Source organism: Pseudoalteromonas sp. NZS11_1, assembly GCF_015864275.1.
Classification (GTDB): Bacteria; Pseudomonadota; Gammaproteobacteria; order Enterobacterales; family Alteromonadaceae; genus Pseudoalteromonas; species Pseudoalteromonas arctica.
On record NZ_JADYXK010000005.1, the window covers coordinates 57,672 to 115,342 of the forward strand.

Genomic DNA, 57,671 nt, shown 5'->3' on the forward strand with positions numbered 1-57,671 from the left:
AGCAACAAGCTAACGATTCATTAAGTAACGTGCTTGAAATTGTTGAATCAACATCAAACCAAGTAGCCACCGTGGCGCAAATTAGTACCGGCGTTGAAGAAATTGCCAGTATGTCCAAAGAAACCAGCATGTCGCTTAACAGTAACGCACAAGAAGCCGTTGCATTAGCTGACCTTTCAAACACACTTAAAAAGTATATTAGCTACTTTAAAGTTTAATTTTTATAGTAAGCAATAAACAAAGGGGCTTTTAAGCCCCTTTGTTGTTTATGTACATTAATAATAGCGGACTATATACCTGCTAAATCGCGCTCGATAATACACTCGTCTGACGCCATCTCAAACTCTCGGCAAACTAATGGGCGGTTTTCGTAAATAGAGCACATAAGCGTATTGCGGTCGAGTGCTTGGCACCAACCGTCGTCAGCGCGTTTCATTACTTCGCTGCCCCATTTATCGTATTTAATGTAGTTAAATGGCACGCCGGTGTCGGTTACTATGCGCACTTCTAATTGGCAACAACAGGCTTGGCAGTTAGCACACGTAACGGGCTCTGGGGTAGTAGAAATATTTTCAACGGGGATAACAATATGAGGCATAGTGGCTTACTTTTTTGAATAAGCCACTAGGATACAGTAACTAATTTAACGCGCTAGTAGTTTTGCTTTAATATCGCTGTAACGCATCTGCTCGCATAGTGCAAAGCCACTCAGCTGGCGCACTTTATTACGTGCAAATAATGGCACACTCATCCCCGCTAAAAAGCGGCAGTGGGTTTCAATACCCACATTATGGTTACCTTTGCCTGCCATATGCGCTAAAAACTCATCGACCTTTTGATAAATAAGTTGCTCGTCAATATATGCAGGCTCTATAGAGTATTCAAGCTTAACCGCATGGCCTCTACATACACTACAATGCCCACATTGCTCAGGTGCATTTTGATCGTCAAAATAGCGCGCTAAGTTATAGCTTAAGCAACTTTGTAGCTCAAAAAAGCGTACCAGTGCAGCAATACGTTTAATTTCGGCTTGTTCTTTATCGGTAAAATAGTCGTGAAGTTGCTGGGCAAGTTCAGGGTTATTTATAACCTCTCCATGCACTTTGTATACTTGGGTAATACGTTTGGTTTCGAGCGTTATTAGGTTTTTTTCGGCTAGGTAATCAAGAGCAGCCACTACACGTTTTCGATCAACCTGCGCAGCTTGTGTAAGGGAGTCAAAATTTAGCGTGCCCCATATTTTTTTAAAATCGGTATGGCTAAATATTTGTGTTAAAAATGCTTGGCGTTGCTCATCAAAATGACCAAGTAGCTCGTTTTTATCAACCAAAAATTTGTATTTAAAATCGGCGTAGTAAGCATATTGCGGCGTTATTGCGCCTTGCATTTCAAGCTGTACTAACAAGGTTTTAAGGGCCAGTTGCCTAATATTACTTTCGCTCGATAAGCTGTATTCTTGCATTTCCCATTGCTGGTGGCTTTGGCGAATATCGTTAATTACGTATTCAATACCGCTAAGCTCAGGGGTGTCGCCATATACAAAGTTTTCAACCGTATTTAGGCCGTCTAGGTTAGCAAGCGTGTAACAATTTGATGGATTGCCATCGCGCCCTGCTCGGCCAATTTCTTGGCTGTAGTTTTCTATCGATTTTGGTAAGTCGTAATGTATAACAAAGCGAATATCAGATTTATCAACGCCCATACCAAAGGCTATGGTTGCCACAACAACGTTAATTTTACCGCCCATAAAGTCATCTTGAATTTGCCAGCGTAGCGTATCTTCAAGCCCTGCATGGTAAGCAACGGCATGCACACCTTGCGCACTTAGCACATTAGCAACTTGCTCAGCGCTTTGCTGTAGCGTTACATACACAATACCTGGGCCACTTTGCGCACGCACAATGTTGGTAAGCTCGGTGTTTTTATCGGCGGTTTTAACGCTCAACACACTTAAATCTAAATTAGCGCGGTAAAAGCCCGTTTGCACAATGCACTCAGGCGCAATAGCAAATCGCTCTGCCATATCGCGTTTTACTTTTTTAGTCGCCGTTGCAGTAAGTAACAACACTAAAGGAATATTAAGCTCTTCGCGGTAACGCGGCAATTTAAGGTAGTCGGGTCTAAAGTTATGGCCCCACTCAGATATACAATGCGCTTCGTCTACCACTAACATCGAAAGCGCCACTTGGCTTATAAACTCTCTAAAACGCTCGTTTTTAAAGCGCTCAACCGACACCATTAGTACTTTAATTTTACCATTTCGCACATCATTCATTACGGTGCTGCTTTGCATTTGATCTTGGCTCGAATCAAGGCTTGCCGCGTAAATACCTTTGCTATTTAAAAAGCTAATTTGATCTTTCATCAATGCAAGCAAAGGCGAAACCACTAAGGTTAAATTTGGTAAATGCAACGCAGTTAATTGATAGCACAACGATTTACCCGAGCCGGTCGGAAATATAGCCAACGACGATTGACCATTTAAAAGCTGCTCTATAGTCTGTTGTTGCCCTGTTCTAAATTGGCTAAAACCAAAGTGCTGCTCAAGTGATTGAATTAGTGGCGTGGTCATAAATGTCCTTTTCGGTGTTTTTAACAGCAATTTAACTGCACAGCTAAACGATAAAAAAGTGAGTATAACTTATATGCCTTTATTCAGCATTTTTTGCTGACATCGGTTTTATTTAGGCGCAAACTAGGCACCCATAAAATGAGTAGTAACTACTTGTTGCCAAAATAATTTATTGATACCCAAGTCACCTTAAAAAACTAATAAAAATACAGATCACTTGGGTATATTATTTTTAAGGGCAACGTTATGAGTATTACAATACCTAAAATCGTCGTTATTGGCGGTGGTGCTGGCGGATTAGAACTTGCAACCCAACTGGGGCATAAGCTAGGGAAAAAAAAACAAGCAGATATACTGTTAATAGACAAAAACCGTACCCACATATGGAAGCCGTTACTGCACGAAGTAGCGACAGGCTCTATTGACCCCGATTTAGATGGCGTTGTGTATTCAGCCCATGCCGCAAAACATCATTATCGTTTTCAACTTGGTACTTTTTGCAATATAGACCAAAGCAATAAAACAATTACCCTCTCCCCATTAAACGACGAGTTAGGCCACACTATTTTACCTGGGCGTACAGTTCGTTACGATCACCTTGTTATTGCCATCGGCAGCGTAAGTAACGACTTTAATACCCCAGGTATAAAAGAGCATTGCTACTTTTTAGATTCAAGCCAACAAGCAGAGCGCTTTCAGCACTCATTACTAGATAGCTTTACGCGCCTTCACCAAGACGACAACCAACAGCAATCACTTAATATTGCCATTGTTGGCGGCGGTGCTACCGGTGTTGAGCTCTCAGCTGAGCTTTATCATGTGTCTGAGCTATTAAAGCTTTATGGCTTAACAAATATGTCGTCTAAGCGTTTGCATATTCATTTAATTGAAGCTGGCCCGCGTATTTTACCTGCATTACCAGAGCGTATTGCCGTTAGTGCTAAACGTGAGCTATTAAAGCTTGGCGTAAACGTGCGCGAGCAAACGCAAGTAAAAGAAGGTACCGCACAAGGCTTTATCACCAAAGACGAAGAACACATTGATGCCGATATAATGGTGTGGGCGGCAGGCGTAAAAGCACCTGATTTTATTAAAGACTTAGGTGTTTTTGAGCTTACTCGTAGCAACCAAATTCAAGTAAATGAGTTTTTACAAAGCACCGTAGACGAAAGCATTTTTGTATTAGGCGATTGCTGCGCATTTACCCAAGCCGACGGCAAGCAAGTACCACCACGCGCACAATCGGCGCATCAAATGGCGTTATGCGTCGAAAAAAACCTCATCGCAACTCTAAAACAGCAACCTCTACGCGGCTTTAAATACAGCGACCATGGCTCGCTTGTTAACTTATCGAGCTACAGCACCGTGGGTAACTTAATGGGTAACCTCACCAGCAATACCTTTTTTATTGAAGGTAAAATTGCCCGCTTTATGTATATATCTTTATACCGTATGCACCAACGCGCCATACATGGCAGCGCAAAAACCTTTGCATTATGGATAAGCGAAAAAGTACTGCGTGTAGTGCGCCCAAAAATGAAATTGCATTAAAAGCAAACTGAATTAGCAGCCTATAAAATGGCTTTAATAAATTAATACTTTATTAAAGCCTCTTACACTATTAGTATCTAAAATAGTACCATGTGGATAATTGAAATAGTGAACCTAAAGGATTAACGTTTATGAAAAAAGGACCCCTGGCGCTTATTGCCATTGCTACGGTTGTATTGGCAACTTATATATTTATAGCTCAATCCAGCTCATCAGTAGTAAAGCAAAATTTAAAACCTGCCTCAAATATAGTTCAGCCCAAAATAAAACAACAAAAGCAGATCGTTCAAGCATCCCCACAACAGAAAGTAGTAAAACTAAAATACGAGATTAGCCTTTGTAAAAATAAATCGGCTGATAAAGCCCAAAAAATAAATGAAATAAATCAATCGCTTACTTCATTTTTTAAAAATGAGCTCAACAAAGGTACTTCTGTCGCCGACCTATTAATGTATTCAGGTTTGTATGAGGCATCTTATCAGTCATATACAACGCTACTTAAAGAAGCGATTAAAGATAAACAAAAAAAAGACTATAAAATAATTGAAAGCATAGCTATTTTAGCTGACTGGCAAGGCATTGAAGCTATTCAAAATTTCACCAGTGATAAAGTAAAAGAGATAGTGCAGCAGTTAGGTTCGGCTACCCAAAGCCCTGCTGGTTTAACATTTAACGTTCCACTTGATGAAAATGTAAAAAAAGAAACCCTCTATGCGCTATTAAACAATTCCGACACGTTTACCACTTATTTGCAGTCGTTTATTCGTATTGAAGGTAGTAATGTTATCTCTCCCGCCACGCTACTTATGCTCAATGCAAATAAACTTTCAATTGACGAATTTGAGCATGTAATTGCAGTAAATCAATTTACGGTAAATGAACTCGCAGTAGCTATAAATAACGGTCTACCTAATGAGTATATTTTTGCGCTAATGGAGCAAGTACCTTCACTTAATGATATGCCTATTTATGACAATTTTACCGTTTTATATAACTTAGCCGATTTAGCTATTAGCCAATTTAATTTACCCTTAGTAAAAGCATTAAAACAAGCAGGAGTCTCACCAACCAATAAGGTAGGCCTATTTACAGCGTTAGATATTGCCATAATTAATTTACCTAAAAACGGAAACTTAACTTTAGAGGATTTAGATAAAAGTAAGACTGATATGCTGGATTACTTAATCGCCGAAGGATATAAAGCCCATGGTGAGTTTAATTATAAAAATTCATCAGATAAGACTCTACTTTTTGAAAACAAATTTAAATATCAACAAGGTACCTTTATTAGTGAGCAAACAAACCCTTTAAGCTACCTCTACTTTAGCCAAATCTCTATAATTGAAAACTCTATGCTGCCTAGAGTAACTGAGCCAGATAACTCTGAAATATCTCAATTTTTACTAGAACTACAACATAAAAAAGAAGACCTAGATTCAGCCTCAAGCAATTGTAATCAATTAACAGAAAAGCTGTTTGCAACCCAAAAGCTCATACAAGATAGAGACGCTTACGCAAAAGTTCGCGAAATTGGAAAAGAATATGGCAGTAACTTTGAAGACGTATTACAAAATATAGACCCTGTTTTAGTTAATTATTGGTGGAACACTCTTGCCCGCCGTACCTCTTCAGATAGAAGCGATAGTGTATTTCGTGAATATTTAGCTAAAAAAGAATTTCAAAAAGCACATGAATACAGCCAGACAACTCCACTAAATCAAACAGAGACAAACGTGCTATTTATTAGGTTACTTAAGAATCCATATGACTTAGTGCCTATTTGGAATAGTCGAACGCTACCTATCCCTCCAACAGAGTTGGTTAGACTAAGCTGGATTCCGCTTAGTCAATGGCAAGAACTTGCACAACTTGGTTTTGATTTTTCGATTACCGATATACATGGACGCGACGTTTATACACAAGCTGCGTCGTCTTCTGTCGAGGCAGTCCAATTTCTAATTGATAACAAAATACCGACTGTTCCCAGTAAACTTGGCGTAGATATACTAGACTTAGCGCTAGAACAAAGCTACACCCAAGGTGAGTTAAGCCCAATGGTTCCTTTAGCTTTGCAGCTTGTTGAAAAATTTGAACCAAACCACTTTTCTCGCGTTGCCCGATTAAAAACATTTTATCCTGAAGTTTATCAGCAGTTAGTACAACTTAACTCTGCGCTTAAACCATTAGAGGAAACAACGTTAAATAGCTATACTTTTTATAATCACTGATCTTCATAGCAGGCGAGCCATAAATTAGCTCGTCATTACCTGATGAATATTGTCTTTAATATTTAACATTGTCTGTGTAGAGTATTTAAAACAACTAAGGGAATTGGGTTATGACAGGTAAAACGCTAATTTTTAACTTTGACGGCACAGGAAACGAGCCCCGTGACGCAGAACAATTTAGCTCAGATCATTTTAAAGAAGACTCTAATATTACCAACATTCTAAAACTGCATTTACTGCTTGGCGGTAAATTAGAAGACTCCCCTATTACTCCTTTTGCTAACCAACTCAGTTTTTATTATCAAGGTATTGGTACTAAAGGCAGCCGCCTTAAACGTATTTTAAACCAAACTCTTGCACCTCGTGGTGACGACGTAGCCAGTATTTTAAATCAAGCATTAAGCGACTTTAAAGCTCACTATCAACTAGGCGATACCATACTGCTAACGGGTTTTAGCCGAGGCGCTGCACTTGCAAGGCGTTTTGCCAAAATCCTAGAACCTTTAGTTGCTGATAATGTTTACATATGTGTGTTTGATACCGTTGCCTCTATTGGCTTATCAAAAGTAAGTAAAGCCACACGTGGCGCAGAGCATGTTATTTTTGAAAACCACACCATTGCCAACAACATTACTCACGCGCTGCACTGCGTAGCACTTGACGAAAAACGCCGCGCCTTTGAACCCACACTCATGAACCATCAAAATAATATTACCGAACTATGGTTTGCAGGTGCGCATTCAGACATTGGCGGTGGTTACTACCGCGATGGCCTAGCCGATATTAGCTTGCGCTATGCACTTGAGTGGTTAATAGAACAACCGCTTAATATATCTTTACTCACTAGCCACGATATAGATTACGAAACCCTACTCCCCGATAGCAACTTAGTAGCACAAGATGACGTAACCGTAACGCCCGATCCGCTCGCATTAAGTCATCAACAAAATTACTTTTGGTTTAACCCGTTTTTTAAATTAGTAGATAGAGAGTGCTATGTATTAATTGATGACGAAGCCAGCAACCTTGAGCCCTTAGTACACTACAGCGTAGCCGAACGCATTAATAAGCTAACCAGCTATCGCCCAGAATCGCTTAAAAAACTGCATTACAAAATTAGCTACAACGACAACACCACGCTTAGCTTTATTGGTTTAAGCCAACATATAGAACTGGCTAATCAAAACATGAGTGTGCTGAGCATTAACCAAAGCCAAGATGTAATGGTATTTGCCTCTGAGCAATACAACGCAACCGGGCTCATGCTAGAGCAAAGCGCTACGTACCGCTTTACCCCATACCCAAATCAATACTGGTTTGACGATGGCATAAAGTGCACGCCATTAGGCTGGAACCGCGACAACGTACAACTTGGCGTAAAAGAAATCCCAATGGCCGTACTCGAACCATTTAGACGATTTCCTCGCGCACAATGGTTTTCACTCATTGGTGCTATAAATAAAAACGACGACCACCTTTTTGAAATAGCTAACGGCGCCGACATTAAAATAGATAAATCAGGCGAGTTTTGTCCGTTTGCAAACGACCTAAGCCGCTTTTATGGCGCTAATGCAGGTAAAATAAAAGTGAAAGTAACGCGGCTGGGATAAGAGGTAACCGAAGCTTTTAAATTGAAGATGCGATTTTACATCGCGCTTTGGCTTTATAAAAACACCCGCGAGGTATAAAACCTCACCTACAATAATTAAACCACCGCACTCAACAAACCCGTAGGTGCGATTTTACATCGCGCTTTGCCCTCTAGTAATTCAGGCTCATAACTCCCAATCAACGCTACAAAGCCCGCCTAAACTCCTGTAGGCGCAAAGCTTGCTCGCGCGAAAAGCGAAGCTTTTAAATGGTAGATGCGATTTTACATCGCGCTTTGGCTTTATAAAAACATTAAGCGAGGTATAAAACCTCACCTACAACAATTCAAACACCTATTCGCCTCACACAATGAGGCAAACAATATGTGTAATTGCCTCATTAGGCAATTTTGTAACGTGTACTACGCCCACCTGCGGCGGTTTTTGTTAAAAACTCAAGCGTTTGCAAGTCCGATAAATGGCGTGTTGCGGTTGCACGGCTAACCTTAGCCACCTTTTGATACTGACTCGCACTAATACCCTGTTCAAATTGGCCATCAAGTAACTTATTAAGCACTTTTACTTGCTGCTCACCTAGCTTTGTTTGATCTTTACTTGCCCAGTAATTGGTTTTAAAAATTGTTTGCTCAATATTATTAAGCGTATGGTGTATCGCATTATTAAGCGTACATAAAAACCATTTAACCCATTGGGTAATACAAAGATCTCCACGTTGAGTGGCTTCAAGCACCTCGTAGTAGCTTTTTCTGTCTTCTAAAATAGCCACCGACATAGCGTAAAACCGAATTGACTCAGCATGTTCTTGCGCTAATGCCAGGTCGGTTATAAGCCGTGTAATACGCCCATTACCATCCTCAAGTGGGTGTATTGTTACAAACCATAAATGTGCGATAGCTGCCCGAATAAAAGGGTCTATTTGAGGATCGTTTTGCGTTTTGTTAAACCAGTTAAAAAATAGCGAAAGCTCTTTATTTACTCGCTCTTTAGGAGGCGCCGTAAAATGTAATACCGGTTTATCTAAGCGCCCCGACACCACTTGCATTGGCTCGTCACCACGCAATTGCCCGCCCTCAATTTTAGTAAATAAGCTTTGCTCACCTGCAAACAATAAGCGATGCCAATTAATCACTCGCTCTAAATTAAGCGGTGTATCTGTGTTATTTATTGCATCAAGCATAATCTCTGCAAGATTATCGCTTTGCACTGTTGTTGGGTAAGGTTGCTCATTAATATTGAGCTTTTTAGCAAGTGAAGAGCGAACCGAAAATGCATTAAGCTTTTCGCCCTCAATCGCACTGGAGTGAATAATATTTGCAAGTAAAGTATCAAGGGCATGCTGCTTTTGTTGAGCGCTTTGCACGCCCATACGCCCTACTAATAAACCTTGATTATATGAAAGATCCCTTAGTAAAGGCGCAAGCGCCGCAGCATCCCACGTAAAGTTTGGCCAGTTTTGCTGTTGCCATATCCACATAGTCTTTAGTCCTAAAGTTAATTAACTTCAGTCTATGTTATTTAATTGCCTCATGCAATGAGGCGAATAGTAGAGTTAATTGCCTCATTACTTTTAAGCGTTACACAAAACAATAATTCACTTTCCTGTGGTAAAAAATGTATTTTTAAGCAAGGTATAAAACCTCACCTACATCAATATAAACACCACATTCAACAAAAGCGAAGCTTTTAAACTTTTACCTTATTTAAAATATATGCGCTTTTAAAGGCTTTTTTAACCGCTGGGAATATTCACGATTAAGATTAGGAAATTGCTTATACATCATCGTTTTTAATTGCTTTTCAGATAACTTATTACAGAGGAACTCTTGCTCAGCAAGCATTATATTCTTAAGTAACGATCTCCCTGCTTGAGTATCCATTAAAAAGTAAATTGCAGCCCAACTGCTTGCATACAGCTTACTGGTATCACCTTTTTTCCACGAGTCATCCAAACCCACTAACGAATCAATTAAAAATACACTTTTAGTAATATTGTTATTTTTAGTCCATGAACTATTCGGCTCAACAATAGCCATTTGCATATTATTTTTAGTAAGCTCAAAGTATTCAGCAAATCCCTCATTAAACCATCTCGGCGTATAACCTAGCACTGCTTTATTAATGGCGTGCACTGCCTCATGTACCGCAGTTCGCATTGCACTGTGTGCATTATCATAATGAATAAAAGCAGAATTACTCGCGTGAAAATACATACCCGCAGTGTTTGTAGGGTCAGCACTGCGTTGCTTAATTGCGGCCTCATAAGCGCTGCGCGTAGGCAATACCGTTAAATTAAGCTTTACCTTTTTAAGTGCATGCACGCCAATAATCTGCCCGTATACTTTAAATACAGTATTAAGTTTTATGCGTAACTCTTGGTTAAATGACGAAGGTAAATTAGGCGTATTTAAAGTGAGGTCAAAGTAATCTAACGGTTCAATAAAACCAGTATCGTAAGTTGCTACTGCAAAGTCCGGTTTTTTATCACTAAAATGCGGCACACCGTCACTGTCTGTCCACGTAAATATATCGCCATTACGTTTATATTTAACCTTCCCCAACGACACATCCACGCAGCGCGTATTGTTAGCTTGCGATAAATGATTATCGGCAAATACTGATGCATTTTGTAAAGTAGCCGTGCTTATATTTTTGAGCTGTTTAGTTGCTAACGGTTCAGTAGCTACCTGCGACAATAAACTACTATAAATTCGTTTAACCTCGCCTATAGGATCGTAATAATTAAATACCCGCCCAGTAAAATGATTGGCAATGAGGGCCGATGCAATTAGCAGCACAAAAAATACAAACACCACGCGCAATTTTGTTTTAAACATCTTTATTGGCGCCCTTGCCACTGTACTTCAAACAACTCTTTTTGCTTACCCCGATACTCGCTACACCATACAAAATCGGCCGACCCCATCCCTTTTTTACGGCAACGTTTAGGCAATTTATAAAACTTTGACCAAGCATCAAGCTTAGCGGCATCTTTATAGCTATCGCTGTGCAAAGACATGTTTGATACTTTTTGATTGAGTAACCAATTGCTATTAGGCGTACGAGTTGGGGTAGGAGAAGCAGCCTGATAAGCGCTACCACTCTTTTTAGGCTTACTGCAGTGATTAGCAAGTAAGGTAAATAGCGCTTTATCGCGCGCAGTTAAGCGCTCACCTTCTTTAGTGCTGTAGCCACTTCTAAATTGAGACCGAATAGTTTCGCGCTGCTTTTTAATGCTATCGCATTGGGCTTGTGTGTAAGCCTCACCAGCTTGAAGAAAAGTTGTAAATGCGCAAATAAATACCAGTAAGATCCATTTAATCATTATTCATTACCTGAATTAACACTTCAAAATAGTGTACCTATAAATGTGAAAATACACATCAACATTACTAATCCAAAAGCAAAATTAAAGCTTTAGGTGGTAGCTCATCTTGCGCCTTGGTTTTTATAAAGCGCGCGAGGTATAAAACTTCACCCACAATAATTTAAACCACCGCACTCAACAAAACCGTAGGTGCGATTTTACATCGCACTTTCTCTTTAGTAACTAGCTCTTTAGTAACTAGCTCATTACGTCAATCAACAAGCAAAGCTCACCTAAACACCTATAGGCGCCCAGCTTGCTCGCGCGAAAAGTGAAGCTTTTAAAATAATTTACTTATATCGCATTGGCGATGGCAACCAAAGAGAAGTAACCGCCGACTTCTCTTTGGAATCTCTCGGCGCCCCGAGGATCACACTATTTCCTCAATTTAAATTAATGATATGAACGTAATCAGCGTAGATAGGCCATCCGTGGCCAAGCTACGCTTTTAACAGCATTGCCTAAAGGGATTTAGGTACTTGGAATTTGTCGGGTACAAAATTCCGCCATACTGTTAATTACCCATCATTAATTAAATTTCGGATGTGATCACGGGGGGATTTAACTCAGCACTTGCCTGCAAATTTGTTGTTATTAAAAGCCTTATGTATATTTAATTATCTTAGCTGCTCGAGTCAATTTAATGGATTCCAATTTACCCTCATCATTAAGCTTTCCTAAATACCGTGACTTAGTTAAAAAACTTAAACATGGTAAATCATTACCTACCGCTATTTATTTACATAAAAGCTCGCTTGAAACAGTACTTCAGCCAGAGCTACTAAGCTTTATTCAGAGCACTATAAACCAATTAAATATTAATGAGCCGTGGAACTTACTAAAACTCTACAAACACGACTTAAAATTTACACTACTTAACTACCCTAATTTTGATGAATACGCTTACCCTGCACTTCATACTAGTTATACAATCGACGCGGCAGAGCTAACAATAAAAACAACAAACTATAGCAATTCGGATAACCCACCTATATTGCACCGAAAAGAAACATTTATTTTGCCCTCCAACAATAACTACAACGCCTTTAAAAAAATAACAAACGAAGGTGAACAAATAGGCTTATACCAAAACACTAAAAGCATTGGTTTTAAACAACAGTGGCATAACTTAATAAAGCGTAAAGGCTATAAGCTTGATGAGCAAGGACGGCTCCATAAAGTAGCAGAACTACCAAAACCAGTAATTGAACATGAGCCACAAAAAATACAGCGTCATTTAACCGCAATAAATCGCGATAGGCTTTCTGCTCCTTTTCAAAAACTCGCTAAATACGGTTATTTGAATGGAGACTATTCAATACTCGATTATGGGTGCGGGCTAGCAGACGATGCTACAGAGCTTGAAGCTCATGGATTAAATATAAATGCATGGGACCCAGTGCACCGCCCCAATGGGTGTAAACAAAATAGCGATATAGTTAATTTAGGGTTTGTACTTAACGTAATCGAAAACGTACATGAGCGTACCGAAACGCTAAAAAACGCTTACAAGCACACAAATCAGCTACTTCTAGTGTCGGTGATGTTAGCTAACGAAGCTAAACAAGAACATTTTAAACCCTATAAAGACGGCATAATTACCAAGTGGAACACGTTTCAAAAATACTATAGCCAAGCACAAATAAGAGCTTATATAGAGCAAACCCTAAGCGTTAAAACCATGGCATTTGGGCAAGGCATAATTGCTATTTTTAAATGCCCACAGTTAGAAGAAGCACACCACCTAGAGCTACAATTTCAAAATTATAATTGGCAGCATATAACACAAAAAGCGCAACCAAAGGCGTTACCTAAAGCACAACAAAAAACCTTATTTGAAAAACACCAAACCCTACTTGATGATTTTTGGCAGCATTGCCTCCACTTTGGTCGTTTACCTGCAAACGATGAGTTTGAGCAAAGCACAACACTGCGCAAATACTTTGCCAGCCACAACAAAGCATTTAACTTGCTACAAAATTACTATGAACAAAATGAATTTGAGCAAGCACAACAAAAACGCAAAGACGATTTACTCGTTTACTTTGCACTTAGCTTATTTGGTAAACGCCAAGCTAAAAGTCATATGCCTGCAAGGCTAACGCGGGATTTAAAAGTTCACTTTAATGATTATAACCAAGCGCTTGAGCAAGCTAAAAAACTACTCTTTTCAATTGCTGATCCTGCCAATATTGGAAATGCATGTTACCAAGCTTACGAGCAAATTCAGCAGGGGAAAATGCACGACAACCACTCATATATTTTACCTACCCGTTTTTTAAACCAACTTCCGGCAATACTGCGTGTTTACATAGGCTGTGCTGTACAACTATATGGTGATATTGACGACGTAGATTTAGCAAAAGTACACATGCGATCCGGCAAAGTTACTTTTTTAAAATACGATGATTTTAATAAAAAGCTCCCACTACTTACCGAGCGAATAAAAGTTAAAATGCTAGAGCAAGATATCGACTACTTTTTTTACGGAAGTGACTACCCGCTACAGCCGCTTTATAACAAACTAGATTATTTACTAAAAAGCAGTAATGAATATAAAAGCCAACAACGATTTGATAAAAAGCTAGCTGACATGCTCAAGGGCGTACCCAAAGCAGAGTGGCCTAACTGGCTTGTTTTACTCAAAGTTTTTGACTATTGGGGTGTTGAATTAAAGGGAGATAAATTTTATAAAGTTAATAAAACCCCCTAAACAGTAATGTTTTGATATTTTTCATCCATCGTCAAAATCGACTCGACATAAGATATTAAAGAAGATTTATCAAAGCCTTGATTAGTCACGTCTTCGCACGAAAGTGCAATACTTTCGGTTTTTGCTGTTATATCGTAACCAATAAGAATGCCATAAATATCAACACCTAATATTAATATATTTTTTAATAGGTGTTTTTCGTCCAAATCAAAAAATAGAGCCTCTGTATTTAAGTCAAAATAATCACATTCGTGATAAAAAACAGGTTCAAATATATCTACTATCAAATAATCGCTTTTTGTTCCAACTTCTAATAAACCAATCTCTCTATAAAACTCAATAATTGATTTAGGTAAAAGTTCTTTGTTTTTCAAATTATCAATGGCTTGAATTTTGATGTTGTAATTATCAAGAGTTTTATGTTTTTCTAGCTTTTTTAATAACTCAGTGTTTCTCATAATCTGTAATTACTCAGCAACATTGTTATTAGTTTTATCGATAATGTATACACTTCGTAATTGAAATAATAGCATTGCCTTTAAATATATAATTAATGCTATTCGAAAATAAAATAACTAACATACTTGAAGGTGTACCCAAAAAAGAATGGCCCAATTGGCTTATACTGTAAAAGGTGTTTGAATATTGGGCTGTAGAATTAAAAGGGGATAAGTTTTTTAAAAAATAAATTCTTTCATAACAAGGAACTAGTAAAAAGTTGCATTTAACGAAACAATAAAAACTGTATTTATTACGTAAGGTACGTAATAATATTACGTACCTTACGTAATGAGATTGAATTATGAGCAACCTTGAAAACAATTACTGCTACAGTTTCCCCGCAGTTCGCGGTCAGCAAGCGGGCAAACCTTTTTACATAGCAACTTGCCCTTTGAGGCTCATACCAAAAATCTTTATGTATGACGAAGAAGAAGTTCCCGTTGAGCTAAGAGCCCAGCGTACACTTAATAAAAGTCGCATTCCCGAAATGGCTCGTTACTTAGTTGAGTCACCTCACGATTATGTTTTTTCTGCAATTACAGCTTCTATTGGCGCCGAAATCGACTTTATAGAAGTAGAAAAAAACAGCAATATTGGTAGTTTAAAAGTGCCAATGGATGCGCAAATATTAATAAACGATGGCCAACACCGTCGCGCAGCTATTGAAGAAGCCCTAAAAGAGCGCCCAGAGCTAAGCCAAGACAACATTGCTGTTTTGTTTTTTGTAGACGAAGGCCTAAAGCGCAGCCAGCAAATGTTTGCCGATTTAAATAAATACGCAGTACGTCCAAGTCCATCGCTTGGTACAATGTACGATCATCGCGATCAAGCATCAGAGCTTGCACGATATTTAGCTTTAAATACAAAGCCTTTTGCTGGCTTTACCGAATTTGAACGCTCTACAATTGCCGTTAAAAGTAGTAAACTATTTACCCTTAGTGGTATCAAGCAAGCAAACCGCGTTTTACTTGGTAAAGGTACTAAAGAAGGCTTTAATGAAGATGAAAGGCAAGTAGCCGCAAAGTTTTGGGAATTGCTAAATATTTATATGCCGGAATGGATACAAGTACAAAACAAACAGCTTTCTGCTGCAGAATTTCGCCAAGAATATATCTCAGCTCATGGTATTGGGCTTCAAGCATTAGCCTTAGTTGGTAGAGACTTAATCAAACTAAGTGATTCTGAAAAACAAACAAAACTTAAATTAATAGCCAATATTAACTGGCTTAAAAGCAATCAAGCTTGGGCTCACAGAGCAATGCAACATGGCAGGTTATCAAAAGCAATGAGCAATATTTTCCTTACAAGCATGCAAATTAAACGTGAAATAGGCTTACCTCTTTCAAAAAACGATGTACTAAAAGAAAAAGAATATTTGAACGCATGAAATTATTAAACCAGCACGACCTACAAGATTACATCGAATTTATCGAAAACGAATCGTTTGCAGGCAGCCAACTACATAACTTTGTAGCCGACACACAGCGTGTATATCTTGCCGACAAACGTCCATGGGTACTTGGCTATAGCGGTGGTAAAGACTCGTCAGCAGTAATGACCCTAATTTATTTTGCTTTGCTTGGCTTAAAACCAGAAGATCGCCACAAGCCAGTATTTGTAGTCGCATCAGACACCTTAGTAGAAACCCCAATGGTGGTTGATCACGTAGATAGATCACTAAGATTAATTGAAGAAGGCGCTAAACGAGAAGGTCTTCCAATTACCTCTCATAAAGTGGTACCAAAATCGAATAATACATTTTGGGCTAACTTATTAGGTAAAGGCTACCCAGCTCCAACGCGTAACTTTCGTTGGTGTACAGAGCGAATGAAAATCGACCCTGTAAGCTCTTTTATTAAAGAGCGCGTAAGCGAATACGACGAAGTAATTGTTGTATTAGGCTCACGCTCACAAGAAAGCGCATCACGTGCGCAAGTAATTAAAAAACATAAAATTGATGGCTCAGACTTAGCTGTACACACAACCTTAAGCAACGCTTTTATTTATACACCAATAGATACATGGAGTGTTGACGATGTGTGGAAAATACTACGCCTTTGCCATTTAAAAACCGAAGAAACACCATACGGTATTAAAAATAAATGGTTTGATAAATACGACCTAGAATGGGAAAACCCATGGGGCGGCAAAAACCTCATACTGTGGAATTTATACAAAGATTCATCTGGACAGGGCGAATGCCCAATGGTTATAGATGAAACCACACCATCGTGTGGTAACTCACGCTTTGGTTGTTGGACATGTACCGTAGTAACCCGTGATCGCGCGATGGAAAGCCTCATTCAAAATGGCGAGCAATGGATGACGCCATTACTCAAGTATCGTAATATTTTATCGCGTAGTACATCGCCTAAACTTAAAAAGAAATACCGCAACCACATTAGGCGCGACGGTCGTTTAGCATTTAAAACGCTAAAAGAAGACAAAGAGCGCGTACTTACAGACGACTACACAACGGGTCCTTACAAATTAAAATATCGCCAACATGCTATGCGTTTACTGCTTAATATTCAAAAACAGTTTAACGACCAAGGTCGCGATGTAGAAGTAATAACCGTTGAAGAATTACACGCAGTGAGGCACGAATGGTTAAACGATCCTAACGAGCCAGATTGGGACGACACATTACCAGGCATTGTATTTGATGCACTTGGCGTAAAACTCGACTGGACAATAGACGACTCTAACCAATTTAGCTTGAGCGAAGGGCAACTGCTGAACGATATAGCACCTAAGCATGGCGTATCGCCACACATGATCAAAAAGCTAATAGACATAGAAACAGCTATGAGCGGTCTTGCTCGCCGTACAGGCATTTTTAACCGTATTGGTCGTCTAATTCAGCAAGATTGGGAAAGCGCCGAAACCATTATTGCGTCTAATTTAGATATTCGTCAAAGCCAAATGCGCCAAAGTAACGAAGTTAAAGCGCTAGAAGACGACCTAAAACAAATTACTGCACTGCTCAAAGCTGAGGGCATAGAATGATTTTTAAAACACTCACCCTAAATAACTTTCGGGTTTTTAATGGGCAAACCATCATAGACCTAAACCCGCGTAAAGAAGGCGTATTTGAACGCCCTATTATTTTATTTGGTGGTTTAAACGGTGCAGGTAAAACGTCTATTCTTACCGCGATTCGCTTAGCATTATTAGGTAAACGTGCACTTGGTGCCGTAATTACTAAAAAAGATTACCTAAGCTACTTAAACGAGCAAACCAATAAAACGGCTACCAAAGCCCAGCAAGATGCTGAGGGTTGCATAACGCTTAGCTTTTCTCATACGCATCAAGGTGTGCATAACCTTTACGAAGTAACCCGTAAATGGCAACTTGAGGGCGATGAAAAGTTAACGCTTACTATTAATGGCGAGCAAGATAGCTCATTAAACTCAGAGCAAGTACAAGCGTTTTTGCATGAAATAGTACCACCTGGAATTGGCGATTTATTCTTTTTTGATGGTGAAAAAATAGCAGAACTTGCAGAAGACGATACCGGCTCTTACTTAAAAGAGGCCGTACAAAAACTGCTAGGTATCGACATTATAAACCGCCTAAGCAACGATCTTGATATTTACTTAAAAGGCTTAGGTGCAGAAACCGCTGATAAAGACACACTTAAAAAAATTAAAGCGGCAGAAGAGCAAAAACACCAAATTACCCAGCAAGTAAATGCAACAAGAGACAAAGCCGATAGTATTGGCGCATACTTAACTGAGCTTAAAAAGAAAATAGCCGCTAAAGAGCATGATATACAAGCACAAGGTGGTGCATGGGCTAAAACAAAAGATCAAGAACAAGCACAGGCTTCCGATCTTATTGAGCTTGAAAAAGAGTTAACCGCTAAAATACGCCAAGAGCTAAGCGGTAGCCTACCAATGGCGCTTGCGCCAACGGCAATGCAAAACTTAATTGAGCAGCTAACCAGCGATCAGCAAATTAAGCAAGCCAAAGCCTTTGGTAACGAGCTCGTACAAGCGTTACCAAACCTAGAAAGCACACTTAACCAAAAGTTCGATACCCAAAGCAACGACATAATGGCAACGGTAAATAGTTACTTTGGTCAGCTTGTAAATCAAACCGCACTTGCCGAGCCACAGCTTGATATTTCAGACTCTGAATTTGCACTTATAAACTCACAAGTTACAGAGGCTTCACAGTCGCAAGCACTAATAAAAGAGCTATCATCAGCTCTTAGCGAAACACAAAATAAACTAAGCTCGCTTTCAATAAATATTGAGCGAGCACCCGATGCCGCCGATTTACATAAGCTGTACTCGTCATTGCGCGAGCTTGAAAAGCAACGCGATACAACAAGTAAAGAATACATAAGCGAACTACTTAAAGCTAAAGAGCACAAAGGCAAAGAGCTAGAGCTCGCAAAGCGTCTTGAAAAAGATTACGCCAAACTAAAAAATAACCACTCAGCCGACAAAGCCGTTGAGCGTGTTGAGCTTAGCCAATATGTATTGCAAGACTTTAAACACGCCCTTACAGAGCTGCGCGTAACCCAGCTAGAAGAGTTATTTATAAAAGCGTACCGTAAGCTTGCCCGTAAAGAAGATTTAAAGCTCTCTGCTAAAATAGACCCAACCAGCTTTGACGTAAACCTAGTCGATGCCGAAGGCGTTATTATTAACCGTAAATCAATGTCGGCAGGTGAAAAGCAAATATTTGCTTTTGCTATTTTAGAGGCACTTGGCAAACTATCGGGTAAAGTATTGCCAGTAGTGGTAGATACACCACTTGGTCGCTTAGATTCAAAACACCGCGATAAGCTTATTAAGCATTACTTCCCAGAAGCTAGTGAGCAAGTAATACTGCTTTCAACCGATACCGAAGTAGACGAAGACTTTTATCAAGCTATTGAGCATAAAGTGTCTCACGCGTTCGAAATTGAATTTAACCAACATACTAATTGTTCAACCCTGCGAGAAGGTTACTTTTGGGCCGAGCTTGCACAGGAGGCGAAATAACATGCTCCCACAAACAATGTGGCTAAAAAAAGCCGTTGAAGAACAGCTTCAAACCCTAAAAGGCAAAACAGGCGTTACACCAAACGTAGCAGCCCGTATCGCATTTTTTCGTTCTATCGAAAAGGGGTTTATATTCAATAAAGAAAAAGACTACAAGCTCTCTGGTAGCCTTAAGCTCGATAAATTTACGTGGTTAGGTAAAACCCAAATGGTGACTGAACTATTACTTAAACAGCGCTACCCTGAGTATTCTGATAAAGAATTACAAACAGCATGGGCAGCACATGTTGAGGATGGAGTTTCTGCAATAAGAAACCATAAATCTCTATTACCTTTGGTAGGTGACTTATGAAGCAGGAATAGGTACCAATAAGATAAAAAAACTGGTGTAGCTCCATACGAAAAAACTCCTACTACCCCGATTTTTCACTCTGTTGGAAGCTATATCTAATAAAGAGTGGTGGCGAGAGCCACCACTCTTTTATTTATATTCCAGCTGATAAATGTTTATAAATATAACCAGACGATTTAGATACCGCATCTACACTCTCAAAAAAGTCGCTCTGAACCTTTATATTGACTAATATCTTAGCAAAATCATTTTCTGATATTACATCACCATACTCATAAATGTTTTTCTCTACATAATAGTTATATATATCCCTTAGCAACCTTATTAAAGCAATAAGGCCAACCGTTTTATTCAAAACTGATTGAGAGTTTTGTTTATCCCAAGCTATATCCCATCTATCAGATACAGCAGTAAAAAAATTGAATAGGTTAGCTGCTATTGTTGAATCATCATCATCGATAAAGCTCTTTCTAAATATTAACCGCTTATAATCAGCATTCTTATTATCAGGCAGTTTCTTTTCCTTCAACCCAATAAAGCTCTTTTTCCTTCCTAACAAGATATCTCTATCCAAACTAGGCTTCTTCGAGATCAACTTTATTAGGTTTTCTACAAATGCGGCCTGTGTTAAAAGCTCACCATTAACTCCTACAGTCTTCACTCCAAGCCTCTTTATTCTTTTAAAGAATGGAGAATCTGTTCTATTATTCATTAAAACAGCTATTTGATGAGCAGTCCTGTATGGACTTCGAGCAATAGCCAACGACTCTAAATCATATACCAAACTCTTATTCACCTTAGTCTGGCTTTGATTGACCATTGTAAATACTTGTGCTTGGGTATGGAGGTCTGCCTCGACAAATATTGTTACCAAAACTTCAAAATCCTGTTTAACTCCCTCTTTATTTATAAACTTCCCATTATTTTCTTCGAAACCTGCGAGTCTATGTTGACCGTCTAAAACCTTTGCAACCTTACCTTCTTTCTCAGATTCATAATTGATAGCTAAAATATTATCCTTTAATGTAATATACTTTTCAGGCATTGATATAATTATCGAATTAGGGAAGGTTGCATCAACAGATAAAACATACTCCTTTATTTTCTTCACCCTAGTTGGGCTTAAATTTCTCTGTATTCCTAAGTAAGTACCTACACCATCCTCTGCTTCATTATGAAGTGAGCGCACATCTGAATACGAGATATTATAGAGGTCACAAGCTTTCATCACGCAACAGTAAAAATCACCAATTGGCTGCGTTACCTTCAAGTAATTAGCTTTTATATTTGGCACTCTAACCTCCTAACTTTTTATCAAGGGCTTTATTCAAATCCGTCATATCTTTTTCATTTTGTTTATAAGGTGGGGTCTGTGTTTTGTGGTGATTCGGCCAAACACTGTAATACCAAATAAAGGCAGTGAGTAAAATGACAGCATTGCTAACAAAACTGAAAGTTGTTGCTTCTATTCTTAGTGTGTTATTCAACAAAGTCTCAATTCTAATTAATATAAAAATATATGCACCGCTCAATAATACAGCCCAAAAAATATAGAAAATCAGTTCTTTGAAAATCCCTTTAGTCCCCTCACTAAGTCTATTTACTATATATGGGGCTAGGAATGCCGCTGTATATATAAATACCTCACCACTCTTAAAGTTCTCCTTAACCGCTCCCAAAAAATCTTTATCTGTAAAACTAGCTATCACCAAAGCGCTCAGAAGTATTGGTGATAGGGAGAATAAAATAGTTATAAAAAACTCTTTTGTTACCCTAAGAAAATGGAATGCCTTGGGCATAATGACCTCTTTAAATAATGAACAAGTTTTTATCATTACTTTAGAAAAAAAACACTTATACTCAGCCAATAAACACCTCCTTTTCATGCCAAAGAAGCAGCTCATAAGCTGGTGAATCACTTTTATTCCTAGGCATGTTTATACTTTTATTTTCAAAACGATGAAACAAGTCGAAGGTATTTGAAATAGTGAGTATTGGTGACAATTTAATCTTATAATCACCTGTTATCCCTAATACTCCTTTATCCAAAGCTTTATGATGAATAGAACAAAGTGCTAAACCATTATTAACTGTGCAGGGGCCATTAAACTGCTTCCATTTAATATGCGCAGCCTCAAGAGCAAATAAATCGTCGTTTATACGCGCATCAAAGCCGCAAATCGCACACTTCCCATTGTAGGCATTGAGTACTTCTCGTCTAAAGTTAGGATCACGTTTTTGCACTTGTTTAAAAGTAAACTCTAAACCAAGTTGAGCTGTAATTTCGGGGACGATACTTTCAGGAAAGCTTTCTGAAAGTATCGTTTCTAGCAGCTCTATAGCAAGTTGTGTATCGTTTTGTAGTAATTCATAAATTTCATTGCTAAACCCACCTGTAACTTGGTGCTTTATTAACTCTGATTTTTTAGCGTCATCACTACTGCTCAGGATACAATTTTCAGCGTTGTTTAAACGCCATATTCCATCGTTTACTAATCGCCAAAAGGGATACTCAGGATGATAAGCCTTACGAGAAGGACCAAAACGTTTAAGTAAAAGATGAACATCTCTATCCACCTCATCTTCATAGCTAAACATTTGCCCATGACCTTGAATATATCCAGCAAGCGCATAAGCCATCATGAGTGGTTTATTAGGCGCACGCTCGTCCCCTCGATTCCAACGCTTAACACCTAGTATGGCGGCACGTAGTTCATTAGGCGTCATTAAGTAACTCCCAAAACGCTTTATCTTTAATGCGTTTAATTTGTTTTTCACCATCAATATAAAGGCTGGTATGTTTTTCAAGTTCACGGATATTTTTCATCAGGAGCTCCTGCTCAGACTTATCATCTTTGTTGAATATGCCTTTAATATCTTGGGTTTTTATTTGCGCAACACGATGCACAATCCAGCTTAAAATGTACGCTGAATAGTCATTCTCACTGGTTTTAAAATGGGTAATATCTTGGGTTGATAAAATAACGCCCACGCCGTATTCACGGCCTTCTTTTAATATTTTGCGAAGGCTTGGGAAGTTTTGCGACATAAAGTTATCGGCTTCATCAACAAGTACTAGTTTAGTAACCTGTCTAAAGTCGCCTTGTACTTGTGGCTTACCTTGTTTTTGCATTTGCGAGTAAAACAAATCAAGTGTTAACGCTACTATTAAGTTTTGGATTTCACTAGGATAACCTGCCAGCTCAATCACGGTTATACCGTCGATAAGCTCATAGAGGCTTGTCATTTTTTCAGGTTGTTCTTCAAAAATTTTGAAGCGAGCTAGCTTAGATAACGCTGCATAAAGTGAGTCTTCTTCCACTTTTTCTTGGTTTAAAAATAACTGCCAAATATCTTCAATAGTAGGAGCTGGTTTCGACCATGTACTTGGGTTTTCAGGGCTAATTCCAGCCAAGTCATAAGCTTCTAGAATAATGTTTTCTAGTTTGAGTTGTTGTTTTTTACCTAAACCATAAGCTTTCGCCATAGTTTCAGAAAAGCCTGCTGCGGTATGTATTGGTAGCATTGGCGTATCGCCAAATAGGCTTAAAGGGTTATATGGAAGTTTGAACAGTTTAAATTTCTTAGCGTTAGTTGCACTTAGAAATTTTTCATCAACATAATCGGATTTATAATCGAAAATGAGTATACCTATTGGCTTACCATCAACATTATTATGCTGATTGCGATAAAGCTGCGTAACTACCGATTTAGTACACTGTGTTTTGCCAGTACCCATAGTGCCTATAATACCTGAGTTGGTATTCATGAATTTAGCGGTATTAGTTGGCTCCCAATAAACCGGTTCGTTATTTTGTACTACATGACCAATCAGTACCTTTAGTGGCTCTTCTGAGGTTGATTGAGCAACAATAGTTGATGGCGTTTTTTCAGCTATTTCACGTTTTTCTACTGCGTTTTCATCAATTATCAATAAACTTGGGTCTTTGTCGTACTTGGTAACTAAGTCGATTTCTCTATTAATAGCAATCAACTGTTGGCTATAATTCCCTGGAAATGATTCTCTTGCTTGTTGTTTAAATTCTCTTAATTTATCAGGAAAATCAGATAGCTTTATATCATCAATTTTAATAAATGATTTTATTTGCCTGTCGATTTCTCTAAGTTGTTCTTCAAAGTCTTCACTGTATTTATCTGCAGAATATGTTTTTATTGCATCTAAAGACCAAGGAGGTACAACTTCTGAAGATAATTTTTGTAATTTTAGATACGCGTTATTTTGCTCGTTTATGAAAATATCGAACATTTCTTGGTCGTCATAATAGGCTGTTTTTGCCCACTCATGAATTTTTGAACTTATATCTTCAGGTATATTTATGTGTTTTTTAGGTTTTTGTGCTGATTCATCTTCAGCTTTGACATCATCTGCTTTAGGTTTACTTTCTTTACTTGTAACCGACTCAGCATTAGTTGATGTGTCATTTTCATTCTTAATTGTTTTTTCAACAGTTGAATTACGAGCGTCACTAAACTTTGGCTTTTCTGCGACTAAATTTTGTAATTCACTGGTTTTATTTTGGAGGTCGTCTGAGTCGTCTTCTGAATCTAGAAAAATAGCATTTTTAAAAGCTTTAAATGCCTCAATCATTTCTTTAGTCACTCCACTGTGAAACTCCAGCCGCTGCGGAGTAACAGTTAATAGCTCATTAACGGTTAGTGGCGTTTTATAAATTCTTTCTAGGATATCAGTTATAAATATACATTTTTCAGGAATGTCTAACTCTGATAAAGGCGTTTTTAGTGTTACAACTTTATTTTTTAATTTTTTAAAATCAGATTCTTGCGAACCTGCATCTAGTATCGCTTTACTTGATGCATCTAGTTTTTCTTTATATACGAACTGTAACCGTTGTAAGTCTCTTATATGACTAAGTTGTACTCTATCTAATCTAGTAAACCATGACTCATCAAGCACTAAAAACTCTTTTATTGTTATGGTGCGGCCTTTAGCTTGTTTTATTCTCTCTATTATAAATTTAAACTCGCCATTAACTTCTTCAGTGTCTTCTAAAAATGTTGATAGGGCGTATTTTTTAATATTTTGTGGAGGTAAAACATTTAGATCTTTTTCAGAATTTAACTCAACAGTATTTGCTTCAATACCTAACTCAGCTTTAATAAATTTAAGCTGTTCAATGTAATTAGATTGATATGCTTCTTTTGCTCTGCTTTTAAGTTTTACATAATTTAAAACGTCTGTTTTATTTGCTAAAGATAAAATATCTTTGTAAGCAGTCACGTGTTCATTATAGATTTTATCAATTTCAAAAGATTTCACTTCATCAGTAACGAGTAGCTTAATAATGTTGTAAGAAACTGCTTTAGGTATTTTATTAGAGATTTTTATATTTAATTTAGATATTAAAAACTCAACTCCGCTATCGGTTAATACATCAGAGTTAGGCTTTTCCTGTTCAACAACCTTTGTATTTACTAACGTTTCATTAGCTGGTTTTGGTGTTGTATTTTCTTCACTTTTATCATTTTCAATTGGCTTATTGATATCATCAGTAGAGCTGTCGTTTATACCTTTTTTAAATACAACTTCTATAGGTGTTATTGCCCCATTTAATATGTACTTTTGATCTATATAAGATAAATACTCTACTTTAATATTTTTAAATAGATCTTGCAGTGGTGTACTTATAAAGCGGTTTAAGTTAGCGCTTGGCAGAATAATTTGCAGAATGTTGTCTTCAAGCGTGAACTCTTCTTTAGCAAAGTCTGCATTTTCAAAAAATGCCATCATAAAGCCTTGCGGGTAGTTCTCTACGTCTGCAATTTGGTAATCACCTTGCAACCACCACTCACGGTTACTTTGTAATTTGTTAAAGTAATCACCCTCGTATACTTTGTATAATTCAAACTTATCAACTTGCATTAATACTTGGCGAATAAACAAGCCTCGGTATAAATGCCCTGCTAAGTCATCACGTCCAAACAAGTTTTCTATCAGATAACGTTTAAGCTCTTTAGCTTGCTGTATACCTTTACTGTGAGTTCGCTTTTTACCAATTTTTACTTCAAGCGGTAATAAGTACATGTTGGTGCCTTTAAAGCCAACAAATAGAACGTCGTCAGATATGGCACCACTTTTAATGTTTTGTGAGTAACGAGAGAAGTCACTATCACTCATTTTTAAGCCAATATTACCAGCCACGCGAATCATTTCAGCAACGCTCATTGGCACCCACGTAATATCGCTTTGATGCAATAAACAATTTACGTATTTATAAGCACCAATAATGCTTTTTTTCTCTTTACGGTCGTTGTCGTTACTGGTGATCATTTTGAGTAACCATTCACCATTAAACGCATTAAACTCATCGGTTAACCCTACGACCCCTTGAGAAAGTACTTGGTCGTATAGATCGCGTCGTTTAGTAACTGTTATTGCATCGTAATTTGCTGAGTTTGTAAAATTATCAGAGTAATGGATCAGTACGGTGTCTTTTTGACCTTTAAAAAAGTCTAGGGTAACTTTAGGGTCAATTATGATTGTCCACACTGAGTTTTCGTAAACGCTATCAAGTAATTCAGATAGCTTACCCGCAACTTTTAAAGCTAATCCGTTATTGGTTTCGTATTTTTGTCCGCACCAAGCTGCTTTAGCTAAGTTATTAAATTGGCTGCTTAGCTTTAAAGTTGCGGTGCTTTCAACATCCAGTTTATTAAGCCCAAATGTTGTAAAGTAAGTATTTTGCTCTTGATAAGCTGTTTCGCCAGCTAACAAACCATGGCACGCAACACCTGTTTTTTCTGCAAGTATGTCGACGGGCACAGGCTCTACTGTTGTGTCATTTCGGACAAAACTAACATGGGCATACTTAAAAATTGGATCGTCTTCACTTAACTTAAATTTACTATAGGTGATACGATTTTTAAGCATATCTGCAATGGCATCTGCTTTATCTTTTTCGCTACCTAGCTCGGCTATATTTTTTAACTCGTCGTAGCTTGGAGCATCAGCAAAGTCATCAAAATAAGTGCGTTGTAATTCTTTATCGTAAATATTTACATGAATTCGGTTTGCTTCATCAAGAGATTTCTTTTTTAAATAGTCGACTAAGCCCAAAAATAACGATGTGTTGTTGCCATTATTAATTGAATTGATATAAACGGTCTCTTTACCACCTTTATCAAACAGTACATCGAATGCTTTTGTAAACTCACTTACTTTTTGTCTAACTAACGGGCGTACATAAGTTAAAGCGGCTTTTTTATTTGAAACAAATTTACACCACATTCGATTATCAGCAACCGCTTGGTTATAAGCAAAGCCATCTGTTGCGTGCCATACGAAAGGCAATAAACCTTCTGCATTTAATCGCTTAATTGTCGCTTTAGGTAAGGTATTAAAGCTATTATCGTTTTCATCACTAGCACGTGTAACTAGTTGTGCAAAATAAGCCAATGTAAGTGGGTGTAAAGGCGTTAAATACTCTTGCTCATCGAACTCGGCAATACCTATATTTACTAGCATTAAAGCTTGCGGAGATAACAGTAATTTGGTTTCTAATTTTTCAACCTCAGATAAATAGCACTTAACAACACTATTCACTAAGCCCAAAAATTCTGAGCCCCAAGAACAAGTACTTATGAGCGCCTTTTTTTCGTCTAGGTAATTAAATAATGAATCATAAGCTGCAAATAATTCTGGGAAGGCGTTTTTAATATTATCTAAAGTGACTTCTGGTCTATTTGCAACTTGAGTTGCAAGTATTCGCTCATCCTGTAATTTTGCTTCCCAATTTAACAAATATTTACGCATTCCTGTTGGGGTCAGGTCTTTTCCATCTATTACAACTTTTTCTTTTGCTCGGTTATATAAGCCATTAAAGTTATCGTTGTATAAACGGTTAAAAAGGTTTGTATCTAAAATCAACGGTAAGCTTAATGTGTCTGACGATACAGCGCCATCCACCTCAAAATTAAGCACATGAGAACCACTTTGTACTGCAAACGTTAAGCTGTCTGTTTCGTTTGCAAACTTTGAAAAATCGACAGTTTGAACATCTTGAACTGAAAAGGTTTGATTTGATTGCGTTACAGTAGCAAGTTCTCCGTGCTCTGCAATTTTTAAAGTGCCGGCATTAGTTTGTAGTGTAATAAGTTGTTTTTTAGGGTGTGTAGCAAGTAAAAAGCTATCAGTTAAGTCGTCAAGATAAAAACTACCTTGTGGTATAACTAATACTCTATATTTAAAACGCTCTTGCGGTTTTTCACGTTTAAAATCGACACTAAAATAAAGTGGCTGATTATCAAAAAAACCTGAAATTTCAGCAACACTTCGTTTTTGAGAGCGGTTGTTTACATCAAGCGCTATTGGCTCTTTTGTATGCTGTAGTTTTAATTCATTTTTTTGAATTTTCCCACCAACAAAACTAGCTTCTATTTTGAATTCTGTTTTATCGGCAGGCATTTCAATTATTAAGTGACGTTCTTTTTTGTTTTCGCGCACTATAAAATCTAGACCTACAATTGTTTCATCTTCAAAAGCAAGTAAGTTTTCTTTATTGTCGCGGCGCTCTTTAATAATTGCACCAAAATCAAGTTTTTCCCAATTTTGATCATCACCAAAATTACTGTTTACAAATTTTTCGCTAAGATCTAAGTCACCTAACTTTTCTACAAGCTCTTGAGGGTACTTTTCTACAATCTCACTAATATTGCCGTACAACTGATGATTTTGCGATAATCGGTTATCTATCTGATCTGTATCATCCCAATTCACAATCGTATTATCGTTAAAAAGACCTAGCTCACTAAATTGAATAATACCGTCGTCTAACGCATCATAAAGCTCAGTAAAACCAAACATGGTTGCACCGTCTTCAATGATTAGTTTAAAACGGTGATCAAGTAAACACTGTGATACTTTGTCGGTACCACTAATTGACGAAATAAGCTCACTTAACGATTTTTTTATTGTAGAGGGGTGCCACACTTCTCCATTTTTACCTAAATCCCGTGCTGAGTTTATTAGTGTATCTAGGTATGAGTTGTGTATAACCAACAGTGCGCAATTTTTTAGAGGACCATCCTGCGCTGACACTAAATCACGTAAGTGCGATATGAAGTTTTCACTTAACCCTTTGTCACTATCTCCATGTACAACAGGTATTAGCGTTGTATTACCAAAGGTAATTGCTGGAAGCGTTTGATTTATGTCATCTGTTACTAATGAAACGGTTGTATCGGCTTTATGAAGCATTGCTTCATAAAGCTTTAAACTGTTATCGCTATCTGGTGAACGAAACTGAAAGCGACTTTCTCCCTCAAACCCTTTAGTTGCCCATTGACAAAAATGTTCAACTAAAAAGTCTTCATATAGTTTTTTTGACATAAACTGCATCTCCACTGTCACTCATTCTTTCTACGTTACCCATTCTTTCAAACAACTCTATTAAACACTCTTCACTACTTTTATCGAAAAATATACCACGCTTTTGAAACTCAATTAGTAACTCATGTAGCCGCAGTTTTTCGTGCTGACCGATACATAAATTAGTCAGTAACAGTAAATAATCTTGGTTTAAAATTAGAAATGATCCCGCTCGACGACGGTTTTGTTCAAATGGTCTAATAAGGGTTTCTCTGGTCGCTGAATTAAACTTCTGAAATGCCCCCTCCCGACCGGTACCTTTTTTAAATTGCTCTGTAAATAGCTTTATTAAATTACTAATTGCCTCACTTGTTGTCGATGCAAAGTACTGTTGACTCGTTAAATTTCTATCATCATGAAAAACGACTGCGTAATTATTTAAAGTTTCAATATCAGTATCGGTTAGCTCATTAACTAGTTGCCATAACGGGCTAATTTGCTTTTTTGTATCTTGCAGGCTCTCGTTTAATGCTAAGTAAGGAAATAATGCGTAGCTAGATTCAACAACTTGTTTATGCCCGTGAAGCTGCAGTTTAGTTCGCTCTTTACTGGCTTTTTCACTATCTAAAATAAAGTAACAAGGTTTTACTTCGGGCTTTTGTGCCCAACCTTTTATGTTTAGTGATAATTGTGCCGTATATAAGAAACCGTACAGTTTTAAAAATGCTTTGATATTTTGTAAAAAATGCTCGGGGTAACTAACTAGAAACTTTAAGTCTTGTTGAAATTGTTCTGACAAAAATGGCAGGTAAGAAGTATGAGGTATATGTGATTTTCTAACCTGTTCTGTTTCTGAGTCGAAAACTTTTTTTATTTCTTGTTCTAGGAAGTTAAGCCGAGATTCTGGTGCATTAATTATTACAACATCACCCATCAATCTATTAAATAATAATGACAAACGCTCGTCGCCAGAGTTACTTTCTTCAGGGTTTAATACTTTTAACGTTTGCATTTCAGGTGCTATGTTAAAAGTTTGCAGATTATCGAAATACATTTTTTCGATAACATGCCAAAAAGGTTCGCCATCTAACTTTTCTACAAAATGCGTTTTACATAATTGCTTAAAATCATCAAGGGTTCTGACTTTTTGTGTAAGTTTAATGTTATGTAAGTTTTTTATAAAAAAACCAACGACAGTATTCCAGTTATAGTGATTTGTGCTGTTATTAGTTGAAGCAGGAAAATAACTAGCGGCACTATTATTTTTTGGTTTTAATTCTTTTAATAATGGCATTTGTTAACCCTCGCTTACCATAATATCGTCATCATCAAGCTCTAGGTGATATTTACCATCTATGCCTGTAATAACTATTTCTGTAGCAGCTTTAGCTTGTTGAATTATTTCAGAAGCTAATTCGTCTAAAAGTATCACTGAGTTTTTATCGTGCTTATTCGGGCGATAGCCATTATTTATATTAATAAGTAGAGAAAGCAGATTTATATTAATTGGTAGCTTAAACTGTTTATCTTGTAGCTTTAGTTTCGCATTAAAAAACGAACTATTAGTCGTCGTTGAAGCAATAATAGATTTGATATCCATGGCTAGATCAGCTGGAGCTGCTATTTGATAATCTCCGAAATCGGAGAGTAAATAGAATTTTTTACCCAACTTTGGCGCATTTCGATTTATGTAGGTTCGTATAGCGGAAATTAAAGTATCTCTATAAAACTCTTTTAAGCTATTTTTTTGCTTACTATCGCCACTATAAGATTTATGTAACTGATATACCTTGATATAACTTTCGATTAATGACTCGTTATAATCTTCTGAATACTTTTTATGGTAATCATTAGCAAAATCGTCGTATTTAAGCAGATAAAATAAACGAAGATACTGAGCACCGCTATTAATATGCTTAATTCCAAAAACATGTAATGCGTTTTTAAAATTCATAAACTCGATATCTGGTAAACCTAGATCATAAGCAAGGATAAAACGGTCGACTTCTTTAGTACGCAGATGTGCTGGATCAAAGTTTTCAATTTTATTTGCAAGTTCATTATCGCCACCGGCAAATAAATTATCGAATAAATACCCATTCCCCAATAAAAGTTCATGGACAAAATCAAGTAATGCTCGTGCGGTTAAAAACTGATCTCTCATTAAGCGAGCTTTAAATAGCAAATCTATAATTACCTTTTGTACAGAAGGTAAGCTAAGTAATTCGAAGTTTGCAATTAACCGTAACGATGCAGGATCGCTTTGTTCGAGCTTTTCCTTTTCAAGGAGCTGCCGAATTATATTGTTTTCTTTTTGCGTGATTCTTTCTAATAATTTTTTAGCAAAGTCACACTTATAACCTTCGTCACTAATTTCAAATTTTGGATAATCTTCAAAATTTATAAAAATTACTGTTTCGTCTTGCTCATTTTTATTTTTAAGGTAAGTGCTAATTTTACTGCGAATTAATAGGTTTTGACCTTCCTCAGCGTAATTACCTAGCATTCCGGCATTTATGCCTACAACCAAGGGGGTGTTTGCCGTTTCAAACTCATTAAATACTTTATCTAATGTTTGAATAGCTGTGCCATGAGGTTCAAAACTATGCGTTGCATCTAAGTGAAACTTAACGCGCGTTCCAAAATCAACTTTGGCTTTTGTTAGTAATTCGGATTTACCATCGCCACTACTGCCACATAAAAACAGTACTTTTTTATCGTTAGCGCCAAACGAAGAGATAGCTTTATTTACTGCTGATTCAATTGGCATTTGGATATATAAATAAGATTTTATAGTATCTAATACATTTTGGTTCTTTGTGCTGCGCTCTGTGGATACAGCATAAGGAGATGATTTTGATAAAACGCTGAGGGCTTCTTTCAACCGCATAATTGACCTTTATCCAATGGTGTGCGGTTTAGCAAACCGCTCCATGGTTTATTTATTAATAACTAGCTAATCATTAATCTGGTGTTCATATAGAAACAATTTACATGAACATAATTAATAAATACAGATTTATTAAGTATATAGCTAATAAAAGCTAGGTATTTATTACTAAAATGTATTTTCCTTTACTATAATGTAAATTATTTCAGTACTTCACACTTTATACATATGCTTTTGATAATAAAGAATTTAAAAAATAAAACTGAGCTCCATTTCATTCACTACGACCCTAGGATGCCTTGTGAGATTTCAATCAAAAAACATCAGAACCTTTGGCTACCTTCAACGAGACATAAGCTCACCTTTAACTAAAAGCTTTAGCTCTAAAATATCAACATACCAATAATGAGTGATTAGGTACTCATTAATGAATTAGCCGCCAATGTAGGCGGTTACAATACACGGCAACGTAAAACCAATAAAGCGCAGGTTATTCACAATGATTTTTGAATGTTATGTGTTAATTGACGGGCTTGAAATTTATTATTTTAAGTATGGCGTTTTGCGAACATAAGCGACATTGATGTTGCACGCTTACCAAGCGTGCTTTCTGCAATTGAATAAAAATTTAAAAGCGGTTATGCACTTCAAATTGAATCTGCGTTATGTATAGCGCGATATAAATCACGCTAAACGTTTTTTGTTACTTTTTTCTTAGCCAAAAAAGACTCGCAGGCACCGAAATCCACGCCTGCTTACCTAACGAATCAAGGTAAACAGCTACTTCTTCTTTACTGCCTGGGCTGAAATATGGCGGCTGTTGTTCTTTTAGTTTTTCTTGGCCGGTGAGTATTTTGCTAAAGTGTTTATTTTGCTGCTGGAGCATTTTTTTGTAATCGTTAGCTGGTTTTGAATCACCATGCTTTACAAAAGCACTTAGCGCACGGCTTGCTGTTGTGTGTAGTTCTTGAAAATCAAAGTCGGCCAATAGCGCTTCTAACTTTTCCCATTGTTTATTAATAATTAGGCAGTTCATTAATAAAAAGCGGTTTGCTTGATTGTCGTTTGGGTTTAGCTTTAATAACTCTTCGAGTTCTGATTGCGCTTTTTGGGTATAACCATGCAGTGCGTGTATTTTTGCTCGATGCGCGCGAAGCATCATATAAGGTCGGGTTTCGTGCAAACCCCAAAAGTACCCGGTGTTGTCTTTAATAAACTGCTTTGTTATGAGCCCACTTTCCATTATTTCTAAAAGCATTTGCATTGGCTCAAGTGCTTTTAGCTCGGTATCGGCAAGTACTAGTTCAAGTAGTTCATCAAATTCATCTAATTCATTTGGCTCTTCGTCTAAAAAGTGGTTGTTAAATTCGGCTTCGTTTTCATCAAATACTGCTCGCTCGTTACTAAAACGCAATTCAAAAATAGCGTCGGCCATAAAATAAACATAATTACGTTTATATTCTTGGGCGTTGTATTGGGCAAATTCACCAAACTCTTTTGCGGCGATTTTGGGGCTTGTAAATGCTTTTAACACTGTAGTAAAGCTGTTTATAGAACGTTTTTGCTCTGTATTGAGCATGCGTTTATTTATATTTTTAAGCGCCTGTAAAACCCCTTTACAGTAATTTGGTAGGGGCATATTCGGCTTTAGTGACTCACGGTAGTCTTGTTTAGATAGGCTGCATTTTGCTGGCATTTTTAATTCGTTTTGAATTATTTTATCCATGCTTTGGTTATACAGAGCCATTAAGCTTTCGAGGTATTTTAGCTCAGTCTCGTTTTGAATATTAAACTCTCCAAATAGATCTGGGTGCCACTCACTGGGAACAAGTAGTTGAGGTAATACACCTAATCCCATTAAGTAGCCTTGGATAAAGTAATAATCTGGTTTTTTAGTGCTTAATTCACTGAGTTTTATAACATCACTGCGTATTTTGGCTGGTGACATAACGTGCCCTGCTATGTATAAATTTATTATTAGTGTACCCATAGATAAGGTTACCAACAACGCTAGTTTAGTTGCTTTATCCTAAAAATGAATTTTTAACGAAATATTTACAAATTTAAACAAGCCCGCGCCGCTAAAATACAAAAGCTGGTTTATACTGTTGTAATAATGAGCAAAATAATAACTATGAGGCGTAATGAATAAATTAATAACCGTATTTTTATGTTTGCTGTTTACGGCTCCATTTAATGTATTTGCTTGTGAGAGAACCTTTAGCGTGGCATCGCACGATGCTTTTTGGCCGCCTTATGTAATGGGTATTAACGGTAAACTACAAGGCTTGGAGGTTGATGCACTCAACATTATATTTGCTGACTCCCCTTTTTGTTTTGAAGTTAAGTTACTACCAAATTCTAAGCGGGCTTTTATTGAGCTTAAATACGGCCGTATTGATTTAGGGTGGGCTGCAAGTTATACAGATGAGCGTGCCAAATATGTGCACTTTAGTGATAACTACCGAACTGAAGTTATGCGCTTATACGAAAACAAAAATAATCAGCATAGCGTTAAAAACCTCGAAGATATTTTTAAACAAGGCTTTAGCGTTGGCGCTAACTTTGGAAGCTATTACGGCGAGGAATTTGAGCAATATAAAACAACGCATAAAAAGCAAACTGAATACACCAGTGCAACCAGTAAACGCTTTGAAATGCTTAATAAGCAACGTATTGATTTTGCTATTGAAGACGAGTTAGTGGGGGCTTATTTTGGCAAAAAAGGCTCAAATATCAAATTAGTAACCAATATTGAGCATGTAAATAAAGACGATATTTATTTAATGTTTAGCAAACAAACGGTGTCGGTTACTGAGCTTGCAGTAATTAATGATCATATAAACAAAAACAAAACAGCACTTAATGCGCTGTTTAAATACTAGGAGTGTAATGAAAACTTTATTTTTAACATTTACTACACTGCTATTTACTCACTTTAATGCCCTTGCGTGTTCAAAAACATTAGTGATGGGCACTAACGAAACTAATTGGCCGCCTTATCTTGTAAAACAAGGTGATGCATTTTTAGGCACAGAAGTGGATGCTGTAAACGCTATTTTTAAAGATTCAAAATTTTGTATTAAATGGACTTATTTTCCGAGTTTTTCGCGTGTTCAAGCTGAGCTTAAAAATGGCCGAGTAGATATGACCTACGCGGCAAGTTATACAGAACAACGCGCTCAATATGCGCATTTTAGCTTGCCTTACCGCGACGAAGTTATGCGGCTTTATAAACATAAAGATACGCCTGATGTAACAAGCTTAGCTGAGCTTTTTAGTAAAAAGTTTACAGCTGGTATTAACCGTGGGAGCTTTTTTGGTAACGAGCTTGAACAGTTAAAAACTAAGTATCCAACACAGGTGGTGCTTACTGCTCAAGCAAATAATCGATTTAGCATGTTAGATAAAAAACGAATTGACTATGTTATTGAAGACTCTGCTGTTGCGCAGTACTTTGTAAAAAAACACCCCTCAATTACGCAGGTAAAGTCTATTACACCAATTAACGTTAACAACGTACATTTTATGCTAAGTAAAGAGTCGCTAACTCTTGATGACGTGGCGACGGTTAATCAACTAATTATCAAAAATGCGGCCGCTATAAAGTTAATTTATCAGCCTGTGCATTAAAGCATGGGCAATAACGTGGTTATTTGGCTACAACACTTATTTAATGTTATTGGCGGTAGTGGTTATTTATATTCCCCGCTGTAAGTAAGCATCACCGCTCACGCTAAAAATAGTGGCTTAAAAACGAGAATTGCCGTTATTTTCGCTTGGTTATAAATTAGCTACCTTTTATCTTTCATTCGTTGTGGCTGATCTGTATAATTCGCCAGCTAATTTACCCTATTGTCTGGTTCTTGTTTGTGGCGTTTTGCTGCAGCGTACTCCTGTCAGTACTAATCTAGGATTACCCTTTTTGATCTCCACCGCAAATATTACGATGCAGTTTGGCGCAGAGCCGTTGTTTGAAAACATTTCAGCTAAATTTGGTAACGGTAACCGTTACGGTTTAATTGGCGCTAACGGCTGCGGCAAGTCGACTTTCATGAAAATTTTAAGCGGTGCGCTTGTTCCAAGTGCGGGTAATGTATCTATTACTCCAGGGTTGAAATTAGGTAACCTAAGCCAAGACCAGTTTGCTTTTGAGCAATACAGCGTTGTAGACGCGGTAATTATGGGCGACGTGGAGCTTTGGAAAGTAAAGCAAGAGCGCGAACGTATTTACTCGTTACCAGAAATGAGCGAAGACGACGGTATGAAAGTAGCCGATCTTGAAAGCGTATTTGCTGAAATGGACGGTTACACGGCAGAAAGCCGCGCTGAAGAGATTTTGCTTGAAGCGGGTATCGATAAAGAATTTCATTACGGGTTAATGGCAAACGTTGCCCCAGGTTGGAAACTACGCGTGCTTTTAGCACAAGCGTTATTTGCAAATCCTGACATTTTGCTACTGGATGAGCCTACCAATAACTTGGATATTCATACAATTACGTGGCTTGCTAACGAGCTTAACAAACGTAAATGTACGATGATTATTATTTCGCATGACCGTCACTTTTTAAACTCGGTATGTACACACATGGCCGACATTGATTACGGCGAGCTGCGTATTTACCCTGGTAACTACGAGAAGTTTTTAGATGCTGCGGGCCTACAACGCGAGCAACTTTTAGCTGAAAACGCTAAAAAGAGTGCTGAAATTGACGAGCTACAAGACTTTGTTAATCGTTTTGGTGCTAACGCGTCAAAAGCTAAGCAAGCGAGTTCGCGTGCTAAAAAAATGGATAAAATTAAGCTTGATGAAGTTAAATCTTCAAGCCGTATGAGCCCATCACTTTCGTTTGACGAAGGTAAAAAAATGTACCGCCAAGCGCTTGAAGTTAATAAGCTTGGCCATGGTTTTGATGGCGAAACATTATTTACTGGTGGCGACTTACTACTAGAAGCTGGCGCTAAGCTTGCTGTAATTGGCGAAAATGGTGTGGGTAAAACTACATTTTTACGCTGTTTAGTAGACGAGCTTAAAAGTAATGAAGGCGAAATTAAATGGTCTGAAAATGCGACCTTTGGTTATTGCCCGCAAGACAGCACTAAAGATTTTGAAAACGATTTAACGTTGTTTGATTGGATGTCGCAATGGCGTACAGCTAAGCACAACGATTTAATGGTTCGTGGCATGTTAGGCCGTTTGTTGTTTACAGCAGACGATTCAAACAAAAAAGCGCGTAACTGTTCTGGTGGTGAAAAAAACCGCCTGTTATTTGGTAAGTTAATGATGCAAGACGTTAATGTGCTTGTTATGGACGAACCAACTAACCACATGGATATGGAAGCCATTGAAGCGCTTAACAATGCGCTTAAAGACTTTGAAGGTACGCTTATTTTTGTAAGCCATGACCGCGAGTTTGTATCGTCATTAGCTACGCGTATCATTGATATTAAAGATAAAAAAGTAATCGACTTCCAAGGTACGTTTGACGAATACCTAGCAAGTTGTGAAGAGAAAAAAGCGTAAACTTTTTCTAATTGCTTATAAAAACGGTGCTAAATTTAGCGCCGTTTTTTTATGTGTGGAATTTGAGTTTAACTATAAAATTAATTAATAAAGGCTTAAATAAATAATTCACTAAGAGGTTAAGAGACGCTACGCTTTTAGAGTCAGTGATAAAATACTCGTTTCTGGCTTGGTTCTTCTCATTTACTCCTCTTTGGCTTCTCCTAGTGCAATAGTTTTTCAAGTAAATAATTCACTAATGGTGATATAAGACGCATCGCTTTTAAAGTGAGTGATAAAATAAAAAAGCACTGTTTTTTTGACTTTATTTTTCTTAGTTACTGCTGCTTCGCTTTTCCTTATGCAATTAATGGCTCTTATCGCAGAGCTAATTATTCACATTATTTTATTGGTAAATTCTGCATACATTACTGCTTTAAATCGAGTCATATTCTCCTGTAAGTCTTTGTCACTTAATGCTAATGTTTATGGAGTGAGTTATTTAAAACTTTAATGGCTAAACCAAGAGGTAACTATGTCTAATTGGGTTGAAGCAACAGTAAAAAGCGTAACATGGTGGAGCGAAACGCTCTTTAGCTTAACCGTTAATGCTAATGTAGAGCCGTTTAAAGCAGGGCAATTTACAAAGCTTTCTATAATGGATGGCGACAAGCGTATTGCTCGGGCTTATTCATATGTGAATGCCCCTGAAAATCCCGATCTTGAATTTTACCTTATTAACGTTATTGACGGTTTGCTTTCTCCTCGTTTAGCTACATTACAACCTGGCGAAACCGTATTAATAGAACAACGCGCAACTGGCTTTTTTACCCTTGATGAAATACCACAAAGCGATCAGCTTTGGATGTTAGGTACTGGCACTGCCATAGGGCCTTTTTTATCAATATTGCAACAGCCCGATGTGTGGAAAAAATACAAAAGCATAAACTTAGTGCATGGTGTACGTTTTAATAACGACTTAAGCTATCAGGCACTTATTAACGAGTTATTAAGAGTGTACCCAGAGCAACTCAACTATATTCCTGTTGTAAGTAGAGAAGAGCCATTACAAGGCTTAAGTGGCCGGATTACTAACGCTATTGAGAGCAACGGCTTGTTTGAACATGTAAAATTAAACCCTGAGCCTAGTAACGCGCAATTTATGATTTGCGGAAATCCACAAATGGTAAAAGACACAACAGCGCTACTTCTCGATAAAAACTTTACGCGTAACCGCCGCAAAGCACCCGGTAACATTACTGTAGAGCAGTACTGGTAGGCTACAGTGGTGGTATTAACTACCCGATAACGTTAAAATTTGCTATGTTGCACCCTTATACCAATATTATCAAAAATATGATCATTCTATCGCATTAAATAACTCACTAACTGCGTTAAAAGTTATTCATATAGAACAACTATATGTCACAATTTTCGCCTTGTTATTGTGCTATTTTCTTGACGCTATAATAGATCGCTTATTTAATGTAATTGGTATTACACGTGTTTAGTGTTCATTTTAGGAAAGTTATGAAACCGTTATCTATTATTTTTGCCTCGTTAATTACTACAGTTGCACTTATTACTTACGCCGCAGAACAAAGCGAGCCTGAGCAAAAAGAGCAGCAAGTTGAAGCTCAAGCAAACGTTGAAAAACCAAAAGTTGAAGATGAGCAATCAACAACTCAGGCTAAAGCTGACGACAAAGTAAATACGCTTGAATACAAAGCACCTGAGCTTAAAAAGCCAACAATTGATGCGACTAAACCAGACGATTCAAAAGTATTAGGTAACGAGCAGATTAAACCCACTGAAAAGCCTAAAAATAAAATAGAAAAAGCAGTGGCAGTAGCCGAAGCTGAAAAAGCAGTTACGCAAGCAAAAGAAGCGCTAACAGTTAAGCAGCAAACTAAAGCTAAGCAATCGCGCGAATCACTTGCGGTAGTAGAGCAGTTAGTTAAAGCCTATAACGCGCGTAACATTGAAGAGTTTCTGCGGGTATATGCCGAAGATGTTGAGTTTTATATTTTCCCTAATGAGCTATTATTTAAAGGTAAAGAAAAACTAATAGAACGTTATGGGCTAATGTTTAAAAAGTTAAAGTGTATTCACTCATCACCAATTAAGCGCATAGTGCACGGTGATATAGTGATTGATCACGAACTATCAGAAACCTGCTCAACTGACGAAAAGGTAGTTGATAAACGTTCAGAACTTATTTCGAGTTACCAAATTAAAGATGGAAAAATAGTACGCGTACTGTTTTTTAGATAAAGGCTTTATATGCAAATAAATGACGACAAAAAAATTCGCTTAATGTATCGCATCGAGCCCGGTTGCCTTGGCCCTAAGGGTGCTGAGCATGTTGAAGATTTTTGTCGTTTTGCAAATAAACATATTAAGTCACCATTTTATGGCCAATTTGTATTTTTACCTCGTTACGATAAAGCCATAGACGAGCGACAATATAGCGTTAACAGCCGTAATTTATCCCTTGTGCAGGCTCGGGCTTACTTAAAGCACTTTGATATTAATATTGAAGAATTTGAAGAACAACTCGACGAGCTCCTCACTAAAGCGATTGATTTATACTTTAAGCGATAGCGTTTAATTGCTGTTGCTTAGGTATTCTCCCCCTTCCACAATGCGTTTTTATTTATTTTAATTATTATTAAAAGTATAAGTAATTTCTTTCACAAAGATAAAGTAATCAGTAATAACTGAGAAAAACCAGATCGGCCAATATGTATCACTTACTTTAAAAGCGCAGCGCCTCTTAACCTCTTTGTGAATTAATTAGCTATTTAAAAGCTTTTATTTGCACAATGAGAAGTAAAAGAGGAGTAAATGAGAAAAGCTAAAAACAAAAACCAGTATATTTATGTTTTATCACTACTCTAAAAGCGCAGCGTCTCTTAAGCTCTTTGTGAATTAATTAACTAAATATTTTAAAAGCCCTAAAAACAAAAAAAGCGGTGTTAATTTTAACACCGCTTAATGCGAAATATATTTAGCTATATACTTTAGTAAGCTTGGGTTACAACATAGGTTTTATAACATCAAACACAGCTTCTATATGGTCGTCTCTGTCGTTTAGTGCCGCTATGTAACGGTACTTTTTGCCGCCTGCGTTTTCGAATATTTCACGATTTTCGCCTTCTAGCTCTTCAAGTGTTTCTAGGCAGTCGGCGCTAAAAGCAGGGCTGATAATGGCTACATCGGTAATACCCTCATCAGGCAGGGCTTCAAGCGTTGCATCGGTATATGGCTTTAACCACTCGGCTTTACCAAATCGACTTTGAAAAGTACTAATTACTTTGTCTTTATCAAGGCCTAGTTTTTCTACAACTAAGCGTGTGGTTTGTAAACATAGGCAATGGTACGGATCGCCGCGCTCTAAAAATAGTTTAGGCATACCGTGATACGAAAAAACAATTTTTTGTGGCATACCATTCGCTTCTAAATCCTCACTAATACTATTAGCAAGTGACTCAATATAACGGGTGTTTTTATGATAGCCATTAATAAAGTGCAGCTCTGGCACCCAGCGCCATTTACGCAGTACGCTCGATACAGCATCGAACGTTGAACCCGTGGTTGGGCTAGAATATTGCGGATACATTGGCAATATAATAATACGCGTTAAGCCTTTATCACGAAGCTCCTCAAGGCCAGCCTCTATTGAGGGATTACCATAGCGCATAGCCATTACTACTTCGGTATTGGTATAACCTTGCTCTTTTAATAAGGTATTTAGCTTTACGCTTTGTTGGCGAGTAATGTGAGTAAGCGGTGAGCCATTTTCGGTCCATATACTTTCGTATAATTTAGCCGAACGCTTAGGGCGCACACGCAAAATAATGCCATGTAAAATTATCATCCATACTAGGCGTGGTATTTCTACAATGCGTGGATCTGATAAAAACTCACGTAAGTATATACGAAGCGCAGCAGCTGTTGGTGCATCAGGGCTACCTAGGTTAGTAAGTAGTATTCCCGTTTTTTGGTTAAAACGCCCATCATGGGGATTGTCAGTAACCGCAGAAAATCGCGACACAGAGTGCTCCTTCAAGCAAATTCAATAATGTATTTTATGCACATTGTAACGAAAAAAACTGCCGTTTAGATCAATCATTTAGCAGTTTTAACCATAATTCTAAATGGGGCTGGTTTTTTAGATTCTAGTTGCTGCAGTTTTTCTATTGATTTGCGGCTAAACACATGACCTTTAGGCAGCAGCATTATACCCGAATGGCTGTGCAGAGCATGGCCGAGTATCATTTGATCTTTGAGTTCATGAGCATTACAAATTAGTACTGATCCTGCTGAACTTTTTTGTTCGTGTAGTTTTGCATGGCTTGCTTCAAGCGCACGAACTATTTTAGGGTGGTAAAACGAACCACTATAAAGTTTTACACTTTCGAGTGCGTCCTCGTGGCGCTGCTTTTCATCGCTTGCATTGCTCTGCTCAAACGCATCCCAATAGTCGCGCGCTAACCCTAATACCATAGCCCCTATCGGTATGTCGTTTCCGGCAAGGCCTTTGGGCATTCCATTTCCGTTAAAACGTTCAAACTGATAATAAATAGCATCCGATAAATCGTGTAAATGTATTGCTGGCATTAGCATTAATTGTGCTGTACTTGGGTGAGTATAAAAGGTCTTACGTTGTTGCTCATTTAACCGATTTAGCGGTTTTTTATAAAGTTCAGGATCCATAGCAAGCAAACCTATTTGTGCTAAATAACCCGCCATTGGGGCAAGATCGATGCTTTTTTGCGACAGGTTTAAGTAAAGCGCTATTTGTGTGCAGGTATTTGCAATATTTTGTGCTTTGTTGCCATCAAGGTAAGGGTTTGCGTTAACAAAATTATATAGCAGCTCAACGGTTGATTTGTGCTCTTGTTTTTCGCGCTCGTTGGCGTCTTCTAGCTTTTTTAAAACTTGTTTAATTTGTAAGGTACGTTTTTCTACTCGTTGCTCTAACGTGTTGTTTAGCTCAAGTAGTTCTTGGTTTTGTGCCTTAACTTGTGTTTCTAATTTTTTGTTTTGCTTTTTTAGCGCAAATTTTTCTAGGCTATCTTTAATGCTTCGAAGTAATAAGTCGTTTTGCCATGGTTTTTGAATATAACCATTTATTTGCCCTTGGTTAACAGCCGCTAGGGTTGTTTGTATATCGGCGTAACCGGTTAATAAAATGCGCTGAGTGTCGGGTGCCAGCGCACGCGCTTTTTCTAAAAACTCGGCGCCGTTCATTACTGGCATCCGCATGTCGCTAATAATTAAACCAAATTCATGATTTTTAAAAAGTGTTAATGCGTTTTGCGGATTATCGCAAACAATAACCGTTAAGCCATTTACTTCAAGTAGTCGTGTTAACGTGCGTAGTACTATTTCGTCATCATCAATACAAAGTACATCAACCTGATTCATGGGTGTGTTTGGTGTTACTTGAGTCATTGCGCCGCCTTTAAATTACTTCTGGCTAAATAATAGCTTAAAAAAACATCCGTGACCTGTTTATGCTTACCTTTTATATAGAGTAGGAGTCACCTAATGCGGTTATTATCTATAAGTAGATAAATACTCACACTAAAGTTGCAAATTTGCATGTAGACGACTAAACGTTAAGTATAAAGTTATCTATATGGATGAAAGGAATGAATGGATCAGATGGTAATTTTGAACGTGCTTTTTTAAACGAACAAAAGCTGCGCTTGGCCGCAGAACAATTACTCAAAGATAAAAGCACCGTTTTAGTTGCCATAAATAATGAATTACAAAAAAAAGTAGCCGATTTAGAACATCAGCAAATGCTGTTTGTGCAAACCGAAAAAATGGCAACCTTAGGAACGCTTTGTGCAGGCGTAGCCCATGAAATAAATACCCCGCTTGCCTATGCAATGAGTAATATAGAAAGCTTACAAAATTCTACCCCTTTGCTTATCACGTTGCTAAAACTTAACGAGCAATACTTAAACAATGAAATTAAAGAAAGCCGTTTTAAACACGAAATCGACATACTCAATTTACAGTATCCGTATGCGTGGCTTTATAACAATTTGCAGGGACAAGTTAACGACAGCGTTGAAGGGCTCAAACGAATAAAACAAATTGTGCATGACTTATTAAACTTTGCCCACCCCTCCTCCTCGCAAGATAAACAACTAACCGATGTAACAACGGGTGCTAATAATGCTTTAAGATTATTAAGTAGCAAACTTAAATTATGCGAAATAAAAACGCGGTTTGAACCCCTACCACTTATTTGGTGTAATTTATCATCAATTAATCAAATTTTTGTAAATCTATTAATGAATGCTTGGCAAGCATGCGAGCTTGATTTAGAAAAAGGCTGCATTATTGAGGTGAATATTTTTGAACTAGACACAAATATCTGTATTGAGGTAAAAGATAATGGCTGTGGAATGAGTGAAGACACAATAGCGCATATGTTTGACCCTTTTTATACAACGAAAGAAGTTGGAGAAGGTACCGGTATGGGTATGACACTTGTATACGCTATGGTGAGCGATCATAGCGGAAAAATAGAAGTTAACAGCACATTAGGGACAGGTACGACCATCCGCTGCCTATTACCTTTAAAAGCGTAAACAAACGAGCAAAACCACAATGTAAATAAAAAGTTAATAGATCTTTTTTTGAAGTTTAATGCCCTTGCAGCATGTATTTTAATCGATTAAAGGTGGTTTTTTCTTATCTTGAAATTTATTTGCATACTTAGACCAAATATTTAGTTTTTTTCATTTCTTTTTGTTTGCATATGTTGCTAGGATGTTTGCAACAGGTTATGAGCATCATAACCACACACATATTATAAGAACACAAAAAAACAGGGTCGTCACTATGCCAACATACCGTTTAAACACACTTGCTGTAGCCGTTGCTTTCGCGTTTAGCGCACCAAGCATTGTTAACGCAGAAGAAGCACCAGTGCAAGCTGCTAAAAACATTGAGCAAATATCTGTATTAGGATCGCGTGTATCTAACCGTACTTCTACTGAGTCTTCTTCTCCTATTGATTTAATTGACGCAGATGATTTAACCAAAGGTGGCTTTACCGAGCTTGGCCAAAGCCTGCAAGCGACAGCGCCTTCATTTAACTTTTCGCGTACACAAGTATCTGACGGTTCTGATTTATTTAGACCCGCCACACTTCGTGGCTTACAGCCAGATCAAACCCTTGTATTAGTAAATGGTAAACGTCGCCATAACCAATCAATTTTTGGCCTTAACGGTACGGTTGGCGCAGGCGCTGCGGGTACCGATATGAATGCCATTCCGCTAACGGCCCTTAAAGGCGTTGAAGTATTACGCGATGGCGCAGCGGCGCAATATGGCTCTGATGCTATTGCAGGCGTAATTAACTTATCTCTTAATAACTCAACCGGTATTACAACGGGTTTTGTACAATACGGCGGCACAAGTGAAGGTGACGGCGACACTATTTCAGCAGGTTTAAACCGTGGTTTTGAATTAGGCAACGAAGGCGGCTTTATTAACCTATCGCTTGAGTACCGTGATGCCGATGGCACTAACCGCGCCGAGCGTGATACGGGTGGTTCGCTTAATGTTGAACCAGGTACGTTAAGTGAAGACGTACGCTGGGGCCAAGGTAACTCAGAAAGTGAATTTACGTCGTTATTTTACAACATGGCATTACCAATGGGCGACGGCGAGCTTTACTCGTTTGGTGGCTACTCAGAGCGCACGGCGCTGGGTAATGGTTTTTACCGTAATTTTAACGAAGCGTCTAAAAACGTAACCCAAGTATATAGCGATGGTTTTTTACCGCGCATATATAACGAAGCACAAGATATTTCAGTCGCGCTTGGTTTTAAAGGCGATATAAACACAGATTGGAATTACGATGTATCGGCTGTTTATGGTGAAAACCAATACGACTTTACATCACGCAATACATTAAACGCTTCTTACGCGGCTGAGTATTTATTTAACAACCCAAGTGCAAGCGATGCCGATATTGCAGCAAACTCAGGCCCTAGTGGCGGTTACTCAGGTGGTTTTAGATTTGATCAAACAACGGTTAACCTTGATGTAAACGGTATTGTAGATATTGGCCGTGGTGAACCTTTATATGTAACAGTAGGCGCTGAATACCGTAAAGAAAACTACGAAATAGTGCCTGGCGATGAAGCATCATACGCCTGTGGACTAGCAAATATGGATACCTCGTACCCATCAGTAAATGATCCAGACCAATTTGCACAGTGTGGTTTTCAGGCTTATAACGGCCTACGCCCTGAAGCGGCTAACGATAGCGACCGTAACAGCTACGCAGTTTATGTAGACGTAGAAACTATGATCACCGACGCATGGAACGTCAGTGGTGCGCTACGCTATGAAGATTTCTCAGATGCTGGGGATGATTTAATTGGTAAATTAGCAACACGTTATGAATTTTCAGATGACTTTGCAGTTCGTGGTGCGGTATCTACTGGTTTTAGAGCGCCATCACTTCAACAAAGTGGTTATACAGCCTTTACAACTAACTTAGGTTCAGACGGCACATTAACGCAGTCGTTCACTGCAAACACCGGTACAGCCTTCCCAAGTGCGTTAGGCGTAGATAGCTTAGAGCTTGAAACTTCAACAAACTACAGTGCTGGTTTTGTTTACGATGTAACAAGCGAGCTTTCACTAACGGTTGATTTTTACCGCGTAGAAATTGAAGACCGTATTACGCTTGGCAGCTTACTTACGGCTGACGACGTATCGTTTAGCTCAGACGCTGTAGCAGCGCTACAAGCAACGGGAGCAGTACAAGCTAATTACTTCTCAAACTCGGTTGATTCTACTACGCAAGGTGTTGATATTATTGCATCGTACCGCACTGAAGTTGAAGGCGGTAATTTAGGAGTAACCTTTGCAGGTAACCTAAACGATACTAAAATTGACGGCGTAAATGCTGAAGACGGTATTCCTGAAGCGGTTGCTTTTGATGATTTACAACGTAGCTTTTTTACCGACGGACAACCGAGCGAACGTGCAACGCTTACCTTTGACTACGAACGCGATGCCTACACATCAACCATTCGCTTTAACTACTTTGGCGAAACAGATGTAAAATACTTTGGTAACGACCATATTTCATTACCAGGTGAGCTTTCGCCAACAGGGTCGTTTAAACCAACAAGTACGGTTGAATCTGCTGTGTTAGTTGACTTAAACGTGAGCTACCAAATTAACGACATGTTTGCGCTTTCGGTGGGTGCCGATAACGTATTTGACGAAACGCCAGACGAGCTAGGCGACGACGAAGTACTTAACTTTATCACCAACGGTGCATTTAAATACCCTGTACGCGCATTGCCATACGGCTTTGACGGCAGAACGTACTATGCAAAAGTAAGCTTTAGTTTTTAATTATCTTATAAAAAAGTAAAGCAAACTAAGTAATATTAAGCGCAGTTATTAACTGCGCTTTTTTTATGCTTTTTTATTATAAAAAAGTACCTGTTGGGCATTAAAAATACTTGCGCGGTTGAAAATTAAGCCTACAATCGCCATCTCTTAAATAGGCTAATATAAAAGCCTCTTTATTATTTAACTTAAAATAACCATTAGTTGATAGGAAATATATGACTAAAAAATCTAAAGCAAAAACCGCAAACACCAGCGCGGTAGATACAGGGCGAGGCGTTATAAACCACAATGCACTAGCGGCGATGGTCACCTCTAAATTATTTAAACCACAAGTGGTTAAAGCTAAAAAAGGCAAAGGTTCGTTTAAACGCAACAACAAGCATTCAGGACAAGAGTCCTATTTAATCGCGGCTTAAATAGCACCGATCAAATAGGGCTTTTGAATATAGTAAGCGAGGTTTTATACCTCGCTTTTACTTTTAAAGCATACAAGCCACGTTACATAAGCGCGAAATAAATTCGCACCTACGGGTTTGGTGTTTGAACGATGTAGTTACATGAGCGCGAAATAAATTCGCACCTACGGGTTTGGTGTTTGCACGATGTAGGTGAGGTTTTATACCTCACTTTCACTTTTAGAGCATTAAAGCCATGTTACATGAGCGCGAAATAAATTCGCACCTACGGGTTCGGTGTTGATGTAGGTGAGGTTTTATACTTCGCTTTCACTTTTAGAGCATTTAAGCCACGTTACATTAGCGCGAAATAAATTCGCACCTACGGGTTTGGTGTTTGCACGATGTAGGTGAGGTTTTATACCTCGCTTTTACTTTTAAAGTATTAAAGCTAAATTACATAAGCGCGAAGTAAATTCGCGCCTACGGGTTTGGTGTTTGCACAATATAGGTGAGATTTTATACCTCGCTTTTACTTTTAAAGTATTAAAGCTAAATTACATAAGCGCGAAATAAATTCGCGCCTACGGGTTTGCTGTTTGCACGATGTAGGTGAGGTTTTATACCTCGCTTTCACTTTTAAAGCATTAAAGCCACGTTACATGAGCGCGAAGTAAATTCGCACCTACAAGTTTGTAGAGCACGGTGGTTTAAACTGCTGTGCTGAATTTTTAACTGTTTGTGATGGGTTTTCACCAAATAGTTGCGTGTAATCTTTAGCAAATTGTCCCGCATGCCAAAATCCCCAATTGGCTGCTATTACTGAAATTGGCTTATCTTGGTTTAATTTTTTTAGTTCCCGCCTTACATTATTTAAGCGTGTTAAACGTAAAAACCGCAAAGGGTTAATTCCTAAAATACTCTCAAAACTATACTGAAGTGTGCGCCTACTTACAAAAGCAAGCTCGCACAGCTCGGTTATGGTTATTGGGTTTTGTGGATTTGTGGCCACGTAATCTTTTACTTTATCTACTACGGCTTTTCTATGTTTATAACTTGGCGCAATATTTTGTTGTGGATTATCTGCCTGTAATAAGTGTAGTGCCAACATGTTTAGCATATCTTGTTGCGATTCGGTTTTAAGTCCAAAGCCCTTGCCTACAACCATGCTATTAATTATTTGCCTTGCCGTTTGTAATGATGAGTTGCTCACCGATAAGCGAGCTGATTGTGCAGATGACAGGTTTTTCAATGTTACGCCTTGTAGCTGCGCCATATATTCAATTGAATTCCAATCGATTACCAAACCATAAATATTAAATTGCTCAGGGGTTATCAGCTCAAAGTCATTATCACTTGTACGGCACATAAATTGATTACTTGCCACACTTAGACCATTAATCTTACTTTGCTGCGACTGACAAGGAATGCCAAGCCAAACAGAATTGGGGGCGATGTTACATTGCTGACGAAGCGCTCGCTCGGTGTATTCTTTAAACACATGAATATTGGCGTAATCTGTTTCTTCAATAAAACCATAAAAGCTGCCGTCGCTCATTTGATCGTATTTTTGCTGCCATTGAGTAAGGCTATGCGCTTGCTCGTCTATATCGTGTGTTTGCACCTTGCTCTTTAGTGGTGCGTTGTAGCTACTTTGCTGCGCCATATAGGGGGTGCTCTTTTTCGTTACACTTTTATTATGGTTAAGTTAACACCGCTTTGCGTGTGTAACCAATTGAATTGGATTAATAAATAATCTTTTGCCGAAATTCGATAGTTACTTGGTACAAAATAAGCTGTCTTGTAACTATTGAAAATTGATTTATAGCTAAAGATGCAGCAAAACCTATACCAAGGTTTATCATATTAGTTATGTGGAGTAAATCATGGGGCAAGCGTACAGTTACACTTTAGGTACACACACTTATAAATTCAAGAACTTAGCCCAGTTAATGGCTAAAGCAACGCCGCAACGTTCGGGTGATCGCTTAGCGGGTGTCATTGCACAATCAGCACAAGAACGTGCTGTGGCTCAAATGACATTGGCCGATGTACCTCTTAAAACATTTTTAAATGAGGTACTTATTCCCTACGAAGATGACGAAATTACACGCTTAATTATTGACGAGCACGATGCCAATGCCTTTATGGCTATTGCACATTTAACCGTAGGTGATTTTCGTAATTGGCTTTTAAGCGACTTTGCAACACCCGCTGTACTTGCAAGTATAAGGCAAGGTATTACGCCTGAAATGGCTGCTGCTGTTAGCAAAATAATGCGCAATCAAGATCTCATATTAATTGCTAAAAAGTGCCATGTTACAAGTGCTTTTAGAAACACTATTGGCCTCCCTGGGCATTTATCTACACGTTTACAACCAAATCATCCAACTGACGATATTAACGGTATTGCTGCATGCATGCTCGATGGTCTGCTATACGGTAATGGCGATGCCGTAATAGGTATAAACCCAGCAACCGACAACGTTGCCCAGGCCATTAAATTAATGACATTAATGGATGATGTTATTCAAAAATACGCCATACCGACGCAAAGCTGTGTGCTTACACATGTTACTAACACTATTGAATGTATAGAAGCTGGCGCACCGGTTGATTTGGTATTTCAGTCGATTGGCGGCACGGAGGCTACTAACTCAAGTTTTGGTTTTAATTTAAATACCTTAGCTGAAGCGCAAGATGCCGCTTTGAGTTTAAAGCGCGGCACTGTTGGCAATAATGTGATGTATTTTGAAACTGGGCAAGGCAGTTCGCTTTCAGCAAATGCGCATCATGGGCTTGATCAGCAAACGTGTGAAGCTCGCGCTTATGCAGTTGCTCGTAAGTTTGATCCGTTACTGGTTAATACCGTGGTGGGGTTTATTGGCCCTGAATATTTGTTTGATGGTAAAGAAATTACCCGAGCAGGACTTGAGGATCACTTTTGCGCTAAGTTACTAGGCATACCGATGGGGTGCGACGTGTGTTACACCAATCATGCAGAGGCCGATCAAAACGATATGGATAATTTGCTAACGCTATTAGGTGTTGCAGGTTGCTCGTTTGTAATGGGAATACCTGGCTCTGACGATATTATGCTTAACTACCAAACTACGTCGTTTCATGATGCATTATATGTGCGTCGAGTTCTTGGCTCTAGACCCGCCCCTGAGTTTGAAGCATGGCTAAGCAAAATGAAAATTATGCAAAGCACTACCGACATCACACTTTCAGATACCTTGCCTCCCGCTTTTGCTAAACCTCTGGGTGCAATTGCTGGAGGTGGCTCATGAAATCACGTTCAAAACCGACCACTCCATTAGATAACTCAGTAAATGAGCATAAAAATAACGGTAATGTAGTGCACAACCCTTGGAGTGATTTACGGCGTTTTACCGACGCCCGTATTGGGCTTGGTCGCGCTGGTATAAGTTTGCCAACCTCAGAAATGCTGGCTTTTCAGCTATCTCATGCACAAGCGCGTGATGCGGTGAGTTTTCCGCTTGATATTAACGAAATGACTGAGCAACTAGGCAGTATTAGTGATCTAAAAGAGGTTGCCCCTCCCCTGCATTTACACAGCCAAGCCGTTGACAGGGTTACTTACCTTCAGCGACCCGATTTAGGCCGCAAACTTGATGAAAATGGTAGGCAAGTACTTCTCAGCTATATGAATAAACAAAAGCACACTGCGCAGGCTAAATACGATTTAGCGATTGTAGTGGTTGATGGACTTTCGTCGTTGGCGGTACAAAAAAATGCATACCCATTTATAACAGAGCTATTAACGCACCTTACAACAGACAAGCAATTTAAAATTGCTCCCATTACTTTGGTTGAGCAAGGGCGAGTAGCGATTGGCGACGATATAGGTGAGTTGCTAAATGCGCAGGTGGTTATGGTGTTAATAGGAGAGCGCCCAGGACTTAGTTCGCCAGATAGCCTTGGCTTGTATTTAACATGGGAGCCCAAAACAGGACTTAACGATGCATGTCGTAATTGCATATCGAATATTCGCCCTGCAGGCCTATCTTATACAGAAGCGGCGAGACGCGCACTGTACTTATTACGTGAAGCTAAAAAACTAAAACTAACTGGGGTTAATTTAAAAGACCGCACACAAGATGATGTAATTGAGCATCAGGTTTCAACCACTAACTTTTTAATTGCTGAGTAATTTTTAATTAAAAACACATGAAATAAAAAATAAAAACTAAACATCAACGGAGAAAGGTTATGTCTACTAATAATACAGAGTACCTTGCTAAAAGACAGTTAAAACGGGGTACTGCGGGGTGGTTATTGCTCGCAGGTTTGGGTGTGTCGTATGTAATATCGGGTGACTTTGCAGGCTGGAACTTTGGTATCGCCGAAGCCGGTTGGGGTGGTTTTGCCATTGCTGCAGTATTAATGGCGGTTATGTATTTAGCGCTTGTACTATCGCTTGCTGAAATGTCAGCTGCAATACCTGCTGCAGGCGGAGGTTATAGTTTTGCGCGTCAAGCTATGGGGCCAGCGGGAGGCTATTTAACCGGGCTTGCCGTATTAATTGAATACGCCTTAGCGCCCGCTGCTATTGTTATTTTTATAGGCTCGGCAGTTGAAGCCCTCACCGGATTTAATGGCCCATGGGTATATGCATTATTTTACTTACTATTTGTGGGAATTCATTTAGCGGGCGTAGGAGAAGCGCTTAAAGTAATGATGGTAATAAGTGGTTTAGCGGTATTAGCTATTATTGCAACGGCTTTTGTTTTAATCACAAATTTTGATGCATCGCGCTTATTTGACGTCCCCGTAACCGATGCAGTGGGAGCTAGTGAGTTTTTACCTTTAGGTTGGTACGGGGTTTGGGCTGCATTACCGTTTGCCATGTGGTTATTTTTGGCGGTTGAAGGTGTACCGCTTGCTGCTGAAGAAGCAAAAGATCCCGCTAAAGATGTGCCAAAAGGCATTATTGGTGCAATGATCTTTTTGTTATTTACTGCTTTTTTAGTTGTTGTTTTAGTGCCTGGTGCTGGCGGTGCTGCTGCAATGGGGGCAAGTGCAGTGCCTTTAGTTGATGCATTAAATGCATCGGGTAGTGAGGGCTTAGCAACCGTTGTAAATATATTAGGGCTTGCGGGTTTAGTTGCTTCGTTTTTCTCTATTATTTATGGTTATAGTCGCTTAGTGTTTGCTCTATCTAGAGCCGGTTATTTACCACGTTCGTTGTCTATTACGACTAATCGCAAAGTGCCAGCACGTGCGTTGATTGTACCTGCAGTATTTGGCTTTTTAGTATCACTCAGTGGTGAGGGTGATTTAATACTTGCAATGGCAGTAGTAGGTGCAACGCTCTCGTATGCATTAATGGCGCTGAGCCATATTTTACTTCGCGTTAAACAACCTGATTTACCTCGCCCGTACAAAACTCCAGGTGGCGTAGTTACGTCAAGTATTGCTTTAGTACTTTCGCTTATAGCATTAACGGGTGTGTATGCGTTTGACCCTCGTGCATTTTTATACACTATGGTGCTGTTTATTGTGGGCGCCGCATATTACTTTGGCTATAGCTCAAAACACTTAGTTGCTAAAAGCGCTGATGAAGAGTTTGCAATGTTGGCAAATGCAGAATCTGATTTAGAAATGGCTAAGTAGGTATTAATAGTTATTAAATATAAGTGAGGCTACCCCTCACTTATATTTTTATACGTACAATACGATGTAAAAATGGTGCCTGCATGTAGGCATCAAGTCCTTTATCTACTTTATTAATACCGTTTAAAACTAAAACTTTATGTTGCCGCGTAGCGCTTTGTTTTGCCCGTGTTTGGTTTTTTTGTCCATGCGCTTTCGCTGTGAATTACGGCTAGGCTTGGTGGCACGACGCGCTTTATTAACAACGGTAGCACTAAGAATTAAATCTTTTAAGCGCTTAAGGGCATCTTCTCGGTTTAGCTCTTGCGTACGGTGGCTTTGCGCTTTAATTATTAAAACGCCCTCTTTGGTAATTCTTGTATCATTTAAGGCTAGCAAACGCTCTTTATAAAAATCAGGTAATTTAGAGCGATTAATATCAAAGCGTAAATGAATGGCACTGGCTACTTTGTTAACATTTTGACCACCGGCACCTTGCGAACGAATAGCCGTAAGCTCTAGTTCCCATTCATCGATAGTGACAGTATTTGAAATTGTTAACATTGTGTTCAGCTCTATTTGTCAAAAATGTATTATATCATCAGTACATTAGCTTGTGGTGAATGAACTAAATTCTTAGAACTTAAATAAATTCTCATAAATTGTACTATAAAATCAGCCAATATATTATTTTGTGTTGGCAAGTGTTGCTTATTAGTTTCTAATTGGCACAACTTTAATACTAGGAAATGCTCAATGAAAAAAATACTTGTATCACTTAGCTTATTAGCAATGAGTTTCTCAAGCCTTGCAGTAGATATTAACGAAGGTCAACTTCAAAGCTATATGAAAGCACTGCCAGCTGTAACGAGCTGGGCAAGCAGCCAAGAGTCTTTAAAAGACTTAGACTTAGCAAGTATGTTAGGTGGTTCTGCAGATCAAAGTGTTGACGAGCAAAGCTCTCTAGCTAATAGCGCACTAAGCATGATTAAAGAGCAAGACCTATACAAAAGCTTCGCGGGTGTTACAGGCCGCTACGGCTTTACACCAGAGCAACTAGTAACTGTAGGTTCTGAAGTATCAATGGCTTATATCGAAAACCTTAAATCGGGTTTATCTGCTGATAATCAAGAAACAGCGAATAAAGTAATGGGCGGTTTTCAAAGTATGAAAAGTGCTAAAGATAAAGGCGCTAGTTCGTTAATGGGTTCGTTTGGTAAATCGTCAAGCGCAGCTGAGGAGTCTACAGAGTCTTTAGTAAGCGAAAGTAACCTTGAACTTGTGAGCGAATACATGCCACAACTACAAAAGCTTTTTGCACTTCTATAAGTTTTATTGTTTTATAAGAAGGTGGCTTTTGCCGCCTTTTTTAATGCCTAATTTTTATATGACTTAGATAAATTACAATATTTTATAAGTAATACTGACCGGGACTATATGCAAAAACGGGGGAGTAAATTATTACTCCCCCGTTTTTATTTAGCGTACAGATTATTTAATATCGAATCTGTCTGCGTTCATTACTTTTACCCATGCATTTACAAAGTCATGTACAAAGCGCTCTTTGTTGTCGTCTTGTGCATAAAACTCAGCAAGTGCGCGCAATATAGAGTTTGATCCAAATACTAAATCAACGCGTGTTGCAGTCCATTTAGTAGTGCCACTTTTACGGTCTACTATATTGTATAAACCTTTTTGAGTTGGCTCCCAACGGTTTGACATGTCAGTTAAGTTTACAAAGAAGTCGTTGGTTAATGAGCCTACGCTATTTGTAAATACACCATGCTCGCTGCCAGCATAGTTAGTACCTAGTACTCGCATCCCACCAATAAGTACCGACATTTCTGGTGCACTTAATCCCATTAGTTGGCTGCGCTCTAGTAATAACTCCTCCGCTGATACTGCGTAATCTTTTTTCAGCCAGTTTCTAAAACCATCGTGAATGGGTTCTAGTACATCAAACGATTCTGCATCAGTCATTTCGTCTGTTGCATCTCCACGTCCTGGAGCAAACGGCACGTTTACATCAACACCGGCTTGTTTTGCAGCTTGTTCTACGGCTGCTGTACCACCTAAAACAATTAAGTCGGCGATGCTAACAGGTTTACTCAAGCCAGCCTGCACTTTTTCAAGCGCACTAAGTACTGATGCTAAACGTTCTGGCTCATTACCTTGCCAATCTTTTTGCGGTGCTAAACGAATGCGTGCACCATTTGCGCCGCCACGTTTATCAGAACCACGATAAGTACGTGCGCTATCCCAAGCTGTATTTATTAAATCAGCGGCACTAACACCACAATTTAATAATGTCGTTTTTAAATTGCTAATTTCGTCGTCTGTTAATGTGTAATCAACTGCTGGAATTGGATCTTGCCAAATTAAGTCTTCGCTTGGTACGTCAGCACCTAAGTAACATGATTTAGGGCCTAAATCGCGGTGAGTTAGTTTAAACCAGGCACGTGCAAACACGTCTGAAAAGTATTCAAAGTCGTTATAAAAACGCTCAATAATTTTACGGTACGTTGGATCCACTTTCATGGCCATATCAGCATCTGTCATCATTGGGTTTAAACGAATTGATGAATCTTCTACATCGACAGGCTTGTCTTCTTCTTTAATATTAATAGGCTCCCACTGATGAGCGCCTGCTGGGCTTTTAGTGAGTTCCCATTCGTAGGTTAATAAAAGCTTACAGTATTCGTTATCCCATTGTGTTGGGTGCGTAGTCCATGCGCCCTCTACACCTGATGTAACTGTATCGCGGCCAATCCCACGTGTTGTAGTATTATTCCAACCAAGGCCTTGCTCGTGTATGTCAGCAGCTTCTGGCTCTGGGCCTAAGTTTTCTGCTTTGCCATTACCATGTGCTTTACCTACTGTGTGCCCGCCTACCGTTAATGCAGCGGTTTCTTCGTCATCCATTGCCATACGCGCAAAAGTTTCGCGAATTTGGGCCGCTGTTTTAAGCGGATCAGGAATACCATTTACACCTTCAGGGTTTACATAAATTAAGCCCATTTGTACTGCGGCTAATGGATTTTCCATGGTATCTGGTTTATCTACACTTTCGTAACGACCGTCACTTGGCGCTAACCATTCTTTTTCAGCTCCCCAGTAAACGTCTTTTTCAGGGTGCCAAATATCTTCTCGGCCGCCCGCAAAACCAAAGGTTTTTAAACCCATTGATTCGTATGCCATGTTGCCCGCTAAAATAATTAAGTCGGCCCATGAAAGCTTGTTACCGTATTTTTTCTTTATCGGCCAAAGTAAACGACGCGCTTTGTCGAGGTTACCGTTATCTGGCCATGAATTTAGTGGCGCAAAACGTTGATTACCTGTACCACCGCCCCCTCTACCATCGGCCAAACGGTATGAACCCGCTGAGTGCCATGCTAGACGAATCATTAAACCGCCGTAATGTCCCCAATCGGCTGGCCACCAATCTTGGCTATCGGTCATTAAGCTTTTTACGTCTGTTTTTAGCGCGTCAAGATCGATTGATTTAAATGCTTCAGCGTAATTAAAGTCGCTATTGTATGGATTTGATTTGGTGTCGTGCTGATGAAGAATGTCTAAGTTTAGGGCATTTGGCCACCAATCAGTATTGGGATTAGACGTTTTAGTATTACTGCCGTGCATGACCGGACATTGGCCTGCTTTAGGGTTGCTCATTCTGGAATCCTTATAATAGAAAAGTAAAATACTTAATCAATCAGTATTGTTGTTTATGTATTTATAACTTTTTAAAAAGTAACGGTTATTTTTATTTAATCGGCTTACTTATTATTTAGTGTGCCTGCCTAAACACTTACGTATCCTTAATATAGGCGCATAAATTATGCTACGCCAGCCTCAACATACTATTTAAAACGATTGCTCCAATTTATATTTTTGATTGGCCTTTTGCTAATGATGTATTTAACAATAGCTTTGTAATTACGTTCAAAATAATAGTAAAAATAAATCTGATGACGCTCGTGTAAGGTATTACGTAAGATAAAAAAACAAATTAGTGAATTAACCTTAACCTTTTTACTAGACCTGTGATCGAATTGAAAAATTTCGGCGTAATGGTATGTGAAGGGTTTGAAAGTGGCTTTAATTTATTTAAAGCGCACATTGGAATACCCCCCTTCACCATGAAATTGTAGTTATATAGTTATAATTATAAAGGTGCATTACTTAAGCCCAATGCACCTTTACTTTATAAACCGAATACTTTGAGTATTCTTATATTTTTAACTAATTGAATTGAATTAAGTATTTGTTCATAAAGATTCAGTTAGTATAAAGTTGTTCTCCTGTGAATCCCTACGACATATTGTTGTTTTAAGCAGTTTTTGCCAGCTCATATTGAGCTGGTTTTTTTGCCTATTTTTTCTTAAAACCACCTAAGTATTAGCAAAATGCTCATGCTTTAACCTGTTATTGCTAAGCTCACTAGGCTAAAAAATTCTTACAACTATTGCTCCTATCTAAATTAGGTCAATTTTAATCCTGAAAAGTCAACGCGCCCTAGTGCCATTCAGCCCTGCATGTTAAAGTTATTACAGTAATTAATTTAATTAGGCGTACCGATGCGTTATTACCTATCTACACTTTTTGTTTGTTTAACTTTTTTT

The 57,671-nt window shown here is 38.4% G+C and carries 41 protein-coding genes (2 of these 41 cut by a window edge); 23 read left to right on the forward strand and 18 right to left on the reverse strand.

The features are described 5' to 3' along the window. A protein-coding gene (locus I6F44_RS06030) for a methyl-accepting chemotaxis protein (RefSeq protein ID WP_197173429.1) crosses the window boundary here: on the forward strand, positions 1–218 show its 3' end. It extends 1,402 nt beyond the left edge of the window; only the last 218 of its 1,620 coding nucleotides appear in the window; its start codon lies off the left edge, out of view; it ends in the stop codon at positions 216–218. Positions 219–289: 71 nt separating this feature from the next. Here the strand turns inward: I6F44_RS06030 and I6F44_RS06035 are convergent, their stop codons facing one another. Both I6F44_RS06035 and I6F44_RS06040 read right to left on the reverse strand, forming a co-directional pair. Continuing rightward, positions 290–598, reverse strand: a complete 309-nt coding sequence (locus tag I6F44_RS06035) for a YkgJ family cysteine cluster protein (protein WP_197173430.1) — start codon at positions 596–598, stop codon at positions 290–292. A gap of 45 nt (positions 599–643) precedes the next feature. Continuing rightward, positions 644–2,572, reverse strand: a complete 1,929-nt coding sequence (locus tag I6F44_RS06040; protein ID WP_197173431.1) for a RecQ family ATP-dependent DNA helicase — start codon at positions 2,570–2,572, stop codon at positions 644–646. 246 nt (positions 2,573–2,818) lie between these two features. Here I6F44_RS06040 and I6F44_RS06045 point away from each other — a divergent pair, with 246 nt between their 5' ends. The 3 genes from I6F44_RS06045 (at position 2,819) to I6F44_RS06055 (ending at position 7,961) form a co-directional block, all read left to right on the forward strand. Further along, entirely contained in the window at positions 2,819–4,123 is a 1,305-nt protein-coding gene (locus tag I6F44_RS06045; RefSeq protein WP_007583476.1) for an NAD(P)/FAD-dependent oxidoreductase, read from the forward strand. Between the two features lie 131 nt (positions 4,124–4,254). Next, positions 4,255–6,351: a cupric reductase gene (locus I6F44_RS06050; protein ID WP_197173432.1), complete on the forward strand. Its 2,097-nt coding sequence runs from the start codon at positions 4,255–4,257 to the stop codon at positions 6,349–6,351. A gap of 110 nt (positions 6,352–6,461) precedes the next feature. Then, complete coding sequence (locus I6F44_RS06055) at positions 6,462–7,961, forward strand: phospholipase effector Tle1 domain-containing protein (RefSeq protein WP_165735981.1); 1,500 nt, start codon at positions 6,462–6,464, stop codon at positions 7,959–7,961. Between the two features lie 379 nt (positions 7,962–8,340). Here the strand turns inward: I6F44_RS06055 and I6F44_RS06060 are convergent, their stop codons facing one another. From I6F44_RS06060 to I6F44_RS06070, 3 genes are all read right to left on the reverse strand, one after another. Further along, a complete protein-coding gene (locus I6F44_RS06060) occupies positions 8,341–9,435 on the reverse strand; it encodes a Fic family protein (protein WP_197173433.1) in 1,095 nt (364 codons plus the stop codon). Positions 9,436–9,661: 226 nt separating this feature from the next. Then, positions 9,662–10,795, reverse strand: coding sequence for a DUF1570 domain-containing protein (locus I6F44_RS06065; RefSeq protein WP_197173434.1), 1,134 nt, complete (start codon positions 10,793–10,795; stop codon positions 9,662–9,664). Positions 10,796–10,797: 2 nt separating this feature from the next. Beyond that, entirely contained in the window at positions 10,798–11,283 is a 486-nt protein-coding gene (locus I6F44_RS06070; protein ID WP_197173435.1) for a hypothetical protein, read from the reverse strand. A gap of 685 nt (positions 11,284–11,968) precedes the next feature. On the opposite strand from I6F44_RS06070, the gene I6F44_RS06075 reads away from it, so the two are divergent. Continuing rightward, positions 11,969–14,038 (forward strand): DNA phosphorothioation-associated putative methyltransferase, encoded by a 2,070-nt coding sequence (locus I6F44_RS06075; protein ID WP_197173436.1) that lies wholly within the window; start codon positions 11,969–11,971, stop codon positions 14,036–14,038. Here I6F44_RS06075 and I6F44_RS06080 read toward each other — a convergent pair. Then, the gene (locus I6F44_RS06080; RefSeq protein ID WP_197173437.1) at positions 14,035–14,496 is read right to left on the reverse strand and encodes a hypothetical protein; all 462 of its coding nucleotides are present in this window, start codon (positions 14,494–14,496) and stop codon (positions 14,035–14,037) included. The two genes, I6F44_RS06075 and I6F44_RS06080, sit on opposite strands and share 4 nt — an antisense overlap. Positions 14,497–14,840: 344 nt before the next feature. On the opposite strand from I6F44_RS06080, the gene dndB reads away from it, so the two are divergent. The 4 genes from dndB to dndE are packed head-to-tail and all read left to right on the forward strand — an operon-like array spanning position 14,841 to position 19,888. Continuing rightward, entirely contained in the window at positions 14,841–15,926 is a 1,086-nt protein-coding gene (gene dndB, locus I6F44_RS06085; RefSeq protein ID WP_197173438.1) for a DNA sulfur modification protein DndB, read from the forward strand. Continuing rightward, positions 15,923–17,548 (forward strand): DNA phosphorothioation system sulfurtransferase DndC, encoded by a 1,626-nt coding sequence (locus I6F44_RS06090; protein WP_197173439.1) that lies wholly within the window; start codon positions 15,923–15,925, stop codon positions 17,546–17,548. Before dndB ends, I6F44_RS06090 begins: the two co-directional genes overlap by 4 nt. Then, on the forward strand, positions 17,545–19,536 hold the full coding sequence (gene dndD, locus I6F44_RS06095; RefSeq protein ID WP_197173440.1) for a DNA sulfur modification protein DndD: 1,992 nt from the start codon (positions 17,545–17,547) through the stop codon (positions 19,534–19,536). The genes I6F44_RS06090 and dndD overlap by 4 nt, the downstream gene beginning before the upstream one ends. Before the next feature lies 1 nt (position 19,537). Then, positions 19,538–19,888, forward strand: coding sequence for a DNA sulfur modification protein DndE (gene dndE / locus I6F44_RS06100; protein WP_197173441.1), 351 nt, complete (start codon positions 19,538–19,540; stop codon positions 19,886–19,888). A gap of 133 nt (positions 19,889–20,021) precedes the next feature. Here dndE and I6F44_RS06105 read toward each other — a convergent pair whose 3' ends face one another. The 7 genes from I6F44_RS06105 to I6F44_RS06135 form a co-directional block, all read right to left on the reverse strand. Next, positions 20,022–21,182: a DGQHR domain-containing protein gene (locus I6F44_RS06105; RefSeq protein ID WP_197173442.1), complete on the reverse strand. Its 1,161-nt coding sequence runs from the start codon at positions 21,180–21,182 to the stop codon at positions 20,022–20,024. A gap of 1 nt (position 21,183) precedes the next feature. Next, positions 21,184–21,756 (reverse strand): hypothetical protein, encoded by a 573-nt coding sequence (locus I6F44_RS06110; RefSeq protein ID WP_197173443.1) that lies wholly within the window; start codon positions 21,754–21,756, stop codon positions 21,184–21,186. Then, entirely contained in the window at positions 21,749–22,615 is an 867-nt protein-coding gene (locus tag I6F44_RS06115; RefSeq protein ID WP_197173444.1) for a phosphorothioated DNA-binding restriction endonuclease, read from the reverse strand. Before I6F44_RS06115 ends, I6F44_RS06110 begins: the two co-directional genes overlap by 8 nt. Beyond that, positions 22,605–29,255 (reverse strand): DNA phosphorothioation-dependent restriction protein DptH, encoded by a 6,651-nt coding sequence (gene dptH, locus I6F44_RS06120; protein WP_197173445.1) that lies wholly within the window; start codon positions 29,253–29,255, stop codon positions 22,605–22,607. The genes I6F44_RS06115 and dptH overlap by 11 nt, the downstream gene beginning before the upstream one ends. Then, positions 29,236–30,528: a DNA phosphorothioation-dependent restriction protein DptG gene (gene dptG, locus I6F44_RS06125; protein ID WP_197173446.1), complete on the reverse strand. Its 1,293-nt coding sequence runs from the start codon at positions 30,526–30,528 to the stop codon at positions 29,236–29,238. The genes dptH and dptG overlap by 20 nt, the downstream gene beginning before the upstream one ends. 3 nt (positions 30,529–30,531) lie before the next feature. Next, on the reverse strand, positions 30,532–32,124 hold the full coding sequence (gene dptF, locus I6F44_RS06130; protein ID WP_197173447.1) for a DNA phosphorothioation-dependent restriction protein DptF: 1,593 nt from the start codon (positions 32,122–32,124) through the stop codon (positions 30,532–30,534). 703 nt (positions 32,125–32,827) lie between these two features. Then, positions 32,828–34,072 (reverse strand): UPF0149 family protein, encoded by a 1,245-nt coding sequence (locus I6F44_RS06135; RefSeq protein WP_197173448.1) that lies wholly within the window; start codon positions 34,070–34,072, stop codon positions 32,828–32,830. A gap of 196 nt (positions 34,073–34,268) precedes the next feature. Between I6F44_RS06135 and I6F44_RS06140 the strand changes: the two genes are divergently transcribed. The 6 genes from I6F44_RS06140 (at position 34,269) to I6F44_RS06165 (ending at position 40,231) form a co-directional block, all read left to right on the forward strand. Then, entirely contained in the window at positions 34,269–35,009 is a 741-nt protein-coding gene (locus I6F44_RS06140; RefSeq protein WP_197173449.1) for a substrate-binding periplasmic protein, read from the forward strand. A gap of 7 nt (positions 35,010–35,016) precedes the next feature. After that, the gene (locus I6F44_RS06145; protein WP_197173450.1) at positions 35,017–35,757 is read left to right on the forward strand and encodes a substrate-binding periplasmic protein; all 741 of its coding nucleotides are present in this window, start codon (positions 35,017–35,019) and stop codon (positions 35,755–35,757) included. 292 nt (positions 35,758–36,049) lie between these two features. Continuing rightward, positions 36,050–37,648, forward strand: a complete 1,599-nt coding sequence (locus I6F44_RS06150) for an ABC-F family ATPase (RefSeq protein ID WP_010555514.1) — start codon at positions 36,050–36,052, stop codon at positions 37,646–37,648. A gap of 514 nt (positions 37,649–38,162) precedes the next feature. Then, a complete protein-coding gene (locus tag I6F44_RS06155; protein WP_024591141.1) occupies positions 38,163–38,906 on the forward strand; it encodes a ferredoxin--NADP reductase in 744 nt (247 codons plus the stop codon). Between the two features lie 251 nt (positions 38,907–39,157). Beyond that, the gene (locus I6F44_RS06160; RefSeq protein WP_165722942.1) at positions 39,158–39,901 is read left to right on the forward strand and encodes a nuclear transport factor 2 family protein; all 744 of its coding nucleotides are present in this window, start codon (positions 39,158–39,160) and stop codon (positions 39,899–39,901) included. Between the two features lie 9 nt (positions 39,902–39,910). Next, positions 39,911–40,231, forward strand: coding sequence for a hypothetical protein (locus I6F44_RS06165; protein ID WP_010555512.1), 321 nt, complete (start codon positions 39,911–39,913; stop codon positions 40,229–40,231). Between the two features lie 433 nt (positions 40,232–40,664). Here the strand turns inward: I6F44_RS06165 and hemH are convergent, their stop codons facing one another. Continuing rightward, complete coding sequence (gene hemH / locus I6F44_RS06170; protein ID WP_007583511.1) at positions 40,665–41,684, reverse strand: ferrochelatase; 1,020 nt, start codon at positions 41,682–41,684, stop codon at positions 40,665–40,667. Between the two features lie 74 nt (positions 41,685–41,758). Then, positions 41,759–43,087, reverse strand: a complete 1,329-nt coding sequence (locus I6F44_RS06175) for an HD domain-containing phosphohydrolase (RefSeq protein WP_121954140.1) — start codon at positions 43,085–43,087, stop codon at positions 41,759–41,761. 200 nt (positions 43,088–43,287) lie between these two features. Here I6F44_RS06175 and I6F44_RS06180 point away from each other — a divergent pair, with 200 nt between their 5' ends. The 3 genes from I6F44_RS06180 to arfA all read left to right on the forward strand — a co-directional run bounded on the left by I6F44_RS06180 (position 43,288) and on the right by arfA (position 47,451). Further along, positions 43,288–44,241, forward strand: coding sequence for a sensor histidine kinase (locus I6F44_RS06180; protein ID WP_121954139.1), 954 nt, complete (start codon positions 43,288–43,290; stop codon positions 44,239–44,241). A gap of 253 nt (positions 44,242–44,494) precedes the next feature. Continuing rightward, a complete protein-coding gene (locus I6F44_RS06185) occupies positions 44,495–47,035 on the forward strand; it encodes a TonB-dependent receptor plug domain-containing protein (RefSeq protein WP_101216801.1) in 2,541 nt (846 codons plus the stop codon). A gap of 215 nt (positions 47,036–47,250) precedes the next feature. Further along, the gene (gene arfA, locus I6F44_RS06190; protein WP_002963106.1) at positions 47,251–47,451 is read left to right on the forward strand and encodes a ribosome alternative rescue factor ArfA; all 201 of its coding nucleotides are present in this window, start codon (positions 47,251–47,253) and stop codon (positions 47,449–47,451) included. Between the two features lie 664 nt (positions 47,452–48,115). Here arfA and I6F44_RS06195 read toward each other — a convergent pair. After that, a complete protein-coding gene (locus tag I6F44_RS06195) occupies positions 48,116–49,096 on the reverse strand; it encodes a helix-turn-helix domain-containing protein (protein WP_121954138.1) in 981 nt (326 codons plus the stop codon). A 220-nt stretch (positions 49,097–49,316) separates the two neighbouring features. Here I6F44_RS06195 and I6F44_RS06200 point away from each other — a divergent pair, with 220 nt between their 5' ends. The 3 genes from I6F44_RS06200 to eat are packed head-to-tail and all read left to right on the forward strand — an operon-like array spanning position 49,317 to position 53,070. After that, entirely contained in the window at positions 49,317–50,723 is a 1,407-nt protein-coding gene (locus I6F44_RS06200) for an ethanolamine ammonia-lyase subunit EutB (RefSeq protein ID WP_024594012.1), read from the forward strand. Further along, positions 50,720–51,607: an ethanolamine ammonia-lyase subunit EutC gene (gene eutC, locus I6F44_RS06205; RefSeq protein ID WP_121954137.1), complete on the forward strand. Its 888-nt coding sequence runs from the start codon at positions 50,720–50,722 to the stop codon at positions 51,605–51,607. Before I6F44_RS06200 ends, eutC begins: the two co-directional genes overlap by 4 nt. 59 nt (positions 51,608–51,666) lie before the next feature. Next, positions 51,667–53,070: an ethanolamine permease gene (gene eat, locus I6F44_RS06210; protein ID WP_197119037.1), complete on the forward strand. Its 1,404-nt coding sequence runs from the start codon at positions 51,667–51,669 to the stop codon at positions 53,068–53,070. Positions 53,071–53,199: 129 nt separating this feature from the next. On the opposite strand, the gene arfB is transcribed toward eat, so the two are convergent. Continuing rightward, entirely contained in the window at positions 53,200–53,613 is a 414-nt protein-coding gene (gene arfB / locus I6F44_RS06215) for an alternative ribosome rescue aminoacyl-tRNA hydrolase ArfB (RefSeq protein WP_007583522.1), read from the reverse strand. 192 nt (positions 53,614–53,805) lie between these two features. On the opposite strand from arfB, the gene I6F44_RS06220 reads away from it, so the two are divergent. Further along, the gene (locus tag I6F44_RS06220; RefSeq protein WP_010555231.1) at positions 53,806–54,378 is read left to right on the forward strand and encodes a hypothetical protein; all 573 of its coding nucleotides are present in this window, start codon (positions 53,806–53,808) and stop codon (positions 54,376–54,378) included. A gap of 162 nt (positions 54,379–54,540) precedes the next feature. Here I6F44_RS06220 and katG read toward each other — a convergent pair whose 3' ends face one another. Beyond that, entirely contained in the window at positions 54,541–56,721 is a 2,181-nt protein-coding gene (gene katG / locus I6F44_RS06225; protein ID WP_197173451.1) for a catalase/peroxidase HPI, read from the reverse strand. Positions 56,722–57,626: 905 nt separating this feature from the next. Between katG and I6F44_RS06230 the strand changes: the two genes are divergently transcribed. Further along, positions 57,627–57,671: the start of a tetratricopeptide repeat protein gene (locus I6F44_RS06230; protein WP_007583526.1), read on the forward strand. Its footprint extends 846 nt past the window's final position; the window shows 45 of its 891 coding nt (coding positions 1–45); the start codon lies at positions 57,627–57,629; its stop codon lies off the right edge, out of view.

What these genes read in the sequence shown, in the direction of transcription:
- I6F44_RS06035 (WP_197173430.1), bottom strand. Translation starts at nt 598, where the DNA reads ATGCCTCATATTGTTATCCCCGTTGAAAATATTTCTACTACCCCAGAG.
- I6F44_RS06040 (WP_197173431.1), bottom strand. Translation starts at nt 2,572, where the DNA reads ATGACCACGCCACTAATTCAATCACTTGAGCAGCACTTTGGTTTTAGC.
- I6F44_RS06045 (WP_007583476.1), top strand. Translation starts at nt 2,819, where the DNA reads ATGAGTATTACAATACCTAAAATCGTCGTTATTGGCGGTGGTGCTGGC.
- I6F44_RS06050 (WP_197173432.1), top strand. Translation starts at nt 4,255, where the DNA reads ATGAAAAAAGGACCCCTGGCGCTTATTGCCATTGCTACGGTTGTATTG.
- I6F44_RS06055 (WP_165735981.1), top strand. Translation starts at nt 6,462, where the DNA reads ATGACAGGTAAAACGCTAATTTTTAACTTTGACGGCACAGGAAACGAG.
- I6F44_RS06060 (WP_197173433.1), bottom strand. Translation starts at nt 9,435, where the DNA reads ATGTGGATATGGCAACAGCAAAACTGGCCAAACTTTACGTGGGATGCT.
- I6F44_RS06065 (WP_197173434.1), bottom strand. Translation starts at nt 10,795, where the DNA reads ATGTTTAAAACAAAATTGCGCGTGGTGTTTGTATTTTTTGTGCTGCTA.
- I6F44_RS06070 (WP_197173435.1), bottom strand. Translation starts at nt 11,283, where the DNA reads ATGATTAAATGGATCTTACTGGTATTTATTTGCGCATTTACAACTTTT.
- I6F44_RS06075 (WP_197173436.1), top strand. Translation starts at nt 11,969, where the DNA reads ATGGATTCCAATTTACCCTCATCATTAAGCTTTCCTAAATACCGTGAC.
- I6F44_RS06080 (WP_197173437.1), bottom strand. Translation starts at nt 14,496, where the DNA reads ATGAGAAACACTGAGTTATTAAAAAAGCTAGAAAAACATAAAACTCTT.
- dndB (WP_197173438.1), top strand. Translation starts at nt 14,841, where the DNA reads ATGAGCAACCTTGAAAACAATTACTGCTACAGTTTCCCCGCAGTTCGC.
- I6F44_RS06090 (WP_197173439.1), top strand. Translation starts at nt 15,923, where the DNA reads ATGAAATTATTAAACCAGCACGACCTACAAGATTACATCGAATTTATC.
- dndD (WP_197173440.1), top strand. Translation starts at nt 17,545, where the DNA reads ATGATTTTTAAAACACTCACCCTAAATAACTTTCGGGTTTTTAATGGG.
- dndE (WP_197173441.1), top strand. Translation starts at nt 19,538, where the DNA reads ATGCTCCCACAAACAATGTGGCTAAAAAAAGCCGTTGAAGAACAGCTT.
- I6F44_RS06115 (WP_197173444.1), bottom strand. Translation starts at nt 22,615, where the DNA reads ATGACGCCTAATGAACTACGTGCCGCCATACTAGGTGTTAAGCGTTGG.
- dptH (WP_197173445.1), bottom strand. Translation starts at nt 29,255, where the DNA reads ATGTCAAAAAAACTATATGAAGACTTTTTAGTTGAACATTTTTGTCAA.
- dptG (WP_197173446.1), bottom strand. Translation starts at nt 30,528, where the DNA reads ATGCCATTATTAAAAGAATTAAAACCAAAAAATAATAGTGCCGCTAGT.
- dptF (WP_197173447.1), bottom strand. Translation starts at nt 32,124, where the DNA reads ATGCGGTTGAAAGAAGCCCTCAGCGTTTTATCAAAATCATCTCCTTAT.
- I6F44_RS06135 (WP_197173448.1), bottom strand. Translation starts at nt 34,072, where the DNA reads ATGTCACCAGCCAAAATACGCAGTGATGTTATAAAACTCAGTGAATTA.
- I6F44_RS06140 (WP_197173449.1), top strand. Translation starts at nt 34,269, where the DNA reads ATGAATAAATTAATAACCGTATTTTTATGTTTGCTGTTTACGGCTCCA.
- I6F44_RS06145 (WP_197173450.1), top strand. Translation starts at nt 35,017, where the DNA reads ATGAAAACTTTATTTTTAACATTTACTACACTGCTATTTACTCACTTT.
- I6F44_RS06155 (WP_024591141.1), top strand. Translation starts at nt 38,163, where the DNA reads ATGTCTAATTGGGTTGAAGCAACAGTAAAAAGCGTAACATGGTGGAGC.
- I6F44_RS06160 (WP_165722942.1), top strand. Translation starts at nt 39,158, where the DNA reads ATGAAACCGTTATCTATTATTTTTGCCTCGTTAATTACTACAGTTGCA.
- I6F44_RS06165 (WP_010555512.1), top strand. Translation starts at nt 39,911, where the DNA reads ATGCAAATAAATGACGACAAAAAAATTCGCTTAATGTATCGCATCGAG.
- I6F44_RS06175 (WP_121954140.1), bottom strand. Translation starts at nt 43,087, where the DNA reads ATGACTCAAGTAACACCAAACACACCCATGAATCAGGTTGATGTACTT.
- I6F44_RS06180 (WP_121954139.1), top strand. Translation starts at nt 43,288, where the DNA reads ATGAATGGATCAGATGGTAATTTTGAACGTGCTTTTTTAAACGAACAA.
- I6F44_RS06185 (WP_101216801.1), top strand. Translation starts at nt 44,495, where the DNA reads ATGCCAACATACCGTTTAAACACACTTGCTGTAGCCGTTGCTTTCGCG.
- arfA (WP_002963106.1), top strand. Translation starts at nt 47,251, where the DNA reads ATGACTAAAAAATCTAAAGCAAAAACCGCAAACACCAGCGCGGTAGAT.
- I6F44_RS06195 (WP_121954138.1), bottom strand. Translation starts at nt 49,096, where the DNA reads ATGGCGCAGCAAAGTAGCTACAACGCACCACTAAAGAGCAAGGTGCAA.
- I6F44_RS06200 (WP_024594012.1), top strand. Translation starts at nt 49,317, where the DNA reads ATGGGGCAAGCGTACAGTTACACTTTAGGTACACACACTTATAAATTC.
- eutC (WP_121954137.1), top strand. Translation starts at nt 50,720, where the DNA reads ATGAAATCACGTTCAAAACCGACCACTCCATTAGATAACTCAGTAAAT.
- eat (WP_197119037.1), top strand. Translation starts at nt 51,667, where the DNA reads ATGTCTACTAATAATACAGAGTACCTTGCTAAAAGACAGTTAAAACGG.
- arfB (WP_007583522.1), bottom strand. Translation starts at nt 53,613, where the DNA reads ATGTTAACAATTTCAAATACTGTCACTATCGATGAATGGGAACTAGAG.
- I6F44_RS06220 (WP_010555231.1), top strand. Translation starts at nt 53,806, where the DNA reads ATGAAAAAAATACTTGTATCACTTAGCTTATTAGCAATGAGTTTCTCA.
- katG (WP_197173451.1), bottom strand. Translation starts at nt 56,721, where the DNA reads ATGAGCAACCCTAAAGCAGGCCAATGTCCGGTCATGCACGGCAGTAAT.